This window comes from Aquimarina algiphila (genome assembly GCF_007489275.1).
GTDB lineage: Bacteria > Bacteroidota > Bacteroidia > Flavobacteriales > Flavobacteriaceae > Aquimarina > Aquimarina algiphila.
Genome location: NZ_VLNR01000042.1, coordinates 1 through 57671 on the forward strand (window position 1 = coordinate 1; position 57671 = coordinate 57671).

General features: G+C 33.5%; 45 protein-coding genes and 2 pseudogenes (1 of these 47 running past the window's edge). 11 read left to right on the forward strand and 36 right to left on the reverse strand.

What is annotated here, in order from left to right; translation table 11 throughout:
* Positions 1–142 precede the first annotated feature (142 nt).
* Positions 143–574, reverse strand: a complete 432-nt coding sequence (locus FOF46_RS18330) for a tellurite resistance TerB family protein (RefSeq protein ID WP_143917495.1) — start codon at positions 572–574, stop codon at positions 143–145.
* A 345-nt stretch (positions 575–919) separates the two neighbouring features.
* Between FOF46_RS18330 and FOF46_RS18335 the strand changes: the two genes are divergently transcribed.
* The 3 genes from FOF46_RS18335 to FOF46_RS18345 are packed head-to-tail and all read left to right on the forward strand — an operon-like array spanning position 920 to position 6062.
* Positions 920–1945: a ligase-associated DNA damage response exonuclease gene (locus tag FOF46_RS18335; protein ID WP_143917463.1), complete on the forward strand. Its 1026-nt coding sequence runs from the start codon at positions 920–922 to the stop codon at positions 1943–1945.
* Positions 1942–3573: an ATP-dependent DNA ligase gene (locus FOF46_RS18340; protein ID WP_109435876.1), complete on the forward strand. Its 1632-nt coding sequence runs from the start codon at positions 1942–1944 to the stop codon at positions 3571–3573. Before FOF46_RS18335 ends, FOF46_RS18340 begins: the two co-directional genes overlap by 4 nt.
* Positions 3573–6062: a ligase-associated DNA damage response DEXH box helicase gene (locus FOF46_RS18345; RefSeq protein ID WP_143917464.1), complete on the forward strand. Its 2490-nt coding sequence runs from the start codon at positions 3573–3575 to the stop codon at positions 6060–6062. The genes FOF46_RS18340 and FOF46_RS18345 overlap by 1 nt, the downstream gene beginning before the upstream one ends.
* A 39-nt stretch (positions 6063–6101) precedes the next feature.
* Here the strand turns inward: FOF46_RS18345 and FOF46_RS18350 are convergent.
* Positions 6102–6446, reverse strand: a pseudogene (locus tag FOF46_RS18350) (endonuclease domain-containing protein); the annotation flags it as partial.
* A gap of 193 nt (positions 6447–6639) precedes the next feature.
* Here FOF46_RS18350 and pdeM point away from each other — a divergent pair.
* Positions 6640–7275, forward strand: a complete 636-nt coding sequence (gene pdeM, locus FOF46_RS18355) for a ligase-associated DNA damage response endonuclease PdeM (RefSeq protein WP_143917465.1) — start codon at positions 6640–6642, stop codon at positions 7273–7275.
* Between the two features lie 3 nt (positions 7276–7278).
* Here the strand turns inward: pdeM and FOF46_RS18360 are convergent, their stop codons facing one another.
* Entirely contained in the window at positions 7279–8100 is an 822-nt protein-coding gene (locus FOF46_RS18360) for an SH3 domain-containing protein (protein ID WP_143917466.1), read from the reverse strand.
* Positions 8101–8458: 358 nt separating this feature from the next.
* Between FOF46_RS18360 and FOF46_RS18365 the strand changes: the two genes are divergently transcribed.
* A complete protein-coding gene (locus tag FOF46_RS18365) occupies positions 8459–8896 on the forward strand; it encodes a hypothetical protein (RefSeq protein WP_109435880.1) in 438 nt (145 codons plus the stop codon).
* 198 nt (positions 8897–9094) lie between these two features.
* On the opposite strand, the gene ahr is transcribed toward FOF46_RS18365, so the two are convergent.
* The 31 genes and pseudogenes from ahr to FOF46_RS18515 all read right to left on the reverse strand — a co-directional run bounded on the left by ahr (position 9095) and on the right by FOF46_RS18515 (position 44209).
* Complete coding sequence (gene ahr, locus FOF46_RS18370; RefSeq protein WP_143917467.1) at positions 9095–10099, reverse strand: NADPH-dependent aldehyde reductase Ahr; 1005 nt, start codon at positions 10097–10099, stop codon at positions 9095–9097.
* Between the two features lie 237 nt (positions 10100–10336).
* A complete protein-coding gene (locus tag FOF46_RS18375; protein WP_143917468.1) occupies positions 10337–11467 on the reverse strand; it encodes a type II secretion system F family protein in 1131 nt (376 codons plus the stop codon).
* 3 nt (positions 11468–11470) lie between these two features.
* The gene (locus FOF46_RS18380; protein WP_143917469.1) at positions 11471–11932 is read right to left on the reverse strand and encodes a PulJ/GspJ family protein; all 462 of its coding nucleotides are present in this window, start codon (positions 11930–11932) and stop codon (positions 11471–11473) included.
* Entirely contained in the window at positions 11929–12246 is a 318-nt protein-coding gene (locus tag FOF46_RS18385) for a hypothetical protein (protein ID WP_143917470.1), read from the reverse strand. Before FOF46_RS18385 ends, FOF46_RS18380 begins: the two co-directional genes overlap by 4 nt.
* Positions 12234–13499, reverse strand: coding sequence for a hypothetical protein (locus tag FOF46_RS18390; protein ID WP_143917471.1), 1266 nt, complete (start codon positions 13497–13499; stop codon positions 12234–12236). Before FOF46_RS18390 ends, FOF46_RS18385 begins: the two co-directional genes overlap by 13 nt.
* Entirely contained in the window at positions 13496–13963 is a 468-nt protein-coding gene (locus FOF46_RS18395) for a hypothetical protein (protein ID WP_143917472.1), read from the reverse strand. The genes FOF46_RS18390 and FOF46_RS18395 overlap by 4 nt, the downstream gene beginning before the upstream one ends.
* A 5-nt stretch (positions 13964–13968) precedes the next feature.
* Positions 13969–14898, reverse strand: a complete 930-nt coding sequence (locus FOF46_RS18400) for a hypothetical protein (RefSeq protein WP_143917473.1) — start codon at positions 14896–14898, stop codon at positions 13969–13971.
* A gap of 2 nt (positions 14899–14900) precedes the next feature.
* Entirely contained in the window at positions 14901–15638 is a 738-nt protein-coding gene (locus FOF46_RS18405) for a hypothetical protein (RefSeq protein ID WP_208746795.1), read from the reverse strand.
* Between the two features lie 13 nt (positions 15639–15651).
* Positions 15652–16173: a hypothetical protein gene (locus FOF46_RS18410; RefSeq protein ID WP_143917475.1), complete on the reverse strand. Its 522-nt coding sequence runs from the start codon at positions 16171–16173 to the stop codon at positions 15652–15654.
* Complete coding sequence (locus FOF46_RS18415; RefSeq protein WP_143917476.1) at positions 16157–17368, reverse strand: hypothetical protein; 1212 nt, start codon at positions 17366–17368, stop codon at positions 16157–16159. Before FOF46_RS18415 ends, FOF46_RS18410 begins: the two co-directional genes overlap by 17 nt.
* Positions 17368–19572: a type II secretion system protein GspD gene (locus FOF46_RS18420; protein ID WP_143917477.1), complete on the reverse strand. Its 2205-nt coding sequence runs from the start codon at positions 19570–19572 to the stop codon at positions 17368–17370. The genes FOF46_RS18415 and FOF46_RS18420 overlap by 1 nt, the downstream gene beginning before the upstream one ends.
* Positions 19573–19666: 94 nt before the next feature.
* Entirely contained in the window at positions 19667–21118 is a 1452-nt protein-coding gene (locus FOF46_RS18425; protein ID WP_244299659.1) for a GspE/PulE family protein, read from the reverse strand.
* The gene (locus FOF46_RS18430; RefSeq protein ID WP_109435892.1) at positions 21082–21564 is read right to left on the reverse strand and encodes a hypothetical protein; all 483 of its coding nucleotides are present in this window, start codon (positions 21562–21564) and stop codon (positions 21082–21084) included. Before FOF46_RS18430 ends, FOF46_RS18425 begins: the two co-directional genes overlap by 37 nt.
* On the reverse strand, positions 21564–21974 hold the full coding sequence (locus tag FOF46_RS18435) for a prepilin-type N-terminal cleavage/methylation domain-containing protein (protein ID WP_109435893.1): 411 nt from the start codon (positions 21972–21974) through the stop codon (positions 21564–21566). The genes FOF46_RS18430 and FOF46_RS18435 overlap by 1 nt, the downstream gene beginning before the upstream one ends.
* Before the next feature lie 1092 nt (positions 21975–23066).
* Positions 23067–23207, reverse strand: a complete 141-nt coding sequence (locus FOF46_RS31655; RefSeq protein ID WP_167571879.1) for a hypothetical protein — start codon at positions 23205–23207, stop codon at positions 23067–23069.
* 1 nt (position 23208) lies between these two features.
* The gene (locus FOF46_RS18440) at positions 23209–24249 is read right to left on the reverse strand and encodes a hypothetical protein (RefSeq protein ID WP_143917479.1); all 1041 of its coding nucleotides are present in this window, start codon (positions 24247–24249) and stop codon (positions 23209–23211) included.
* A gap of 718 nt (positions 24250–24967) precedes the next feature.
* A complete protein-coding gene (locus FOF46_RS18445; protein ID WP_109435896.1) occupies positions 24968–25225 on the reverse strand; it encodes a hypothetical protein in 258 nt (85 codons plus the stop codon).
* 263 nt (positions 25226–25488) lie between these two features.
* Positions 25489–25884 carry a hypothetical protein gene (locus tag FOF46_RS18450; protein WP_109435897.1) on the reverse strand — a complete coding sequence of 132 codons (396 nt, stop codon included), beginning with the start codon at positions 25882–25884 and terminating at the stop codon, positions 25489–25491.
* 644 nt (positions 25885–26528) lie between these two features.
* The gene (locus FOF46_RS18455; RefSeq protein WP_143917480.1) at positions 26529–27011 is read right to left on the reverse strand and encodes a hypothetical protein; all 483 of its coding nucleotides are present in this window, start codon (positions 27009–27011) and stop codon (positions 26529–26531) included.
* 158 nt (positions 27012–27169) lie between these two features.
* Positions 27170–27421: a hypothetical protein gene (locus FOF46_RS18460; RefSeq protein WP_244299660.1), complete on the reverse strand. Its 252-nt coding sequence runs from the start codon at positions 27419–27421 to the stop codon at positions 27170–27172.
* Positions 27422–27669: 248 nt separating this feature from the next.
* Positions 27670–28238, reverse strand: a pseudogene (locus FOF46_RS18465) (transposase).
* Positions 28239–28511: 273 nt separating this feature from the next.
* On the reverse strand, positions 28512–29192 hold the full coding sequence (locus FOF46_RS18470; protein ID WP_208746796.1) for a hypothetical protein: 681 nt from the start codon (positions 29190–29192) through the stop codon (positions 28512–28514).
* Positions 29193–29328: 136 nt separating this feature from the next.
* Complete coding sequence (locus FOF46_RS18475) at positions 29329–29988, reverse strand: hypothetical protein (RefSeq protein WP_109435903.1); 660 nt, start codon at positions 29986–29988, stop codon at positions 29329–29331.
* Between the two features lie 5 nt (positions 29989–29993).
* Positions 29994–30422 (reverse strand): hypothetical protein, encoded by a 429-nt coding sequence (locus FOF46_RS18480; RefSeq protein WP_143917482.1) that lies wholly within the window; start codon positions 30420–30422, stop codon positions 29994–29996.
* 210 nt (positions 30423–30632) lie between these two features.
* A complete protein-coding gene (locus tag FOF46_RS18485) occupies positions 30633–30917 on the reverse strand; it encodes a hypothetical protein (protein ID WP_143917483.1) in 285 nt (94 codons plus the stop codon).
* A gap of 2 nt (positions 30918–30919) precedes the next feature.
* Positions 30920–35356 carry an RHS repeat domain-containing protein gene (locus FOF46_RS18490; protein WP_167571880.1) on the reverse strand — a complete coding sequence of 1479 codons (4437 nt, stop codon included), beginning with the start codon at positions 35354–35356 and terminating at the stop codon, positions 30920–30922.
* 36 nt (positions 35357–35392) lie between these two features.
* Positions 35393–41092, reverse strand: a complete 5700-nt coding sequence (locus tag FOF46_RS18495) for a hypothetical protein (protein WP_143917485.1) — start codon at positions 41090–41092, stop codon at positions 35393–35395.
* Positions 41093–41396: 304 nt separating this feature from the next.
* Positions 41397–41999: a hypothetical protein gene (locus tag FOF46_RS18500; RefSeq protein WP_143917486.1), complete on the reverse strand. Its 603-nt coding sequence runs from the start codon at positions 41997–41999 to the stop codon at positions 41397–41399.
* A 124-nt stretch (positions 42000–42123) separates the two neighbouring features.
* Positions 42124–42477: a four helix bundle protein gene (locus FOF46_RS18505; protein WP_143917487.1), complete on the reverse strand. Its 354-nt coding sequence runs from the start codon at positions 42475–42477 to the stop codon at positions 42124–42126.
* 79 nt (positions 42478–42556) lie between these two features.
* Positions 42557–43090: an OmpH/Skp family outer membrane protein gene (locus FOF46_RS18510; RefSeq protein WP_109437953.1), complete on the reverse strand. Its 534-nt coding sequence runs from the start codon at positions 43088–43090 to the stop codon at positions 42557–42559.
* A gap of 147 nt (positions 43091–43237) precedes the next feature.
* Positions 43238–44209 (reverse strand): tail fiber protein, encoded by a 972-nt coding sequence (locus tag FOF46_RS18515; protein WP_143917488.1) that lies wholly within the window; start codon positions 44207–44209, stop codon positions 43238–43240.
* Between the two features lie 946 nt (positions 44210–45155).
* On the opposite strand from FOF46_RS18515, the gene FOF46_RS18520 reads away from it, so the two are divergent.
* The 6 genes from FOF46_RS18520 (at position 45156) to FOF46_RS18545 (ending at position 56662) form a co-directional block, all read left to right on the forward strand.
* On the forward strand, positions 45156–46298 hold the full coding sequence (locus FOF46_RS18520; RefSeq protein WP_143917489.1) for an aminotransferase class V-fold PLP-dependent enzyme: 1143 nt from the start codon (positions 45156–45158) through the stop codon (positions 46296–46298).
* A gap of 564 nt (positions 46299–46862) precedes the next feature.
* Entirely contained in the window at positions 46863–50015 is a 3153-nt protein-coding gene (locus FOF46_RS18525) for a T9SS type A sorting domain-containing protein (RefSeq protein ID WP_143917490.1), read from the forward strand.
* Between the two features lie 183 nt (positions 50016–50198).
* A complete protein-coding gene (mfd, locus tag FOF46_RS18530) occupies positions 50199–53561 on the forward strand; it encodes a transcription-repair coupling factor (RefSeq protein WP_143917491.1) in 3363 nt (1120 codons plus the stop codon).
* Between the two features lie 229 nt (positions 53562–53790).
* On the forward strand, positions 53791–54111 hold the full coding sequence (locus tag FOF46_RS18535; protein ID WP_143917492.1) for a hypothetical protein: 321 nt from the start codon (positions 53791–53793) through the stop codon (positions 54109–54111).
* 430 nt (positions 54112–54541) lie between these two features.
* Positions 54542–55384 (forward strand): helix-turn-helix domain-containing protein, encoded by an 843-nt coding sequence (locus FOF46_RS18540; protein WP_109437963.1) that lies wholly within the window; start codon positions 54542–54544, stop codon positions 55382–55384.
* Between the two features lie 87 nt (positions 55385–55471).
* On the forward strand, positions 55472–56662 hold the full coding sequence (locus FOF46_RS18545) for a serine hydrolase domain-containing protein (protein WP_167571881.1): 1191 nt from the start codon (positions 55472–55474) through the stop codon (positions 56660–56662).
* A gap of 202 nt (positions 56663–56864) precedes the next feature.
* Here FOF46_RS18545 and FOF46_RS31660 read toward each other — a convergent pair whose 3' ends face one another.
* Both FOF46_RS31660 and FOF46_RS18550 read right to left on the reverse strand, forming a co-directional pair.
* Positions 56865–57035 (reverse strand): hypothetical protein, encoded by a 171-nt coding sequence (locus FOF46_RS31660; protein WP_160114284.1) that lies wholly within the window; start codon positions 57033–57035, stop codon positions 56865–56867.
* Positions 57036–57175: 140 nt separating this feature from the next.
* A protein-coding gene (locus FOF46_RS18550) for a virginiamycin B lyase family protein (protein ID WP_109437947.1) crosses the window boundary here: on the reverse strand, positions 57176–57671 show its 3' portion. Its footprint extends 437 nt past the window's final position; 496 of the gene's 933 nt are visible here — the last part of the coding sequence; the start codon falls outside the window, past its right edge — the gene reads right to left on this strand; it ends in the stop codon at positions 57176–57178.

A 57671-nucleotide genomic window follows, 5' to 3' on the forward strand; every position in this document is an offset into this window, starting at 1 on the left:
TAAAAGACCACATTGGAGTCTTAATTTAAAAACACCTAATTTTATACATAACAAAAAATCCTGTGAAGCTAGCTTCACAGGACTAAATTAAATATCGTAAAATTGTCAACCTATTTTAGGACGACTCAAAAAGAATACTAAATTATCTATTCATATTTTTAATCTCGTCTGCAAAGGTATCTCCATCGACTCCCTGATTTACAAGAATTAAAGCTTTATCAACAACATATTTTGCATTTTCTGATCTAAAACCTAAACCAATGCTCAGTTTCTCTAATAAAACCACTTGTCCTTCACCTTTAACATGATCAGCATATACCATCTTTGCCAGGTCAAATAAACGCTCTAACCTTTTATCATAACTTGTTGGAGGGTTAATAGGATGTGTATTATAATCCTTTAAAATTTCCTTATAATCATTATCAGAAATATCCAGTCTTCTCGCTAGTCTATCCAAAAAGGCCTTCTCTTCATCTGTAATTACCTCATCAGTCATGGCTACTTTAACAATTGCCGCAAAATGGTCCTGGTTTCTCTTCTGAAATCCACTATCAAATAAATCAGATATTGACATCATGTACTTTTGTTTAATTTGCCGCAAATATAACTAAACTATACACCTTTTAAAATTTAAAATCGTCCTTTTTTAAGGTAAAACAACTCCTAATATTTTCATAAACACTTTCTAATAGATAGAACATTTATTATTTTTCATAAAATCACCTTTATATCTTGAACTCATTTTGACTTTTGGATTAAAGCGAAAATTGAGGGTTTTTGTGCCCAATTGAAGACTTTTTTAAGTTACATAGCAGAGCTACGGAAGGAAAAAAAGACAAAAAGTGGGTAAAAAAAGCTAATTTTTAGCCAATTGAAAACGTCAAAATGAGTTCCTCACAAAAGATTTAAGGTCAATCCAATGAAAAAACCACTTTTAGAATTTACTAATAAAGGCATTTATTGCGCTGCTGCCAATGTCTATCTGGATCCATGGAAACCCGTAGACAAAGCCATTATTACACATGGCCATTCTGATCACAGTCGTTGGGGACATAAGCAGTATATTACTCATCATACTAACATACCCATTATCAAACATCGATTAGGAGATATTAATGTATCCGGTAGAGCGTACGGAGAAATATTTAGTATCAATAATGTAAAGTTTAGTTTTCATCCTGCAGGGCATATTGTTGGGAGTTCTCAGATTCGGGTAGAACACAAAGGCGAGGTATGGGTATTTACAGGGGATTACAAAATTGAAGATGACTCCATATCTGTTCCTTTTGAACCTGTACAATGTCATACCTTTATCACCGAATGTACTTTTGGGCTTCCTGCTTTTAAATGGATTCCACAACAAGAAGTGATGAGTGACATTAACGAGTGGTGGGCGCAAAATCAATCAGAAGGAAAAACCTCTGTCCTATTTGGGTATTCACTCGGTAAAGCTCAACGATTGATACAACATTTAGATCCTTCAATTGGTAAAATATATACACATGGTGCTGTAGAAAATATGAATGAAGTTATACGTACTATTGTTGATCTGCCAACCACTACGCTCATTACGAATCAAACCAAAAAAGAAGAACTTTCTGGTAACATAATCATTGCACCTCCTAGCGTTCATGGTGGTACATGGATAAAAAAAATGGTCCCCTATGTCACAGCATCGGCTAGTGGATGGATGGCTTTTCGTGGGGCAAGACGCAGAAGAGCTATCGACAAAGGTTTTGTATTGTCTGATCATTGTGATTGGGAAGGATTACTATCTGCAATACGAGAAACAGGAGCTTCTAAAATCATAAGCACACATGGATATACTGATATTTTTTCGAGATATCTAAGAGAAATAGGATACGATGCACGTACCGAAAAAACACAATATGAAGGAGAACTTTCAGAAATAGAAACAGAAAAAGGAAGTGAGGTTATAAAATGAAACGCTTTGCTCATCTTATTAAAACATTGGACAGCACTAATAAAACCAATACAAAAGTAGCAGCATTAGCTTCTTATTTTGAAAATGCACCTGATGAAGATAAAGTATGGACTATTGCTATCCTATCTCATCGTCGTCCTCCACGTCCTGTAAATACAACATTGCTTAGAACATGGGCTTCAGAATTAGCAAATATCCCATTATGGTTATTCGAAGAATCGTATCATATTGTTGGAGATTTGGCAGAAACTATCGCACTAGTAATTCCCACCTCAACAGAACATTCAGAAAAAAGTCTAACCCAGTTTCTTCAGGAAATGATTGCTCTTAAAAAACAAAGTGAGGATCAAAAGCAATACTATCTGCATGAAAATTGGAAAACCTTGAATTATTATGAACGTTTTGTATTTACCAAACTCATCACAGGAGGATTTAGAATAGGTGTTAGTCAAAAACTTATGACTAAAGCACTCTCAAAAGCTGTAAACATCGATGAAGATATTCTTGCCTATAAGCTTATGGGAAACTGGGATCCTAATACAATTCCATTTCACGATTTGGTGATCCAGGAAAAAGCAACCGATTTTTTGTCCAAACCCTACCCTTTTTACCTCGCATATGCTATCGAAGATAGTATTTCTGATCTGGGAAATGTTCAGGATTGGTATGTAGAACATAAATGGGACGGAATACGAGCACAAGTTATCGTGAGAGAAAATGAAATTTTTGTGTGGAGTCGTGGAGAAGAACTCGTTACTGATAAATATCCCGAATTTCAAGAGTTTTTACATGTACTGCCCAACGGAACTGTCTTGGACGGAGAGATTCTTCCTTTTCCTGATGGAAAAATAGGAACTTTTAACGACCTGCAAACCCGAATTGGCAGAAAAACAGTTTCTAAAGCGTTACTAAAAAAAACTCCGGTGGTCCTAAAGGCTTATGACCTATTAGAATGGGAAGGAGAAGACATCAGGAATCATCCATTTTCTGAACGAAGAGCACTTCTGGAAGACCTTTATCAGAATATAAACCACCTTGAACCCGTTGAAGGATTCATGAACAAAACTCCACTTTTATTATCTCAAAAAATATCTTTTACCAGCTGGGATGATGTAGCAAAAGAACGAGAACGATCTCGTGAAGTGTCTTCTGAAGGATTGATGCTAAAACGAAAAGACGCTCCATATCTGGTTGGACGAAAAAAGGGGAATTGGTGGAAATGGAAAGTTGACCCTTTAACGATTGATGCTGTTTTAACCTATGCAATGCGAGGACATGGTAGACGATCAAATCTATTTACCGATTATACGTTTGGGCTTTGGAATAAAGACAAGACCGAGCTGGTTACTTTTGCCAAAGCATATTCTGGACTAACAGATGCAGAATTCAAAAAAATCGATACATTTATTAAAGCCAATACGCTAGAACGATTTGGCCCTGTTCGAAGTGTAACCGCCGAGTTAGTTTTTGAAATTGCTTTTGAAGGTATTGCAATTTCTAAAAGACATAAAAGCGGAATTGCAACTCGTTTCCCCAGAATCTTAAGATGGAGACAAGACAAGAAAATTGATGAAGCCAATACCCTTGAAGATTTGAAAGCTTTAATTCCAAATACCAGTAGTGAATAATGACGCAGAAAGAGCTCTTTCATATCGGTGAATCCTGGTTTTTACAACAAAACTGGAAAGTCTTTCCGTTTCAGAAACAAGCATGGAAAGCTTTTCTTCAAGGAAAACATGGACTCCTTAATGCTCCTACCGGAAGTGGTAAAACATATGCATTATGGATTCCAATTGTTCTTAATTACATCAAAAACAATCCTGACTACCAGACTAAACATAAAAAGGGCCTTAAAGCGATATGGATTACTCCGCTTCGCGCACTTTCTCAAGAAATCAAACAGGCAGCAGAACGTGTAACCAAAGATTTAAATACTCAGTTAACTGTTGGCATTCGAACCGGAGATACCAGTCAAAAAGAGCGCGCTACACAGAAACGAACTATGCCCGATCTTTTGATTACTACTCCAGAAAGTTTACAATTATTATTGGCATCAAAAGGGTACGATAAAACCTTTAAAAACTGTTCTGCCATTATCATTGATGAATGGCATGAATTGCTCGGCACTAAACGAGGGGTGCAAATTGAGTTAGGTACATCCAGATTAAAAACTATCGCACCTCAACTAAGAATCTGGGGGATATCGGCTACTATTGGAAACCTTGAGCAAGCCCAGGAAGTATTATTAGGGTCAAATTCTAAAGCACTAGAAAATTCGGTATTGATCAAAGCCAATATCAAAAAGAAAATCAAGGTGCAAAGTATTATTCCGGATCAAATGGAGACTTTTCCCTGGAGAGGTCATCTCGGTATTCATTTACTAGATCAAGTAATTCCTATCATCAGAAAAAGTAAAACCACATTATTATTTACCAATACACGGTCGCAATGCGAAATCTGGTTTCAAAAAATATTAGAACGCTATCCAGAATTTGCGGGAGAAATGGCTATGCATCATGGTAGTATTAATAAAGAAACCAGACTCTGGGTAGAGCAAGCTATACGCAATGAATCTTTAAAAGCTGTAGTCTGCACCTCTAGTCTTGATCTTGGAGTAGATTTTGCTCCTGTAGAGACTATTATTCAGATAGGTGGTCCAAAAGGAGTAGCTCGGTTTTTACAGCGTGCCGGACGAAGTGGTCATCAACCTGGAAAAACAAGTGTAATCTACTTCCTCCCAACTCATGCAATAGAATTAGTTGAAGCTTCTGCATTGCAGCAGGCAGTGCAACAAAATACTGTAGAAGATCGTATACCTTATCTTAATAGTTTTGATGTATTGGTACAATACCTTACGACACTTGCTGTTTCTGATGGGTTTTATCCCAAAGAAATATATCCAGAGATCAAAAGTACGTTTTGCTATCAGGCCATGACTTCTGATCAATGGAGATGGGTTTTAAATTTTATTACCATAGGAAGTCAGAGTTTGCAATCTTATGACGAATACAAAAAAGTAGCAATTGAAGAAGGTGGTTTGTTTAAAGTTAATAACAGAGCTATTGCAATGCGCCATCGATTACAGATTGGTACTATTGTTAGTGATGCTATACTCACCGTAAAATACTTAAAAGGTGGTTTCATTGGTAGTATTGAAGAGTTTTTTATCTCTAAACTCACTCCAGGTGATGTCTTTACCTTTGCTGGCAGAAATCTAGAATTAGTTCGTATTAAAAGCATGCAGGTTCTGGTTCGTAAATCCAGTAAAAGAACCTCAAAAGTACCTAGTTGGATGGGCGGGAGATTAACACTCACCTCACAAATGTCTGAACTATTAAGACAAGAACTTTACAAAGTTGCTCTTCCTCATGATGCTTTATCAGATGGAAAGAAAAAGTTATCGAAAGAATTAAGATCTCTATCCCATATTTTCGAGAGACAACAAAGGGAAAGTATTGTGCCCGGATCTGGTCAGTTTCTTATCGAAACCTTTAAAACCAGAGAAGGATATCACGCTATTTTTTATCCTTTTGAAGGACGTTTTGTACATGAAGCTTTAGGAAGTTTACTTGCTTATCGCATTAGTTTACTCTCTCCTATCACTTTTTCCTTAGCGTTTAACGATTACGGATTCGAACTGCTTTCTGATCAGGAAATCGATATGCAACAGGTGATCGATAATGATTTATTTACCACCAGTCATCTACATCAGGATTTACAAAAAAGCTTAAATGCCACAGAAATGGCCAGGCGTAAATTTAGAGATATCGCTGTCATATCAGGAATGGTATTTACAGGATATCCCGATAAAATACTAAAAAGCAAACATCTGCAATCAAGTTCTCAATTACTTTTTGATGTGTTTCGGGATGATGAACCAGACAATCTATTATTTAAGCAATCTTTTACAGAAACTTTTGAACATCAACTCGAAGAAGGTAGGTTACAAATAGCATTAGAACGTATCGAAAAACAAGAAATCGTTTGGAAACGATGTGAAGACCCTACTCCATTCTCATTTCCTATCATCACAGATCGTTTATCCCGTGAAAAGCTATCCAGTGAAAAACTCGAAGATCGAATTAAAAAAATGACAAAAATACTATTGAAGAAATAAGCGTATCTCCCTCCTAAAAAGGAGGGATTAAGGGAGGTGTTATACTCCATAATCCTTTATTAATGGTAAAACTCCTGTTTCTTCAAATTGTAAAATATAACTTTCAATAGCTCTCAACACATTGCTCATATCATTCATGATTTGATGATCTGAAAAACGCATAACTCTAATATCTAGTTCATTTAACTTTTTTGTTTTCAAAACATCCTTTTCCCATACCTCTATAATTTGATGTGAATATCCATCTAACTCTATAGCAAGTTGCAATTTATTGCAAAAGAAATCAACTATATAATTGTCAATTGGTTTCTGTCTATGAAAATCATATGAATACATTTGACCTCTCTTTAATTTTTGCCACAATCTAATTTCTGATTTTGTGGCATTATTCCTGAGCTACCTAGCTAATTCTTTCAGTTTTGGATTATATTTGATTTTCACGAACTCCTCAATTTATAACAAAGTACAACTTTAATGAAAAATTAGTTTTGAAATACTTTCTTAAGTTAGATTTAATCTTTGTATTTACACACCCCTAACCCCTCTTTTTAGAAGGGAATCTAAAGTATAAATAATAATGACCCAGACCATCCAGATACAAAACCAATCCTTTATTCTTCATTCATCAGGATCATTATTTTGGAAAGAAAAACAAATCGTATTCATTGCAGATGTGCATCTTGGTAAAGTTTCTCATTTTAGAAAACACGGTAGTGCTGTACCGCAAGAAACCATCAAGAAAAATTTTGATCAATTGGATAACGTAATTGAATATTTTAATCCTAAGAAAATTTGTTTTCTCGGTGACCTCTTTCATAGTTATGTTAATAGTGAATGGCAACTTTTTGAAGATTGGGTAACAAAAACCAATAGTCAATGTATTCTGATTGCTGGTAATCATGATATCATTTCACCAACCAAATATGAAAATATCGGAGTAACGGTCGGAATCGAACTTGTTATAGATGATTTTTTGCTTACTCACCATCCAGAAGAAAGAAAAGGACTATTCAATTTATGTGGACATATCCATCCCGGGATTTTATTAAGTGGATTAGGTAGACAGCGACTTAGGTTACCGTGCTTTTTTAAATCTGATTCACAAATGATTCTGCCCGCTTTTGGTAAATTCACAGGGATTCATGTATTAGAACCTTCAGAGAAAAGTGAAGTATATGCAATTACACAAAATGAAGTGATTTTGGTATCCTAATACTTATGCAGAACAATCACAATCATCAACTAATACAAGATTCCATTTGTTATCTGCAATCATAAAATACATAGTTTTTATAATCCATTTATCAACCAAAACATTCACTTTAACCTTTAAACCATTTTTATATTTCTCTGGAATATCAATCTTCTTCATTTCATAATTAACACTCAAATCTGGGTAATCAGGTAAGCTCTCTATTTTTTTATAATATATCCCATCAGGATCAGGACTTTCTTCACAAAAACCATCTTGAAAAGTTCTTTGCGAAAAAAACTTTGGGTTATCTATTTTTGGGGCTATTTTATTATTATGACTAAGGTAAGATGAATATAAAGTACATGCAGCACCAGGATTATAAAATCTATAAAAACCAATATCTTCATGTATAAATTGTTTCACATTTTTCTTTTGTGAATCTATCCTTTTTCCATAAAAAGAAGTTTGTAAAAAATATTTTAGAAAAGGTTCAAAGCCTTTAAAATTGGTATTTTGTCTGATTGAAGTTTGTGATCCAAAAACCCAACCTACTTGATCATGATGTTCTATTTTATACCAGAAATCTCTATTTCCCCGTATGATCTGTTCTTCTCCTTTTTCCAAAATACGACATACCTCACCTTCATTTAATGTAAATACAACTTCTCCTGTTTTTGGATAGTCTCTAATCCAAATACGATTTCCTTGTATTACCAGCGTTGTATCTTTAGAAAGTAAATCATGTTGTTCTATTGGGTTTTCAACTCTGCCTTTCTCTTGACCATAACTTATGAAGTTGAGTGTAATAACAAATAAGAATATCAATACTCCTGTTTTTTTCATCACTATTTTTTGTCACCCCAAATGTAAGTATCATTTGGTTAAGACATTACCCTGTTTTCAGTTAAATAGTATTTAGGATAATTGCTTGTCATTGAAGTTATGGAGAAAAAATAAAGATTAAAAGATCTTATTTAATCCAAATATCAACAAATACATCGCAACAATGGTTAGCCATAAAAAAACTGCTATTACAGTTTTCTGTAATGTAATCACATTTCTAATATCTACTTTGGTCTCTTTGACATCTTATATAATTATGCTAAAGAATCTATAAGCAGTAGGATAGCAGCAACACTGGGTGCTCGATTTAGCGAGGAAATTAATAAATTAAATATTACATTACTAAAAGCCAATGATTATGAACGAAAACCACACCTTTGAACAAAGGCTTGCGATAGCAAAAGGAAGACGTCGTACAAAAATATTAGGGTTAAGTATAATTTTATTTTCAATAAATGCAGATTTGATCACTTTGTTATCCTATACTGAAGCTGAGATTAGTGCTTTTCTGATTTTTAAGCACTTATTTCGGTTTTTAGCAACAGTGTTCCTTGTAATAGCAACTTATAAAGGGAAAAACTGGGCAAGAATAATATTGATAATTTGTTTTTCCCTTGCAATTTTATTGGCATTTTTTATGTTTTTTGTTCTATTGCTTTCTGATATTACGACTTTGAAAAAGGTATTATCGGTAATTATATCTACATTCTTAATTTATGGATTAAGTGTTTATTATTTTATTTTCTCTTTAAATTTTAAAGCGTTTTTTAAAGAACAACAGAATAACAATCAATAAAAAAAGAACTCCATAAATATGATTTACAAGACTTAAATTGCATTGATTCAAGAACTATTATTAGTGAACAACTAAAAGATACCTTATCAAAAGAGAGTATAACAAGTTTTGACCTTATGCTCTATGAAAAAAATAAAATTTATAACCAAAATACTATCATTGTATAATCATTTAACAGTATAAATACAGCACCTATTCTTAATTCTTTAATACTATTCTAAATCGAGCCTTTCCTTTTTCAAGATGTGCAATGGCTTCATTAATTTTTTCCATAGGAAATTCCTCTACTGTAGGGTAAATATTGTGTCTTACACAAAAATCGAGCATCGTTTCTGTTAATGCAGGACTTCCTAAAGGGCTTCCTCCAACAGATTTTTCTCTACCAATCAAACTAAATGCCGGTATAGCCATGGGTTCTAAAACTGCTCCTACGGTATGTAATTTCCCTTTTGGTGCTAATGTTCTTAAGTAAGAGTTCCAGTCTAAAGTAACATTAGTTGTATTCAGAATAAAGTTTAGTTTTCCTGTTATACTCTCTAATTCCTCAGGAGATTTTGAATTGATAACTTGATTTGCGCCCATATTCAAAATTTGCTCTTTCTTATCAGGATTAGAGCTAAAAGCAATGACTTCGCAACCCCAATGTTTTAGAAATTTAAGAGCCATATGTCCTAACCCTCCAACACCTATCACACCAACAGTATCTGTAGGTTGTACTCCTGCCAATATAATCGGATTAAAAACAGTAATTCCTCCGCAAAGTAATGGGCCTGCTTTACTCATATCAATAGCATCTGGTAGTGAAATTGCCCATGACCAATGTGCGCGAACATGGTCGGCAAAACCCCCATGTCTCCCTACAATGGTAGCTTCATTATTTGCACAGAGGTGATGTGATCCATCCATACATTCATGACAACTCATACACGATGCAGAAAACCAACCTAAGCCCACCTTATCTCCTACCTTTATTTTTTTAACTGCGTCTCCTGTCGCTATTACTTCTCCGATAACTTCGTGACCTGGTACAATGGGATATTCTGTTATTCCCCAATCATTATTTATCATGCTTAAATCAGAATGACAAATACCACAGTACGATACTTTAATATCTACTTGTTCTGGTCCTAGTTCTTCTAATTCGTATGAGTGAGGCGTTAACTTTGCTTTAGGTTCTACAGCGGCGTATGCATTTACTTTCATAATTGAAATATGATTAGTTTTTAAAATTTTTATGTGCTAGAAAGATAAAATTATTGATTATCCGTTTTGTCTCATGAATAACTCTAAACTGTCATCCTGAATCAAGTTCAGGATGACAAGCCTTTATGATACATTATGGACATTCATATAAAATTACACTAATACCTTCAGAAAAAAATTGATCTATGGTAATAAATGAAGTAAGTAAGCATTATTTTTCTTTAGTACAGATAAAACCTACCCTATAACGCTACTTAATCTAAACATCGGTAAATACATCGCAATTAAAATTGCTCCAACAATAATTCCCACAAAAATGGTTAATAGTGGATTAAGGATATTAGAGATTATCTGAGATTGATGTTTTACTTGCTGGTTATATTGCTCATTTAATTTTTGAAAGATAAACTCTGTTTGATTGGTTTCTTCTGCTACACGCATCATAGCAATCATTTTCTTATCAAAAATAGGACTTTCAGCAAAAGAAACACTTAATGTGCCTCCTGCAAGAACAAGCTGTTTGGTTCTATACAACCCTTGTTGAAGCGGATAAAAATTAATCATATTCTTAACCAAATCAATGCTCTCTACCATAGGTACTTTAGCAGAAGTCAATAGGGATATTGCCTGGGTAAATTGTGCCATATAAATTCTTTGAAAATATGCACCCAATATGGGTAGTCGTAGCTGAATCGTTCCAAGGATTTTTCGGTACCATTGCTTTTTAGATATAAAAATAAGTACGCCGGCTCCTAAGATAAAAAGTCCAAACAATAATGCTCCATACTCCCCCATAAAGTTAGAGAAACTAATAATTCCTTGTGTAATCCCTGGGAGATCCACCTTGTTTTGTTTAAAAATATCGACAAACATAGGCACTACATATCGAAGCATAAAAACGATAACAATCATTGCTGTACATAATACTATTATGGGATATGTAAGTGCAGAAACAATTTCTCTACGTAGTTCGTTTTTTCGTTTATAAAATTCACTAAGCTCTAATGTGATTTTGGCTAACTCCCCTGTCTGTTCTCCTATTTTTATGGCATAATATTCATAATCAGTAAAGTTTTTATCGTCTTTAAGAATTTCAGAAAAAGGTGTTCCGGCAATCAGCTTAGAAAGCATAACGGTCATTAGTTTTCTGTCTTTCTCTTTTTTCTGAGTTTCTGACAATAATTCTAATCCGCTTCTAAGGTCTATCCCCGATTTTAACAACACACTAAGTTCTGCATACCACTGTTCTTTTTTTTTGGATGTAAATGCAGTTCCAAATAGTGTGATCTCCTTTGTTAATATATCAGATACATCAAAAGAGTTATCTCTTTGGCTTTGCTTTTTGGTGGTATCGATTTTTATTCCCATACTCTAAAAATGTATCGTTGCATCATTATATTTAAACACAAATAAACGATGTGATTCTTTGGTATTATGAAAGGTAAATTTTATCGCATCTATACTTCCCGACTGTACCAACCTACCTTCAAAATAAAACATTTTCTCTTTTATCGATATTGCATGCTTACTAATATTAGTAACAACACTATCGTTATAAAACTGGTATTTTCTTTCATCTATTGGAGAAGAAACCATTAATGTATTTTCTATCGGATCCCATACCGCAGTTGGGAAAGTATTAAAATCAATAGTTAAAGCCGTTTCAAAAGATTGTATCTGTTCTTGATTTTGATAATTTTTACCAATGTTACGCATGTTTTTCTGTACAATTCCTAATACCGAAAATGCCAAACCTACCACTATTGCAGAAATCACCATAACCACCATAACTTCGGTCAATGTAAACGCTTTTATTTTATGGTATATCTTCATCTCCTTACCACTAGCTGTTTTTTATATTCAACATCTTCTCTAGTGTATAACAATATCATCTTTTCTTCCTCGGTATTAATAAGAATTTCCCATCCATCAAAATCTTCTGCATACGGTAGTTTTATCCTACCATGGATAGAAAGATATTCTAATTCTTTTACCCGGTTCTCAATAGTACTATGATCCCTTTGTATTTGATTCTTAAAAATGTTATTAAAGCTTAAACTAGCAATCATAAATACAATAATGATCAATATTGAAGCCGTTAATACTTCAATTAAGGTTGCTCCTTTTATTTTCTTTAATATAACCATTTTGCTATACTGTTTTTAGTATTTACAAAAGGTAATCCAGCATAATCCGGCACTGGATTGATCAAAACACTCCCATTATATATATGGTTTAAATACACAGACCCAGACTGACGAGCAATACATTGTCGCGTATATAAAGAACCTTTTACAGTTCCTTGAAAATCAATATTTCCCTGACAGTATACTTCTCCTGTGATCTCAGAATCGGAAGCTATTTCGAGATGTGTTTTTATTCGGTTTTTAGGAGATATATTTTTATTAAAATATACTACTGCACCTTCAATTTTGGTTCTTTTCCCTATGGTAAAATCAGGATCAATGTGCAGGTTGTTTTTTTCTTTATCTGCTATTATTTTTTTATCCAAAAGGACCAAAGAAGATGGGTATGATAAATAACATCCTTTTCCAATTTTGATTTTATGTGTAGCAATACCCTGAAAACTGCCTTTTACTCCGTTATCTATTTCAATTTCTGGAGCAATCAATACTACATCTGTTAATTGAGATTGAGATCCCACTATGATTTTAGATCGAGACTGAATTATAATATTTCCAATAATCTTTTCATCTTCCAAAAAAATGGGATCAGTATCATATATTACTTGAACAGGATGATGAAAAGAATTATGAAGTTCTTTCTTTAATGCAACTGTATGAGCATCTTCAATACCTATTCCATTACTTCTATTTTCGAGATACTTGATCCATTCTGGTGCCAACTTAGGCAATGTAGTTTTACTTTCTATAGCACGACCATAATACAAGCTGTTACCCTGGTAATAATTCCCAGAAATATTACCCGCTTTTACTCCTTGCTTTGGAAGATAACTATTCCCTTCTAATCGTGTATTACCTACTACCACCAAAGGTGAATTGGTATTGACTACATACAAATTAGGAGTTTTTTCTGATAATTCTGATCCGATATACGCTATTCTGGTTGCTTTTCTTTGATGTATACTTACTTGCGAAAATTGTTTGGACCATACACCATGATAACTCGTTGTTTGTTTAATAATCCTGGCCTCTTCCTGAGAAACGATAGTGTCTGTTTTAATGGTATGGTTTTCTAAAGATTCGAATACAAGCTTATTAGATTGCTCAAAAGCCTGTAACAATTCCTGGGATTTGATTTTAAAAAAAGAGTGTGTATGTGTTAATAATAAGAACGCACTTAATACTAGTGCTACCAATACCGAAATGAGTATGGCAAACTGCATCGCTTGAGCTCTTATTTTTGAGAATATCTTCAATTGGTGATTTTAAAATCTTTTGTTTTTCCTTTGTACCGCAATAAAACCGAACTTGACTTTCCTCTTTGTAACGTTATTCCATCTATGGTTTGTCTTAGGTTCATAAGTTGATCCGTTCCATTAATTTCAATAAGATAAATCGCCTTGGCACTATTCTGTCCAGAGACCACACCTTTGTAACGAATAGAAGGCCATACCAAATCTACTTTTTTAACTCTTGATCTAGGTTTACTTTCTTTCTTTTTGGGTTGGTACAATGTTCCTAAAAAAGGATCTCTTTCTACTATTCCTAAAGTGAATTTTTCTCGTTCTTTTGTTTTGAGCGGTTTTATATCTACTGAAGTCGTTCCCAAGCTAACAGGATCGTCATCAGAGAATGCGTCAACTACCTGAACAATAATCGCTCCCCAGATAAGTGCTACCAATGGTAATAAGATGTATAGTGCTTTTTTACCTTTTAGCATAGTTTTTAATTTATTGTAAAACGAGAACTTGTACTGGATTCACTTTCATTTTCAGCCTCATCAAATGCTTTTAGAAACCAATAATATGTAGTACTTGCATCAAGTTCTATATCTGTTGGTGATGTTACTCTATTTTTAGACACAAGCTGCGTCAATGCTACATCACTATAGATATAGATACTATCAAACTCTGGAGTACCTGCTACAGCTTCTCTAGTCCAGCTAAAAGTGACTGTCGTACCTGCTTGCGAAGCTTCATTGGCTGGAGCTACAACCACAGGTTGATTTGGCTTCATGCTATCTACAGTCAATGATCTTGTGGTATATAATGTATTTTGCGTATTATTTTCTGCTCTTACCTGCCATTGTGTTACCCCTTCTGGAAAAGTAAACGAGACCGAAGTATCTGCTGTAGTTTTTTCTTCTACCACTGCATTACTCTGATTTAATAACTGAATTCTATAAGAAGTAGCATCAGTTACCGCTTGCCATTGTAGATTTATTGAAGTTGTATTAACAATGGTAGTATTCCCCGGAGTTACTAACAGCACTTCTCGTGCAGAAAAGTCCTCGCTTTCTACCACAGTAAATCCTGCTGTTACATAGGGTGTGGAGGTACCAGAATTCTGTCCCCGTACTCTCCAATTGTAACTATTTCTAACTAAACTCGTATTAAAACTAGTTCCTGTTATCGTAGTATCCAATACGATTTGTGCTGCATTTTCAAAATCGGGTTGAGCTACCTGAAGTCGATATGCTGTTGCCTGATCTACAGTTTCCCAATTAAAAGTCACTGAAGTATTGCGCACAGTAGCACCATCAGTAGGTGCATTTATTAGTATTGTTTTATCAGATAGGTCTTCCTCTAAAAGTACTTCTTCACAACTAAAAAATACCAGAAACACTATGCCTAAGTATATGTTTATCCTCTTCATCATTATAATTTAAAATAATTCATGTTTTCTAATGCTTTTTCTGCATCTCGATATGTGTTTTTTGAGCAGGATGATTTTTCATCAATAATATCTGCCAAAGTAATTTGTCTTTTATCATTTTCTCTCCAACAGAAATAGGATAAGGTGTATCCAAAAATGGATGTCTTTGCAAAGTCAATAGTCTTATATGTTTCTCCTTCTTTTACCAGTGATAATTGGTATTGCTTGTATGCACTATTGTTTAAAAAAACTACATCAGCATTATCCAGTTCTTGTATTAGCTCCTGTGATAATGCCAGAGAAACCGAAGTCACTATACCTGCTTCTTTTTGACTCTTTATATATCTAAGTGTTTTTGTATTGTGGGCTTCCTCTATTTCGGCCATAAGAGCTACACGATCTAATAACTCAAGAATTACAAACTGTGGTTTGGCTTCCAAAGAATCTACATAATTAATCTTATGTTCATTTCCTTTGGCTGCTTTGAGATAAGTATCAAATGTAGTTCGATTAAAGTTTTCTTTGGTGATCTGCACTCTAATTTCAGTCTTATATTCTGGTATTGCAGTCACGTGAAAATCTGAGACATACACATCTCCTTTCTGCAAACCGATTACTCCTAACGCTATAGGATTAGTTACAGCGGTATGCATCTTGGTATGATTCACCTTTATACTATGACATCCTGTGCAACAAAGGGCCAGAAAGATAATATAACAGTATGCTTTATAATTCATCATATTTCTATTTATGTTATTGGTTCAGACGTTGCAATAGTAACCTACACTGTAAATACCTTGCCCCTGTTCTAAAGTTTTTCTTTTTTTCAAATTTTACCTGAGCAATATTTCCAAAACTATATTGCTGCTCGAGTGCATATATTACCTGGATCAATGCCTTATAATCTCCTTGTAAAATAAAATCATAAGTTGTAGTTCCTTCATTTGTTGTCTCATTAGTGAAGACATGAGGTTCTTCAAAAGCAATGATTTTAATATTTGAAGTATTCGATAACGTATTTAAAGTTTTAAGAAGATTCTGTTGTACCGAGTTTCCTTCTACATTATTTTTTGCCAGAACAGCATCTAGTTGCTGTTTCTTTTTTGTTAAAGCAGCTAGTTGCATTGGTGCCGCCAAATATTTATCTTTTTCATGTTCTAGTTTAGCTACTTCACTACGTAATGTGAATGTTTTTGCAAAACCATACTGATAAGCGATAAGCAGCATACAGAACAATCCAACGATGAGTAGTATGTTTTTAGTCTTTTGCTGCATCTGGTTTAATCTTAAGTGTTATTTCAAAATCTGAGATATTCTTTTTATCCAAACCATATTGTATTATGGTTACTGCTTCCACAAACGGTAAGTTTTCCATTATTTTTAACCAAGCTGTAAATTCTGTTTTATCTGTTGATTTTCCCATAATAGAGATTATATTTTCTCTGAATTCAATATATTTATTTTTACGAATGGGTTTTGTTAAAGGTTGATATATAAAGGATGTCAAGAGTACCGTAGCTGGTTGTGCTTGCACGATCTGATCTGTATAATATGAGCTTTTAGAAAACCCGGTAGTTAATATACTTTGTACCAAAGCCTCTTTTGTACTTACCTCAGCTTGTTTTTTGGTAATCTGTTCCTTTTGTGTGGTATACACCTGAAGTTCTTCTTGTAACCCTTGCCACTTTTTATAATTTGCATTAAAAACAAAAAAGTTAATCAACAATGTTATTAATAGAAATCCGACACCGAGTTGTAATGTGTTTTTAAAAAAACGAGTTTCTTTATATCGCTTCCGTAGCTCCTGATTTCGAGTTTCGAGATTTCCTGAAATCCTATCAGTATTAAATACAGCATCCAGAATTATAGCTAACGGTAAGGAATGTGTAGCAGGAAAAGTAAGTCCTTCGATATTATATTGCTGTTCTATATGTTCTCTTTTGGATACAATAGAAATCAGTTCTTCATTACTAAAACCTACTTCTGCAGTATAGCTTTTTAAGGTTTCGCCTTGAGCATATCCAGATAAAGCTGTCATTTTTAAAACTCCAAGAGCTATTGTTGTAATAGTATTTCCAGCTTTTTGAAACTGTTCGATGCAGGTTTCAACATATTCTTTTCTACATACGGCTATAAAAGACGAATTTGTACTTCTAAGGATTTGATAATAAAAATCATTCAGATTTAAATTGGGAAAAGCTTCAGCTACAATCTCAGCATCGGTTCCTGTTTGTTGTACTTCTTTAGACAATACATAATCATCTGTAATCACAAGACTTAAATGGGTTGTTTTAGAAAACTTGGATAGTTCTTCAGGTTGTTTTAAAGTAAAGGTCTGATTAATATCCAATTCTCCTTTTTTCTGAACCAGTTCCAGGCCAAACAGTATAGGTTTTCCTTCTTGCACAGAATACTCTACCGATACCAAAGTTTTTCCAATAGGATTATATGACGATAATAGGTTTGCCATTAATAGAACACTGTTGGTTTTATAATCACGTTTAACTTCTTCTTAGTATCTTCTCTGGTTCTTTTACTAAATAGCCATTTTATGATCGGTATACGTGCCAATATAGGTACTCCAGAACCCGTATCATTCTTTATTTTTTGTTCAATTCCGCCAAGGATAGCCACGTCATTTGCTCTCATTCTCATAATAGAAGAAAACCTACGACTATTAATATCAGGCGGAGCATTTTCTGCGATGCGTTCTCCACTAAAATTAGATTGGATTACCTGTATATCTAATGTAATTTGCCCATCTCCAGATACAAAAGGTTTAAACTCCAGCGCTAATTCTGCATCAATCGGGAGGTAATTCACCACCTCAGAAGTTTGTGGAATTTGAGATCCAAAAAAGTTTTGATTGGTCACCGCATAATAGGTTGTTTGTCCGCTAGACAAATACGCTTTATGCCCGTTAAGCGTACTTAGCTTTGGCGTAGATAGTATCTTTACATTTCCGTTGGTTTCCATCGCTTTGATATCCATATAGAAATTTGGGACTACATTACCGATGTTGAGTGACCCAAAACCATCAAAGCCTCCTATAATCCTATTTATAGTCGAAGCTCCCAATGTAATATTCGCATTCGGAAAAGTAGTTCCTGCGGTTGTAGCTGGTTCTTTACCAATTCCAAACTCTACTCCGGTTTCTACTGTAGCCGTACGATTAACTTCGAGAATCATAACTTCAATCAGTATTAAAGGAACAGGTTTATCAATATATTTGATAAAGTTTTTAAACTTTTCTACTCGTGTCCCTGGACCACTAACTACAAAACTATTGAGTTCTGTATCTATTTTTACATCTAAACCATCGATGATAGTGGCAGGAAAAATATCTGAAATAGAACCTATCTCTTGTGTTCTTCCAGAGGAAGTGTTTGTATTTCTAAACGATGAACCTCCTCGTTGATTTCTATTTACTCCTCCATTTTGATTAAATCCATTATTAGAAGCCCCAGAGATATAATTGATTCCCCCAGTAGTAAAATTGCTATTATTAAAACTATTTCCATACGAAGTAGAGGAATTTGCATCTCCTAGCATCGCAATAGAGCGATGCATCATTTGTACCAGTTCTATTTTCTTTAGCGCCAGCTGATCTTCTGTTCCAAAATAGTATACATTCCCTTCTCTTTTAAATGTAAATGATCTGGATCCCCCAGAGGTATTCTGTAGATTCTGTTGTCCATTTACATTAGAAGTATTTCTTTGACCTGCGGTATTATTTTGTACAGAAGTTACATTACTTTCAAAAATCTTAACCAATAAGGCATCAAAAGAAATAGACTCTGCCTTTACGGTTACTTTTCCTGCATTTTCTAGCGGTGATGCTGTAAAAATATCTAATTTTAAATCTTCGGATAATGTATAAATAACATCAGATATTGGTGTATCTCTTAAATCAACAGCAACTATTCTTGTTAGCGTATCTATCACTTTATATGAAAAATTTGGACGACGTGAACGTCCACCAACTGCACTATTTCCTGTTTGCGGAAAAGCATCAAATTCATAAAATCCGTCCCTGGTTTTTCTAAAATCCAGATTATTGGCTTCTGCCAGTTTTTTCATCGCAAGATCAAAAGGAACATTGCTGATAAACAAATTGAGGTTTTTGTTATTTAGCTCAGGTGTAAACAATAAATTCTTCCCAGACACCTCTGTTATTTTTCTAAATACTTTTGGTAACGGATCATTACTTAGATCTGTAGATAGTGCTGTTGCCAAAACATCGTATTGTACTTTTACTTCTTTTTCTATAGGAGCAACTACCGGAGGAGTATACTTTTTAACGGATAATATATTACCTGTAAATGCGATGTCCAAACGATATTCTTTTACCAGAAATACCAATAAATCCTGTACGGTCACATTATTAAATCCATTAACAATAGTAATATCATTTAATTCATTAGACAGATTGATATTAATCTTATGTACCTGAGAAACTGCTCTCAAGAAATTAAGCAACGAAGTATTGGATATGTTTACATTTACCTTTTCTGCTAATCCTGGTATATCAACATTTAATAATTGAAGTTTATTTTCTATGGTAGCAACACGGGTATTGTCTTGCGCCTGGTTTTGAAACCCATCCTGGGCCCAAACCTGGACTCCAAAGGCAAGAACAATAATAAGTATTGTTATTTTTAATTGTATTCTCATTGCTTTTCTATTTATTGTTTTCCATTCCCCGATGGAATTGTCAATACTAATTTGAGTTGATATTATCTCCTCTTAGTATCTTCATTTATACTATTTAATTATCTGCCAACAAAGCATATACTTCTTCTACCGAAGTTTCTCCATTACTTACCATACGTATGGCATTATGCTGTAATGTTTTTATATTTCTTTCTTCTATATAGGTATCTATCTGCAATTCGTTATGTCGTATTGCTATTTCGAGTTCTTTTGTAATTGGTAATATCTCATAAATGGCTTTACGTCCTAAATACCCTGTATGATAGCACTGGTTACACCCTATTGCAATATGATGTTCTGCCATGTCTTCTGGAATCTCAAATCCTTGAGGAAAATCCTTTACTTCTGTTTTTTTCTGTGCTTTACAATGTGGACATAGCTTTCTTACCAGGCGTTGTGCAATACTCATTGTGATGGTATTGGCTAATAAAAATGCTGGTACTTTCATATCAATTAACCTCGAAATCGTTGCCCAGGCAGAATTGGTATGTATGGTTGATAACACCAAATGTCCTGTAAGTGCTGCTTTTATCGCCATACCTGCTGTACGATCATCTCTAATCTCACCTACCATTATAATATCTGGATCCTGACGTAAAAATGCACGAAGCGCTGCCGGAAAATCAAATTCTATATCTTCTCTAAGCTGCACCTGATTAATCCCTTGTAAGGTATATTCTATAGGATCTTCTATGGTAAGAATATTTGTTGTTTCGGTATTCAATTCTTTTAAGGTCGCATACAATGTGGTTGTTTTACCCGACCCTGTAGGCCCCGAAATTAACACGATCCCCTGAGGATTTTTTATGGCTTCACGATATAACTCTAATTCTTCTGTAGTAAAACCTAAATCATTTAAAGACACCTCTTGTGTATCTCTATTCAATAGTCGGAGTACTATTTTTTCTCCGTATAGTGTAGGCATCGTAGATACACGAATATCGAATTCGTCTGCTCCTTCTTTAAATGTAATTCGACCATCCTGTGCTAATCGCTTTTGCGAAATATCAAGTCCCGATTGTATTTTAATCTGATTCACCAGTTGCGGATATTCAGTATTAGAAATCGTGTATTGCTCTTTTAGTTTACCATCTAATCTAAACCGTACTCGACATGATTTTTCATATGGTTCCATATGAATATCACTACTACCAAAGTCTTTGGCTGTAGCGATTAGTTTTTGTAAAAAACGATCTTCATAAGCTAATTTCTCACTTGAAGCAGCCGTTGTTTTTCGATAATTAAACGTCAAATATGACTGGATATGCTCTGTAGTTTCTTGTATAACAACAATAGAGCATCCCAAAATTATTTTTAATTCTTTTTGTAAACCGTCAATATCCTTAACATCTGTTTTAAGATGTAGTTCATCTCCTTCTTTTGCTACTGGAATTATCCTATAATGAAATGCCTGATTCGAAGTAATTAATTGCTTCAAATGTACTGGTATTTCGTATGTTGTGATACTACTCATATCAAGTATAAGGTTAATGTGTTCGTTATCCATTGAGTAACAAATGTTACCATAAGAAATACAGACATGTATCCTGCCAACGGAACCGTATTATGCTTTGCTTTCTTTTTAATCATAAGCCACACTAACAATGAAAAAATTAATGAAAACACGAATAAAACAATAAATGTCACCGTTGGAAACCCTATCGCTAAGGCTACAAAAAATAAAAGATCTCCTACTCCAAATACTTCCTCAAAAAACGGGCGTTTTATTTTGATCAATGTATATAGGTACAGTAATCCCATAATCACGATCAACACTCCTACATTAATTAATACAGCATATAGAAAATTAATTTGTGGCGTATATTGGTAATGTAAAAAACCAAGTAGACCCATCAGTATAGGGAACATAACACCGAAGACCTCTCGATCTTTAAGGTCCTGATATATGATGATTGCCAGAACACTAATTGTGATTATTTTTAAAAGAAGCATTAGTCCTTAACAATTTGTTTTGGACTACCGTTTTCATCGATCTCCCATACATTAAACACTCCATCTCCATCAAAATCGACCACAGCAGTTGCCCTGGCTTTAAAATTGGATACGCTGGCTTCCAGAACTTCATAACTATAATTTGCCGTTCCACCAGTTTTTACGGTTTTGGGGGCTTCATAATTAAGTTCTGAAAAATCTAAGGAGTATTTAGAATTGAGATAACGATATTGTGTTTGCATATCACTAATCGTTTTCAACTGAATTTTAGCTTCTTGTGCCTTAGCCTGTGCAATAAGCGGTAAAAAATTAGGTAAGGCAATCAATAATAAGATTCCGATAATGGCTAATACCAGGAGCATCTCCTGAAGGTTAAACGCCTTTATTTTTTTGGGTAGGATTTTTTGCATAATTATCTTATAATCAAAATAGTGGCAAAAGTAAGGTTTTCAAAGAAATATTAGAGTTCCAAAATAACAGGAATCCAACTTTATTTATCAATTTTCAACGCTTACCATATCATCACTTCTTTAATGATTCATTTTTTTATTTTAATAACAATTTTAATATCTATTCTGAATTAATTATCCCTAAAACAGTATTCTATTTTTCTTCATTTCATTTCCAAAAATTACTTGATTTGAAGGTTTTAATACAATATCAAACTAATTTCAAACTCCAATTGTATTCGATAATAGACCTACTCATTAATGTCGTAAGTTCAATTTTTGTTACCCCGTTAAAAACCTTCAACATTTGTCCTTGTCTATATTCCTATTTTGTGCACCAATATTTCATCTTTTAATACCATCACATCGTTTTATTGGTACAATAATACTATATCCCAGTTTCATTTTTCGGGACTGAGAATTTTTTATTAGACATTAAATGTTAAAAGTAAAAATCCAATTATTTATTTCTCCAATTCTCCTCTTCATTGAGTCAATGTATTTAGTCTCTATCAGGAAGTGCATAGTGAGTTTATGGCACAATAATACCATATCCCAGTATCATTTTTCGAGACTGGGTGTTTTTTTGTTAGAATTTTAGAATTAAGTGATCAAAATTTAGAAGTTTAGAGGTTTCTTCTTTTTCTCATCTCAAAACACCAACCTCTTCAATCCATTGATATACTATAGTTTACAGAGTTTTTTAATTTTTGGCACGGCAATTGTTTATACTATAACCAAACAAGAAATATTAATTTAAAATAATGTAGATATGAAAACTTTATACACGATTACATGGACATTTAACTTTAAACCATTTATTAACTTTTTAAAAGAACTTCCTGCGTCTTCTAGCTATGCAATCCATAGGTAAGCCATGAGTTGGTACAGGAAAACACCATCCCTACGAGGATTGGTATATAAAACGTAAAAAAGCGAGGTAATTTTGATCTCGCTTTTTTTATTTCATCAATTTTATAACCTTCTACTTCTTACCAAAACCAATAACAGAGATCATTATCTATTTTTGTTTACTCCATTAGCTTTGAGGTATTAAAATTCGCAAGGTTTGTCAAAACAATTATTAAATCCATCTGGGCAGACTCTTTCTGTGCATAGATCATCATCTTCGGCACTACATCCAGTTAACAAAACCACAGAAATAACTACCAAAATCCTTTTTATCATCTTCATTTTATTTTTTTAATAATCTTTCTATTTCTTCTACTCTTTTTTCTAACTCAATGTTCTTCGTTTTTACTTCTTTCAACTCTTTTATTTGGATTTGTTGTAAAGCAATCTTTTTCTCCTGGGCGATAGTATACAAGGTAAGTTCTTCAATTTTTTCTAATAATCTGGCATTCATTTCTCCCAGATAGACACCATTCTTTTCTATTTCTTCTGCCGATGGAACATTAATCAAATGCCCTTTTTCTTGTATATGATTTTCTACTTGTCTTAAGGTTGGTAAGTCATAGTTATCCTTAAACACATAATCTGGCCAGGTACTTTGCAACTCCACTTTTACCTCTTCACTAATAATTTTACCTGCTACTGCTAATTTATAACCCACAGGAATTGCAGAGGCTTGCATACCAATACCGATTTTGCTATCGGTAATAATCTCTTGCTCGAACCAACCACTCCCTCTAACAATAAATTCATGCTCGGGTTTATACATCAAATAAGTACCTATAGCAATTCTTGAATTTGGATTAAACATTTGTATGAAACTAATATCGCTTCCTGTATTATTATCAGATCTACCTACATCATAATCTCCCATTTGCACGATATACTTATCCTCTGTGCTCTTTAATATAAAACGTGTATCTCCACCATTATCAAAATTGAAAAATGATAATTTATTTTTACCATCTGCTCCATTTATTGTAAACCCTGACCCTGAAGGTAACCCTCCACTTGTAGCAGAATAATCAAAAAATTGTAATTTCCTATTCTGAAAACCATTTGTATCTGTATTTAACACCCTTCCTGCAGTTAATGCTAGGCTATATTTACCCCAATCTCGATAATCTGTAGAATTTGCTGCTGCTTGTGTATTTGCAGCTTCAAAAATTCCTGATTTTGATTTAATGACTCCATTAACTTCTAGTTTTTCTGTAGGAGTTAACGTACCTATTCCCACATTTCCATCTACTGGAAATGTATTTGTTTGACTGTAAACACCATAACTAAGCGTTAAAAAACTTAGCAAAAAAAGTGATTTTCTCATAATATAAAGATTCTATGATTTATTGTATTATCCTGCAATAATATAATATCATAGTTTCATTTTTCGGGACTGAGAGATTTTTTTGAATATTTATTTCAAAAAATTTAAAGCGATTATCTTTTTATGATGAAAGTTCCTCCTTTTGATGCTTTATAAACTTGATTGGATTAGGCTTTGATAATATTAGGGTCGTATGTATTTTTGATACCAGACCGTTATAAAACAAAGCAGTCATGCTTTCACAAACTATAGGACTATTAGTAGAGGGGGTATCCCCTCTCCAATGTACCCGGTAGGTACTTCAAAGGAAAGTGGCACTTGCCTCTAAACATAGTCTGTCCTCCATTTACAATACCCCAATCTTCTGTTTGAACTACCCCATACCAACTTTTTAGACAAGAGTACCTACTATCACCAGTACCCTAAGCCATAATATGCTGCTTATGTACCAACTTATGTAAGTACCCTCTCTCTACTTATGGTAGTGGGTTTTGAGTGTTTGCAAGTGATTTTTGTTATAGAAATGTTAAATCGAAATAGGATTCTATAATTAAAACAGCCCATCGCTGGCGCAAGTTTGCAACTTGTGCCTCTATAACTGTCTCGTCCTAAAAAAAGTTTACATTTTTTAGCTTAAATATTTACTAATATCCTGCCAAGCTTTGACGTCACCAGAAACATTCTGGCGCTAGCGGAGGCTAGCAGGGGAGAGACAAGGTTAGTCATCAATAGTAAAAATAGCACTCATTAATTGATCTCTTGTTAAATCAGTATTTAATGAGTTTAACATATTTTCAAATTGCTTTTTTAAGTCACCTTTTAAAACACCATTTCTATCCATTACGGCAAATGATATTAATTCTTCCAGATGATACATTTCTTCCATTGTAAGTTTACAATCTTTTGACACTCCTCCCCAACGATCTTCTTTACAATTGGTTCGAAACTCTTTAATTTTATCTTCGATTTTATTCATTTTTAAAACCTAATATGGGTAATATAGTCTATGCTTTTGTCTTTTAATATTGGAAAATCTTTTCTATACCAAGTAGATTTTTGTATAAATTCCTCCGCTGGCGCAAGTTTGTAACTTGTGCCTTTGTCAAACATTATAAAAATACAAAAGCTATGATACTAATCATACCATAGCTTTGTTTTGTCTACTTTATCATATCTTAACTTGTCTGGCTTTGACGGCACCGGTCACAGACGAGCGATAGCCGGGAGATCGGGAATATTTTAGTTTTTAACTATTGATATCATGTTTTGATCATCGTAAAACAATTTTCCTTTATTATCAATTGGAAAGGTATATTTGTGTTCTGTTGCTGAATTTAACACAAATAAAGGTTTAGCAAGTATATTCTTTTTGCTAATTTTCAATTCAATAGTTAATATTTCCATTGTTTTTATCATATTCCATTTTATAGGATCTTTTACTTTTATATTAATGCTATTTTCATCTTCATTAAAAGTAAAATCACTTTCATGGACTTTCAAAACTTCTTTATTGCTTTTGATTATCAGGTTGTTATATTGTAATTGGCTATTTTTTTTATTTCCGTCTTGACAACAAAAGAATAAAAAACTAATCAATAAAATTGTAGTAACCTGTAACTTTTCCATATCTTTCATGAACTGGTAATATTGTTGAATTAAGCTTTGTTATTAATGCATTTAAAGGCATTATTTCGGGTGTAACCTGAGATCCATTCTTCGTAAAAACCCACGCTGCCGCTAGTGTCTCACTAGTGTGCCACGTAAAGCTATGTCAAAATATTACAAGAACAGTCATAAGCTAAAAAAGTCCATAGCTGTTTTATTTTTTCTTACTCATATCTACCCACTCAGAATGACACTAGTCAGAGACATAGCGGTAGCGATCACTCTAGCGGCAGCGAGGGGCTTTTACTATTTCTTACTGTTGTCTAATCACTCAGGACGCCACTAATCAGAGACGCAGCGGTAGCGATCACTCTAGCGGTAGCGGGGGGTTTCTTGCTTATATCAAAATTATTTTTTCAATGCTAAAGATGTGATTGCTTTATCAAATTCATCTTTGTTCTTTTTAGGAACATTAAAATATCCAATAACTAGATTATCCCTTAATATCTCTCTCCAAAGCAAACCATTTTCCTGTTCCCTTCGCTGGCGCAAGTTTGCAACTTGTGCCTCTATAACTGTCTCGTCCTAAAAAAAGTTTACATTTTTTAGCCTAAATATTTACTAATATCCTGCCAAGCTTTGACGTCACCCGTCACAGACGAGCGCTAGCTGGGCTAGTTTTTTACTTCAAAAACTCCATTTCTATCTTTAATAATTTCATAAGAATATTTGTTATCTATTCTATATATTTTTATAAACCACAATCGATCATATGAAAACCTATAAGTTTGGTTAATATCTCTGCTAATTAAATCTTTCTGCATTAAAATTTTTATTGTTCTTTCAGAAGGGATTTCCTTTTCATCAAAAACTAGACAAATAACATTTTCCAGTTCAAAAAACTTATATGGCATTAAATCTTTTCTTATTTTATTATTTATAAAAGAAAGTGAACCAAAAATAGTATCACTTTCCTTTTTTAAAGTATCAAAATATAATAATTCACCTTCTTTAGGATGATGTATAGAAATAAAAAGACTAGAAAGTTTTTTTAATGTATCATCAAATGAGTTATTACTATCTATTTTTCGGTGACAATTGGTAAAAATAAAAGTAAGAATAATAAAAACTCCTATTTTAAAACTTTGTGTAATCATTGAATGCATTCTGAATATATCTTGAGTTTCTAAAGTTTGTATTAGGAAAGTTCTTGGCACCATATATATAATATGGTATATTAACATTAGTAAACTTTCTATTATTTTTAGTAATTAAAAATCTGTATCAGAAGGTATTGCCAATCCTCTGCTTACGCTTACCAAAATAGGTCATTTTTAATATTGTTTTCTTTTAAAAAATCTTTTTGATTAATGAATATTTTAACTTCTCTTGATTTGGAATTCATTTCGATGATAACGGGATTACTTCCTGCGTCAATTTCTCTTATTATCACAGGGTAAAAAGTAGCAAAAGCATATATAATACTATCTTTAGTATTGAAGGTTCCAGTTGTGAGATTTTTAATATACTCTTTATAAGTATTGATCTCACCTTTAATTAACTTCAATTTTAAAATTATAATTACTATGATCAAAATATAATTCAGAATTTATTCTGTCTTGTTCTGTCATTTTTGGAGTTATAAACTTTAAAAAAGAATACCCTATTATTATAATTAATAGTAATACAGTAAGGATTACAAACCTGACTTTCATTTATATTATTAGTTAAAAAATTAATTTTTTGGGTTTGGATATCCTAACAAAAATCCATCGCTGGCGCAAGTTTGTAACTTGTGCTTGTGCCGCTATTTCTTTATTTAGGTAAATCTAACAATATTCCTTCATTATCAATTTCTAAAACAGTCTGATCATCCTGATAATTTCTAGCGCTACTATATTTCCAATCTACTGACTCTACTACAAAACCAGACATTACAGGATTATTATGGATATAGTCTATTTTTTGTTGAATAACTTTATTCGACCATAATTCTATAGGTTTATTATGATGTTGCCAAAATTGATACTTATTTATATTTCCTTTTTCTTTTCCGGCTTTTTCAAACATCCAAAGTAACCATTCTTTTCTACTTTCTTGTGGATTATCTTGTATAGCCTTTAATACTTTTTTTGCTGTATCTTTTTTAAAATCTCGTATCAAACCCGATGGATCTTCATTAGCAGATCTGAATACTAAAGGATGTGACTAGGCATAAAACAGTAAGCATATATCTCCATCCCTTTCTTTTTTCTGCAATGTTCTATGCTTGCTGACAATATTGATAAATATCGTTCTCTTGTGAACACGTCTATCCAATATACTATAGCAAAGCTTACAAAATAAAGACCTGATTTATTATGAAATTTATATTTTCTACTCATTGCTGCAAAGTATAAAATGCCAGTTTCATTTTTTGAAACTATACTATACTTATTAAAACAAAAACAGCCATGTTTTTATAAACACGACTGTTATTATAGTAGTTCTTAATTTTGCTCATTTATCACATCGCTGGCGCAAGTTTGTAACTTGTGCCTCTATGACAGTCTTATCCCAAAAAAGTTTACATTTTTTAGCCTAAATATTTACTAATATCCTACCAAGCTTTGACGGCACCAGAAACATTCTGGCGCTAGCGGGGTTTCCAATTTTTTTTAACGTGCTCCATAATTTAAGCATATTAATTCTTTTCCCTCTATGTTTAAAAAATAAAAATACCTCCATTCATCTACTCCAAAGTTTTTATCTCCAATTTTTGTCTTTTTATAACAATAAGCAGCAATAAATTTAGATTTATTAATTTCATAAATTATAGAATCTATTTTTCTAGCTACTCTTTTTTTCTTGTCATTATCAAATTCCTTTTTAAAATTCATTAAAAATTTAATAATATCATTTTTTTCCTGTTCATTATAATTATTGGCATTTTTCCATGATTTAAAATTCCACCCCATGTCCTTAATAAGATTAACCGGATATGATTTTAAACTTTCTTCGTGTAATTTTTCAGTAAAGGTATATTTGCTAAAACTACTTATAGCAGATATAACTTGATCTTTCAGAACTATTTTTTCAGTGTTAGGAAGTAATCCATCAACTTGATTCTCATAATCGTCTACACAAGAAAATAAAGATAGAGAAAGTAAAAATAATAGTATTTTTCTTCCTTGATTCAATGTTTTAGAATTTATTCCCTCTTGGAAATGAAGTATGTTTCCTAATTTCCTGAATTCTCTTTTGATATTCGGCATATGTTTGAATTGTTGTATTGCATTGATAACAAAATATTGTAAAATCCTCCGCTGGCGCAAGTTTGTAACTTGTGCCTTTGTCAAACATTATAAAAATACAAAAGCTATGATACTAATCATACCATAGCTTTGTTTTGTCTACTTTGTCATATCTTAACTTGCCTGGCTTTGACGGCACCAGAAACATTCTGGCGCTAGCGGGGGAGGACAAGACATTTTTTTATTCATTTATTTCTAATGGAATTAATACATAGTCATATTTTGGTTTCAAAGACTTCAGGTAGTTCTCTATTTTGGATTTAAGTGAATCTACCAAAATCTTATTATTAAAAATATCATTATGACAAAGAACAGAAATATTATTATTGTAATATTTTAATGTTATGATTTTCCTTCTTTTAATTAATAAATCATTTTTTGAATAAAAAGGTAATGTAACCAAAGAATCAAATTGTATCGTAAGATATTTTTGTAATTCTTCTTTGATAAGGTTTACCTCAATTTTTTCTTGATCCTTATATGTGTGTATTCCCATAACAAATTCTTCAAAATTACAACTGTTATTTTCAGGGATTTCATTTTTTAAATCTATTTTATATTCTTTTCTGAAAAAGAAACTCTTTTTATCCTTAATGATTAATAGACTATCCTCAATTCTTAAATCATGATAATTGTTTTTAACATAATCTATATAATCATACTTATTATCTAGATACTTTTGAAACTCAACCAAATCTGTATTGTTTTTTAAAGGGGAATGATAAAAATTATTATATTCTTGAATAAGTCTAACATAATCACTTCTAAATTTGTTTTCTACCTCTGTTTTGGAACAACTAACAACAAAAAGTAAAAAAAACATTGATAATAATGCTTTCATGAATATTATTTTTTATGAGATTGAAACATAAATTGTACTAATTGTTCATATTGTTGTCTATTACTAACACTTAATATGACAACAGCTCTTGCTTTACCATCAAAACTAAAAGCATTTTCATATGATTCACCATGCGAAGTGGCATATTCTCCTATTGGATTAATAACACTAACAAAATTCAATCCTTTATTTCTCACTAAATATATACCGTTTACATGAATTGAATTCTCATTAATATTTATAGTAGTACTAAAACTATATTCGTTCGTCGCTAAACCTGTATCATATGCCAAGAAAGTACCTTTTTTCCTTGTAATTCCAGGAATACTGAAATCTTTAGGATAAAAACCACGATCATATCTTTTACCTTTTAAAAACTGAGAGTAACCATCTCTTTGACTTAAAATAGCATTTTCTATTTTTGGACGGATCAAAGCTGAGACATAACTTGAATAATCTATTTTTGAAGCTACACCTCCTGACCCATCGCTGGCGCAAGTTTGTAACTTGTGCTTTTGTCAAACATTATAAAAATACAAAAGCTATGATACTAATCATACCATAGCTTTGTTTTGTCTACTTTATCATATCTTAACTTGCCTGGCTTTGACGGCACCGGTCACAGACGAGCGATAGCTGGTGTATTATAAAAAAGAGTCTTCTAAAAACAGTAAATCACTACTAAATAAGCAAATATATTTACCAATAGATCCATAATTATTGTTTTCTCCGATTAAAATTTCAACACTGTAATAAGGTACTTCTCTAAATTTATCGTATAAAACTTGTGTTATTTTATGATTAATTATTTCAGATTTTCTCAAGTTTTCAATTGAAAAATCATCTAAATTATTATCTTTTACTAATTGTTCCAAGGATAGTCTTGCTTCATAAAATAATTTATCCTTAATTTTCGCGTCAAATATCATAATTAGTGTAATCCTTTAGTGAAATGAGAAAAAATAATATTTCCGCTTTTGTCAATTGCGCCCCAAGCTCTATAATCACCTATACCACCTTTACCAGCTACTTTAAGCTTATGTGTAAACCCTCTTTTAAGCATTTCTTTATTAGTGACCTTTAATATACCTGTTAGACTTTTAGTTCCTTCAACTCCATGAACAAAAACTCCAGTATTCATTTTTGCTTTCATGGCCTTTTTAACATTATCTGGTAATTGCCTCCAAACTGCTCTTTGAATCCAATGAACCCCTTTTTGTTTTTTTACAACAGACCCAAATAATGCAAATCCCATTTTTACTTCTCCTGCTGGCGATATCCATTGACCCAGTTCTCCTCCTGCAGTCTCTGTAAAAACTCTATGGTGTGGAATTTTTGTAACAAGATTGAATGAGGTATAATCGCTTAGATAATCTCCAAAACTATCCCAGTAATTTGTACTCTCAAAAAAATCCTGATATCCATCTGCAAACTCTTGAGTAAAACCTAAGGATCTTAATTCCTCATTGTTTATAATACCTGCATAAGATTTCGCTATGTCAAAATCTGTTTGATTAACAACAATAACTTTATTAATTCCATCATTTACTTCTACTGTTTCACCTGTACTAGCATTTTCATATATAGTATCATCATACCCCCCATCAGGATCAATTCTAACAATAGGATTGTTTGACATACCCATATATGGACTTGCGTGTTGCCCTGCTGGATCCGTAGTCAACCACCGTCCAATCCTACTATCCCACAATCTAAGCTCAAACGCTTCTTTTCCAGTTTCAGGATCTTTTTCTTGTCCTTGGTAGGCATATCTGTACCCTTCGGCTCCTCTCAGGGTACGATTAGGCATTGGCATCCCAAAAGGATAGTAGTCGGTTGCGCTACTCATTGCCATCGATTGTCCTTCTGGGCTTCTACCTACTACTGCTCGTACATTACCCAAATGATCTGTTAATTGATACAGATGTGTACCGTCTGGTTTTCTAACCCCCAGTCTACTGGCTCCATAAATGGTATTTTCTATCACTTGTCCATCACGATAGATCGCCATCGCGGTACCTGCTGCATCTCTCACATAATGTTCGGTATAACTTAGGTTTCCATTGCTTGGATTATAGGATTCTTTACGCACCCTATGTCCCTTGTCATTGTAAAAGAACTTGACCAGTGGTTGGTTATCTTTTTGTACCTCGGTCACCAAACCACTCGCATTGTAAATATAGGTAATATTTTCAGAAGTATTCTGTACCAATTGGCCAATACTATTATACACATAGTTATCCCCATCCTGGTCTTTGATGTCATCTGCATTGGTGGCACTTGTTACTGCATCATCCACTCGTAATAACTGATTAGGCTTATCGGTTTTATAGGTATATGATAATTGATCCATCACATTAGTACCGCTTTCTGTTTGCTTGTTACGGTTAAGGGATTGGATATTACCATTGGCATCATAAGTGATACCATCTACCTTATAATCGCCATTACTATTTATAGCAACTTCACCTGCTTCAACAATCACTTCTGTACCATCAATTTTTGCAGAAAAACTACCCCCAGCTTTTGCATGAAATCCTGGTTGCATTGTGATGGCTACATTAGCCAATAGGTTTTTTGTATTACCAGCGTTAACAATTTCTGTGGTGGTAATATTATCCTGAGCTGCATTACCCCCACCTACATACTCCACGCTTTGTGTAGTATTATAATGGCCATAATCAGCTCTCTTTAACCAATTGTTACGATCATACTGGTAACTATAAGTATGCTCCTTATCTGGTATAGGATTATAATTAGAGTTCCATCGAATTCCTTTGATATTTCCATTATATTGATTCACTCCGTAGTTTGGACTCTTTATATGATCCAACGGGCGTTGATAATCCTGGTTATGATAATCGATGATCATCCCAAATAAATCATTACCATCTCCTCCCGGATCTTTTGTACCTGCTAAACTGGGGTGGTTGATACTTTTTAGCGCTCCTTGTAAATTATATACATAATCTATCCCTTGTAATCCCTGGGCAATATTTGTTCGTTTTAATCCTCCGGTTTCATAATATTCGTAAGATGCATGCTCGGTAAAACTTGTATCATTGGTAGACGTCTCTACTTTAGTTAAGCTGTAATCGTCTGCATCGTAAGTATATTTATGGATAAATTGTTCTGCAGCTATTCCTTTTTGATAGTACACTTTGGTCACCTGGCTTGTAATGGGATCATATACATAGTCTATGGTTTTTACCCCGGATAGCCCATTAATTTGCTGTATGATCCATTGTACTCTACCATAGATATCGTAGCTATACCAAGTGGTGGTCGTTTCAGGATTTAATGTATAAGTTTTAGCCACATTACCTGCTACAAAAGATTGTTGGGCATAATTACTTTGCCTCGTATCACTGCCAAAGGCTGCTGCTAATCCTGTATTATCATGGTGGTCATATTGTGTAACATGTTGTTCTTTAGTAGTTCCAGAAGGTAAATCACCATCTGGATCACTGGTTGCAAAATTAGTATTTACAAGCACTCCACTTTCTACAGGACGTCCTCGTTGGTCATAATTCGTATAGGAGAACTCTCCTGCTGCGAGCTGTTTGCTATTTTGCGAAAATCGAATTTGCCCATCCTGACGATATTTGAATTTGGCCTCTCCTTCATCTGGGCTGGCAGTGGTTTCTAATTGCCCTAAAGCGTTATATTGGTATTCGCTTTTTAGCTTATTTAAAGGTTGATAAGATGATAATAAACGTCCTGTCTTATCATATTCATTAAGGCTATAATCATAATAGTTTTCGTTATACGTCACAGAAACTGTATTAGGTGTATAACTAGTCATATCACGAATTGCGACACGATAAAAACCATTAGGTAAACTTGCTGATGCCGTACTTATAATTTGTTCTGTAATCAGGTTATAAACATCGATAGCAACTCCGGCGGTATTGTTTATTTGTATCCCTGTACTTCCTGTTGGGATATGTACATCTACAAATCCTTGTGTACTGATTTGCACAGTAGATGGTCTCAATGTTGTATTTCCGCTTTCATTACCACTACGCGCAGCGGCCAAAGTCCTTCCATCTGTATCGGTAAACACGACATTCTCTACCCCATGTACATCACGAGCAATCGTTTTGATCACTTTATACGTATCGTATTTAGAATCTCCAAAAGCTATGGCTTTTGACAATTCTTGGCCGGCGGGCATAGAAAAGACATATCCATTCTTCCACTCATTATCGATTTTATTACCGCCGATTGTTTTCAAAGCAGCTCCTGGATTAAGATCACTATAGATGGTACGAGAATATGGGCGATCTGTAATATCCTGATAGGGTTCTGTTGTATTATTAGTACTGTAATACCAACCTAAAGTATTGTCTTGAGTTCCTACGACAGTGGGATTCTCGGGATTGTTTTCAAAATCTGCTGTGGTTAGTGTATTACCATTCGATTTTTGGATAAAATTTTCTCTATAGAAAAAATCCAGCCCAATATTACCATTAGTTGGGGCACTTAGTGTTTGTAGTGCAGGTCTCCCTTGACTATCATACAGCGTTTGTGATGCCCAGGTTTTACCAGTTTTAACATCTTTACTTTGTGACTGTACTCCCTTGCCTAACGCATCAAAATATGATTTGCTCTTTGCTACTTCTTTTCCGTTGATATCATATGTTGTAACTTTTATGGTATTCCAGGGTTCATCGACATCGCTTTGCCCTGATGGACATCCATTTTCCATACCAAATACTCCTGGGCATGTATCACCATTATTAGACACGTAGGTATTACCATCGCTTGGAGGCTGACAGGTAGGGCTCACTACAACACTACCTTCTCCATATCCATCGCCATCTGCATCTACATACCAATTCGAATTTTGCCAGTTAGAAGCATCATTATCATTACAATCATCATTATTGAGCACATAATTCCCTGCAGGCTTATAGCAACTTTTCACTCCGTTGTTACCTCGTTTTCCTTTTCCATCATTATCCTCATCAATAAACCAGGTCCTTTCATTAAATATATTCACATTAGTATCATCACAATCTCCACTCCTTCTTATATATCCTGAAGGTTGGGTACAACTTGTTGTAGTAACCGTATAAGAACCATAGGTATCCCCGTCTTGATCACGGTACCAAGTGACAGGGGTTTGTATAGTTTCATCATTATCGTTACAATCTCCAGCTTGAGTTACAACACCGGGTCGTGCTACATAGGTACATATGATTTCGGTAAAAACTGTAGCAGGATCACCCTTACCATCCTTATCATTATCCAAATATAAGGTTACTTCGAAAGGATATTGACAATTTATCGGATCTTCTTGTCCATACATTTTGGAAAACAAAACGCTACCAAAAACAAAACAAAATATTATAAATTTTTTCATTATATCATTCATTTAAAATATAAATTAATAGCTTGATTAGTATTGGATTCCTGTATTACCATCTCCTCCTTCTCCACCACCCGTATTACAGTACCCTAAATAAAAAGTCTGTATCGATTTATTCTGATTGGTTACATTATCTCTCACTTCGGCAATAAAGTAGACTCGATTACATAGTTCATCAACTACATTTATTGTAGTGGAATTTCCCCAAGGACCAAACATCAAATTTGAATTTGATTCACCGGGATTACCCACTGCCCATCGATAGGAATAATTACCACTACCATTATAAGGCTGAGCAGTTATTGTAGCTGTTAATCCATTAATTTGTATTCCTAGACTTAAGTTAAGAGGCGGTTCTATTTCATTACCATCTGTTGTACAACCAATATTTTTATAATGATATTCTGTTTCCTGAGTTGGTTTTAGACCTCCTACTATTCCAGTAGCATCCACCGTTTCAGAAAGTGTTCTAATCAACCTTCCTGTATCATCATATTCATATTGTGTAGCTAGATTATTTGCTCCAAGGATATAACTTAGTTCATCCCATTCATTATATACATAACTAGTCATGTTAGACGAAACCGGATGCAATCTAAAATCATCCATATCAGTTGCACCAGAAGATTGTACGCTTACGATAGTCTGACTTGTAGGGATATCTATATATCCATTTAGTAAGGTCCAATTACCAGCAGTTACACTTTCATTAGTATTAAAAGGAGTATTTGTGCCTTGAACACGCATACTTACATTACTTTCTTGTCCTTTACGTACCCAAACTGACATTTTAAATTTTGATTTTTCACCTACTCGATCTGGATCTGCTGGTAAGGTTACTTCGAAACCTGCTCCTCCATTTACTCTTACTATATGTGTACCCGTATGAGCATCTGCAACTTCGATTGCGCTACCAGAAGTTTTTACTTCACCATCAAAATCAGTAGCACTTCCTGCAACAGTATATTCTGCTCCGCTATAGAACATCTCTGTATATTTTGCATTGGCTACTGCGATTACTTTGGTATCATCATCCCCCATTTTGGTAGCCACACTATTTCCATTAATATCTGATGATTCTAATGGCATCGAATAATGGTCATATAAATTTGTCGTTGATGTCTTCATCCATTTTGGATTAGTTTGCGTACCGTTCCATTGGAACCCATCAAATTCTCCAGTATACCCTACATAAGCACCATCGGCATCTATATCGCCTTTCCAAATATAACTCTCATGCTTACGCCAGATTTTTTCTGCATCACTTGTTGGTGTATGGGTGGTTCCATCCTGATTGTGGTAGGTCCAATCTTTATTCCAGGTCTCAATTCCTGCTCCTACAGTTTTCCATACAGACCCCACCTTAATTTGGGTAAGACTTCCAGTGGTCTGAGCAAGCATATTTTTGTTTGCAAGGTCATCAACTTTGCTTCCCATTTGGCTATACTGCTTATATGCAGGAATTACTACTGACTTTATTTCTGTTTGGTCACTTAATACTCTTGATGTCTCTATAACTTTCCCAGAAACAGGATCAAAATTATCATAACTTACTTCTTCTTTTATATTGTTAGTGACATTAACTTGTCTTTTTAGCGCTGGAGCATATGTGATTTTGGTACTTCCTCCTATTAACCAATTGAAATCATAATTAGTCCATATTCTATTATTACGTTCAAAATAATTATCAATATTAATAGTTTCTCTATACGATTGAAAAGATACTTGTTCTATACCTTGATTGTTAGGTCGATTATTTTTATCAAAATATTCACTTTGAGATATTGATATCAATTGATCAACTTCATTATAAATTTTCAATTCCTTTAATTGACCTATTGCACTCAAATTATCGTGTATCGTAGTCTCTCTCAAATTTGACAAGGCTAATATATTATATCCATACGCACCGTCTATAAATGCATTTTCCTGTTCTCTTTCCTCAACAACTATTTCATACAAATCACCAAAACGTATCGCATCTGCATCTTTCCCTTTCAGTACATTAAATGTATATTCTGATTTACCTATCTGCCTATTGTTATTGTCGGAATTTACTACACTAACCTTTTCATATGTTACTTTTGGGGCTGGTAATTCTGAAGCATAAGGAATAGGAACATTATTATCATTAGGAATAAAAGATACAATTCCTGAAGATCTATATGAGGAATTCTCAGGATCTTGATTATATCCTTCTTGATTGTAAAAATATTGTGTTTCATAATTAACTAAACCATCTCCAACACTAAGCTTTTTAACTCTAATATCTCCTTCTTTTTGATCAAAAATATCTTTATTCCCAATTACCTTAAAAACTAAGGAATATGCATTACCATCTCCATCTGCTCTCCAAACCATCTCATATCTTGGTTTCTTTTCATTCTCGCCATAACCTCCATTTGCATTTATTGCTGAAACTGGATTTACTGCCGTTCGAAAATCTTCATTTCGATATGGACTAGAAGCTAGTACTTCTATAATCATATAATTATTTGCCGGATTCCATTCTACTATATCTGCATATTGTTCATTAATATCAATAGTGAATCTACTATATCCCTGCCCAGGATAATTTCTTACTCCAGAGAACCACATATCTACAAACATTTTTCTACTGGGGTCAAAATAATCAGATAACCTAAGCCCTTCTGCCATAGAATCGTTTGAATCTATTCCTACCTGTATTCGTATTTTTTCTTTAGGTGAATCTATAGGATTGTTTCCTGCTGATGGAACTGTTAAAAAACTAAAATTCAACTCTCTAGAAAATAATCTTCCTAATTGTAATGCAGGTTGATGAAAATCATCAGATTCGTATGTCACATCAATCGTCCCTCCTTCTGGAGTGGTAATACTTTTTAATGACCAATCCCAAGGAACAGTATCTACATATCCCCAATCATTTTTATTTTCTAAGTCAAATGTGGTTTGATTGTAATAATCAAATCTATATGGAGGAATACACCCTTTATTCCTTTTCCCTTTGAAGGATACATCATTTAATGTTAACCTTCCATTAAGCACTGTATTAGGTGTGCCCTGAACTAATGATGTCACTGAGTTTCTATAGTCTAAATCTATCACTTTAACCGCTTTGTCCAGTACCTCATTTGATATGTCGCTAGTGTTAAAAACATTACCCCATAAATTATAGCTATGGCTTTTCATAACACTATTAGGGCTAGGAAACATAGTAGAAACAACGGATCCTTCATTTTCATTACCTTTACTTAAGGTTATAGCATCTGCGTTTTTAAGCAATATTATACGATCTAATTTCAACAATTGTTGAGAAGGTATTTTAAACCGTTCTGTAAATGCACTTGCAGCATTATTCCAATCTACAGAATTGTATTTAAATTCATGCCCGACTGCATCATAGCGTAATGACTTACTAAAAACAGCTGTATGAGTTCTGGTTTTTATTTGATCCAGATAATAAACATCCTTATATCCTTCAATTCGTGTCTTTACACCTTCTTCATCATCAGACTCAATATAGTCTTTACCATAGGGCACTTTCCAGGCATAAGCCTCAGACCATTTACCATAATCAAATTCTACCCAATATCCATAATCTGAATTATCAACTTTGCCATTTGAATTCATATCAATATAATCTGGTCCCGTTACAGCAGTTAATAACCAATGCGTAGCATATGGCGTTTCCTGTAATTTTTCAAAATATGCATCTTTTTCCTCTTTATTTTTTACCGTTCCAGTTGTTCTAGTAGCTGTTACATAATTGTATACTGGTAATGAATAATGATATCTTTTACCGTCAGTACTTACAACAGTAAAAGCAGCAATAGCTTCATCTTGATGCTGAGAAATTTGATATTGATTTCTAGGGTACATATACCCCTTTTGAAGTGCTATATTTATGTTGTTTTTTAATTCCTCATTTGTATAATGAGTAACATAATTTCCTGTCATTCTTCTACCAAGTCCATTAGCTTCTGATGATTGGTGAAAAGATAGTAGATCAGTATTTGTAGTATTAAAATTAAAAGAAGCTTTAGGAGTTCCTAAATATGAAGCAAATTCATTTTTAAAATAAAAAGAAGGAGCGCTTTCAAATGTAAATCTAGTATCTCCACTTACCTGAGAAACACCATCTATAATATCATATCTCCTGTACAATGGATGGTCCTTTTCTAAACTAAACAAACTTCCATTTTCATAATAACGAAGATCTAAATTACCTGAAATTCCTTGTGCTTGTACATTATATCCATCGATATTAGGTAAAACAATATTATTTTTGTTCAAATCTGTATAATGATAATTATCTAATGGAAATTCATTAACATCCATAAAGTATTTTACTCCTTCCACAATTTCACATGAACATCTTTGATTTATCTCTGGATTATTCTTTCCTGCACAAAAATCTTGTTCAGCAAATAATAATAAATTCTGAGCTTCTTGTTGTGAAAATACAGGAGGATATTCTTTTATATCATAAGAAAGAGTACTATCAGAAAAACCACATCGCACTCTATAAACATTCTCTAAGGGCTTATGAAAATATAAAGGACCATTAACATAGTCTATTTCATTTTTATTAAGGTCCCATTTTATTTTTTGTTTACCAAAACCTACAGAAAAGACTCCAATAGGGCTTGCTATTCCAATATTAGCATTATTCCCAGATGTATAAACTGTGTAATCGTCTGAACTAATAGAGTTTTCAATCCCTACACTGGAGTTTGTTCCTGCATTTGTTGTCTTGCTATAACTACCGTTAGAGCCCACAATACCTACTCCACTATTACTAAGGTTAAAATTTAACCCTAAATTATTGTTTTTGGCGGATTCTGGAGAAAGTCCGACACCACTATTACTACCTATTGAAATACCTGTACTATTATCTGCTGCATAACTTGAATTAGTCCTAGCATTTCCCGAATTAGTTGCTGACAACCCAAAAGACATCCCTCCAGAAACATAACCCAAACCGACAGAAGTCCCTCTATTTTCTATGTTTAAGTTCCCTCCTAAACCTGCGACACCTAATCCCAAATTCACATTTCCTCCTAATGATTTATTCGTGCCCCATGAGAACCCCAACCCAACCGAAACGACTCCAATTGGCGAACTATAATTAATATTTAATGAAGATGTTGATTCAACACCTCCTCTATCATAAAAGAACTCTTCAATTCCCTCCATACGATAGTCATCGGGAAAACCATTAACTGTTCTATTTATAGCTCCTGGATTTAAATTCCACCCTAAACCAACCCAAGAAGCTTCCTGATCCATGGCAATACCAGCATGATATGATAATGCAATAGGATACCCTCCTTCTGGACTAGGTACATTAAGTAACGGCAATACATATGAAAAGTCACCCGTTAATAGATTTACCATATCGGTAGCATCTACAGGTTCGAAACTTGCCGCCTCTGGAGCATTAGGACCATTATTATTAGCCCATAACTGGTTGTACGGAATTAACGTCTGTAGAAAGGTTAATGTAAAGAATAGCGCAATTGCCCGGTGAGACATGGAAGTCCGAGGTCGGGAGTCCGAGGTTTGATGTCCAGTATCGGATGATCGATGACCGAAGACCGAAGTCTGAGGTCGGGAGTCTGAGGTTGGGAGTCCGGGGTCGGAAGACCGATGACCGAAGCCAGATACACTAAAACCAAAGCTGGAAGACCGAAGTCGGATGACCAAAGCTTTTAGTTTCTTTTGAAGGAATAGTATGCTTTTTTTCATTAGGTGAATGATTTTGATATTTCTACTTTATTTTCATCTCGGGTGACTGATGTCTGATGTCCGATGTTTTATTTTTATATCCGAAGCTGGTAGCAAGTCTAAAGACTATTGACCGAAGTCGGATGTATTTCTATATATGCACTTTCACAACACTTCGACAAGCTCAGTGTGACAGCTCAGTGTGACTACTTTTTGTCAGAAGTTGGAAGTTGGATGACCGAAGTCAGGTGTCCGAGGTTTTTGATGACGCTTCTCTTCCATCTTCAATCTTCAGACTTCGGTCTTCGGTCTTCAAGCATCCGTCTCAAAACTTCAGTTTTGGTTCATTATTCATAATTTTTGTTGGGATTTTAAATTTTACTTCTCCCTTATACAACCCTACATCTCCTACTGTAAATGTCATGAACTCTGCATTTGTTACTTTTTCTTCTCTAGGGTATACAAATAACATTGTGGTTGCTCCACTTGTTCCATACATTCTTGGATATATATAATCTGCCATCATGATCGTATCTTTTTTAGGAGTATACAGATGCACTTTTTCCTCCATCCCAAAAGCTAATTCATTAACCATGGCTCCAAATCGTTGCTTATCCTTTGCCACGTTGCTTAATAATTCCTGATTATTTTTGGACATTGATAAAGTGAAATACAAATACTTTTTATATTTATTTCGTAAACTATCAATTTCGCCCTCGCTAGGCTTTCCTGTAATTTCCTGATGTACTAGTATATCTGTCGGCTTATATAGCAATGAAAAATCAACTCCATTTACGGTTTTCGTATACACATATTCATTACCTGGTTCTTTGATATATACTAATAATGCCTCTGAAGAATCAAAGGTTTTGGTGGAGCAGGAGGTTAGAAGAACATATCCTGTTAAAATTATGATTAGTTTGTTCAAATTATCTGTTTTATTTTTTGTCCGAAGTCGGAAGTCCGAGGTCGGATGTTATTTATTTTGGAAGTTCTTTGGACTTATCTATCTTTTTGGCTTGCCTCTTCGGACTTCGGTCATCTGACTTCCATCATTTAATTTTCTTTTTAAAAGCTATCATCATATTCATTAATTCGAAACTTTTACTATAATGTTTGTCAAATTCTTCATTAGAAATATATTCTCGTCTTTTGGCTTTGTGCAAACATGTTACTGCTTCTGCTAAAGAACGGATTGCATATCCCATAAATCTTTTAAACTCAGGATTTGTTTGTCCGATCGATCCTTCTGATATATTCAAAGCAATAGAATCAACTGCTCTTGAAGTTTGAGAAGTCAAATTATACATTTCTCTTTTTGGAAACTTTTTTGTTATCTTATATAATTCTTCTCCAAAATCCATTGCTTTTTGCCAAATGATCAACTTTTCGAATTTGAATTTCATATTGTTCTATTTTTGTCCGATGTTCGAAGTCGGGTGTCAGGGATTTTAACTTCCGACATCGGTCTTTAGGCTTCTGACTTTACTCTCCTTCAAATTCTGCATTGAGTTCCTTTAGAACTACCTCGGTTAAATCAGCAGATTCTTCTCCATACATGATAGTTCCGTTTCCTGTTGCTCCAAAGATTACTTTGTATCCATTTTTCTTGCCATATTCTTTTACAAAATCATTGATATCGTTAATCACAGTCTGTGTCACCTTCTTATCTTCTTCTACCAATTGTTTTTGTACGGCTTGCTGATAATTATTAATCTGCTGTTGTTTGTTTGCAAGCAACTCTTGTTTTAACTCCAGCTCTTTTTTACTCATATCGCTTCGTTCTTTCTCATAAGCTTTGAGTTCTGTTTGCCAACTCCCAATTAAGCTATCGACATTGGCTTTCATGGTTTTGGCTTTTTCATCAAATTCTGATTTTATAATTGCTGTTCTTTTATATCCTTCTAATAGTTTATTTACATCAACATATACTAATTCTGAAGAAGATTGTTGGTAAAAGAAAGACGCCACAGATGCTATAAGGGCAATTAAGGCAATAGGTAATGCTAGTTTATTCATTTTTTGTTTTTATGTCGGAAGTCAGATGATCGAAGTCCGAAGTTTTTATTAAGTTAAAAGCTAGATACGGGTGACCGAAGACAGATGCTGGAAGTCGGATGATCCATACCAGAAACTAATTCTTCTGTCATCCGACCTCGGACTTCTTTATTTATTATTCATTAATACGGTTTCTATTTTTGTCAATCGAGTTTCTAAATCTTTGTTTATTTTTTGCTGCTCCTGCAATTTTTTCTCTTGGTTAATGGTATACAGTGTAAGTTCCTCTATCTTTTCGAGTAGTTTCATATTCATTAGCCCTAGCTCAACACCATTAGTTTCCATTTCGGTAGCAGATGGTACGTTAGGTAAATGACCATTTTCTTTAATATGTTGCTGTACTTCTTCGATAGTTAATAATTTGTAGTCTTTGGTAAACACATAATCAGGAGCGGGAACACTCAAATCAACTTTTACTTCTTCTGCATGGATTTTACCTTTTACAGTAAGTTTGGAATCTGGAGTCTTGGTTCCTACACCTACATTACCATTAAATGATACTGTTTTAGGTCTAAAATTTAAAGGAACACTTTCATATACTCCATCTCCCCATGTACTTATTTCCATTGTATTTCGAGATTCATACCATCCCACAAGCATTCTCTTGGTTTCTGAAGCATTAGATAATTTCATTTGCCAAGTATCACCACCCGTTATATCCAATCCAAGATCGGGGGTAGTTGTTCCGATACCTACATTACCTTTCTGATCTATTATCATTGCAGTTTTAGAACCTAAAACATATGCATCTGTAGTAGCAAAGTACATTTTTGTCCCATAACTACCATCACTTCTAACATAAATACCGGCTTGAGCATTTTCTCCATTAGATGTATCAGAAGCTCCGAATGTTATTGCACTTCCAAAATGGTCACTTGAATTTTCTGGGTCTAAATGGATTGAACCTGTTGATAATCCTGGAATCGTTTGACCCCAATTATTTGACCCTCCAGAAACTTGTAATTTTGATGTTGGCGAGGTCGTTCCTATTCCCACATTACCACTAGAAGGAAATGTATTGGTTTGTGCCATGCTTAGTGTCGATATAAGTAATAGGGTACTGAATAGAATGTTTTTCATTATCTTAATTATTTGTTTTCTGGTTTATATTTACACTACTTGATTTAATGTTTATGTCTTAGGTGTTGAAAATGTTACTTATGTTTTAATATTCTCAGAATAATACTGATGATATGATGTAAAAAAGTTGATAGTTTTAAAAGAAGATAAAGCCCATATCATAGCAATACCAGCCAAAAAAGTTGGTTGTTCTGTCATTTTTAATAAAGATGGTTTAGTACGTCTTCTATTCTGGGGTCGTGAAAAGAAGCCGCAAATATATATCTTGTGGTAAAACCATAGTGTATTTTTTAAATTATGGCTACAATCTTAATACTTCATAATTTCTGTTAACATCTATCTTTTATAAAAGTTTGATTATCTTTATAACCGTTCTTTAAAAATCCTCCCAAACCCTAATTAAGGGAGGACTTAAGCATTGCAAAAAATCAGTCAGTCACTGAAATAATGAAGGGGATGGGTAACCCCCTTCATTTATCCAATACTCATCCTAACCTATAGTCCTACCCTGATTAGGAATGAGTCATTGGGTAGTGTTTTTATACCTTCATTGTATTGTTTTATTCTGTTTCACATCGCAATATTAAAACATGCCAGTTTCATTTTTCGGGACTGGGAAAAAAAATTTTATTTTTTTTATTTTTAATTTTATCGATAGAAGTATATGCCTCAGCAACGTAAAATGTTACCAAATCATTGACATCTTTGTACTATATCATCAATGCAAAAAAGTATTAAAAGCAAATACCGATATTCAACGAAATAAGTTCGGCTTGCCTTTTTGAATGTTTTTTCCAATTTTCAAAATAGTGTCTCACTTAATTAGCATAGTTTTAACTTTTACCCTATTCTTTTAATATCTTGAATATGTATACCTTTACAAGGGATCAATGAGTATTAATAACTTCATCTTTGATTTACACCATTTTCAACTTAAAATAGAAGAATGCAACATCAAAAACATCACTTTGATCTTTCTGAAGACATCACTTATCTTAATGGGGCATACATGGCTCCTCAATTAAAATCAGTAACAGAAGTTGGACTTTCTTCTGTTGTTAAGAAGTCAAAACCTAATGAAATTTTACCCGAAGATTTTTTCACCCAAAAAGAAATCCTAAAACAACGTTTTGCCACTTTGGTCGATGCGCCAGACTATAAAAACATGGCTATAATCCCTTCTGTTTCTTATGGTATTGCAAATGCAGCAAATAATGTTACTATTCAAAAAGGGAGTGAAATTATACTTGTAGATGAACAATTCCCCAGTAATGTATATATCTGGCGAGAGATTGCTCAAAAACACGATGCGTTTATCACGATTATCAAGCCTCCTTTAGATTTTAAAAATCGTGGTGCAATATGGAATCAAAATATCCTTAATGCGATTACAGAAAAGACAGCAGTTGTTGCCATGTGCAATGTGCATTGGGCAGATGGGACTTTATTTGATCTAAAAACCATAAGAGCAAAAACCAAAACCGTTGACGCTTCTTTAATTATTGATGGCACACAAAGTATTGGGGCTTTACCTTTTTCTGTTGCAGAAATCCAACCAGATGCATTAATATGTGGAGGTTATAAATGGATGTTAGGACCATACTCTATCGGAATGGCCTACTACAGTGATGCTTTTAATGACGGAACCCCTATCGAACATAATTGGATGAGTCGTTATAATAGCGAAGATTTCTCTAAATTGACTCAATATGAAGATCGTTATCAAGAAAAAGCTGCTCGATATTCGGTAGGCGAATCCAGCAATTTTGTATTAACCCCAATGTTGATTCGAGCTATCGAACAATTAATAGAATGGTCACCGGCTGCTATACAAGAATATTGCAAAACAATATCTGCATCTGCAATACAAAAGCTTAGAGATCTAGGATGCTTTATCGAAGATGATCTTCATAGGGCTCATCATCTCTTCGGAATTTATTTCCCTGAACATCTAAATTTAGAAGCATTAAAAACCAAGCTAAAAGAAGAACAAATCTTTGTTTCTTTTAGAGGAAATGCAGTGAGGGTTTCTTGTAATATATACAATACAGAAGAAGATTTTCAGAAACTATTAAATTGTTTCAAATAGCGGTAACTTTTCTCTTTTGAATTAAAACATTTGAGTAAATCACGTTATTTTAAAAGGTTTAAAAACAATTGCATGAAGAAAATATTTGTGATTATAGTTCCACGACTTACACAGCAATTACAGGCTCTATTATATTAGTACTCACCAATAATATTCATGTTTTTTTTAATAGAACAACTAATCAAGGAAAAAGCTTTTAGAAAAATTTAGAGCATAGTTTTTTATAGAATTCAAACGTAAAAAATTAGTTTCATCCTTTCCAAATAAACGAATTCTATCTAGGAACTATTCAATTTCACATTATAAACAACGGATAATAAAATTTTTGTTTTTGGGAATTTAAAAGCAATAAATTAGAAATCTTAAACTAACCCCTAAATGTATGCTTACTACAACTTTTTTTTAACCATGAGATATTGATAATCAAATACTTATTTCAAATTCAAGATGTTTTCGTAAAATAGAACTATGCTCAATCCATTATACTATCATTCCTTTTAAATACAATTTCAAGGTATCATCATATATTAAATCAAATTAAAATTAACTATAACCTCAATTCAAATGAAACAACAAAAATCTTTTAGTTTATTATTTCTAATGTTCCTTCTAACCGGAATACTTAGTGCTCAAAACATTTATGTATCCAAATCCGGTAGTAATAACAATGATGGGACTTCAGAAAACAATGCATTACTAACCATACAAGCTGCGGTAGATAAAGCAAATCCTGGCAATACAATATTAGTATCACAAGGTTCTTATAACGAAAAAGTAATTTTTAAAGGTAATGAAGACTCTGGTAATGCAGGCAATTATGTAACATTAAAGGCGATATCTAACGATGTTGTTATATCAGGAGCAGGATTAGCTGTATCAGGAAGACAAGGACTTGTCACAATTCAGAATGCTAGATATATCAAAATAATCGGTTTTGATATTAAAGATTTTCAAACATCAAATAACAACCAAAGCCCCGTGGGAATTTATGTAGTTGGTACAAATTCTAATATAGAAATTGCTGAGAACAAAGTGCACAATATAAAACATAACAGTCAATGCTCGGGTTGTGCTGTAGGAGCACACGGTATTGGTGTTTTTGGCACTACCGAAGGTGGTATAAAAAACATTGAGCTACACGATAATGAAGTATATGATAATATACTACAAAGCAGTGAAGCTTTTGTCATAAATGGCAACATTTCTGGCTTCATTGTTAAGGATAATTACGTACACGATAACAATAATATCGGATTTGATTTTATTGGATATGAAGGTGAATGTGGTAGCTGTCCTGAAGCAAACGATAGAGTTCGTAACGGTTTGGTGGTAGGTAATATTGCTGAAAACAATAGCTCTACAAACAACCCTTGGTATAGCGGTGAAGCCAGCGCTGGAGGCTTTTATGTAGATGGTGGTACTCATATCATTTTTGATCGTAATATTTCTACAGGTAATGATTTAGGATTCGAATTTGCCAGTGAGCAACAAGGCAAAAAAACCGAAAATATCATCATGTCCAACAACCTAGTTTATAAAAACACACAGTTAGGCGTAGCCATGGGTGGATTTAATGCAACTAGTACGGGTAGCGCTGAGAATATTGCTATCATCAATAATACTTTTTATAAAAATGATGCTGGATGGGGTGCAGAAATAACTTTTCAATATAAAGTAAAAAACACCAAAATAGCTAATAATATCATTGTTGGATCTACAAATGTTGGTAATAACTATGAAGGCTTAAACAATGGTGGTAACGCAGACATAGAGTTTAACAAAAACCTGTGGTGGGGTAACACTACATCTGGGCAAAACAACTTACCGGGTACAACAGTGGTTTCTGATCCTAGATTTACAAATATTTCTGCGATCGATTTTACAGTTTTATCAAACTCACCGGCTATAAATGCTGGATCAACTACAGGAAGTATATCAAATTGGCCTGATCCGTTCTGGGAAGATTTTTATCCAAACGGAATAATTCCTTTAAGTGGAGAAAATGATTTAAATGATAATAATAGAATCAAAAACACTATAGACTTAGGTGCATATGAGTTTGCATTGGTCTTAGTAACTCCTCCGACTGCTCCATCTAACCTGAGCACAAGTTTAAGTGGTTCTAACAACATATCCCTAATATGGAATGATAACGCTGATAATGAAACTGAATATCGTATTGAAAGATCGCAAGACAACAGTAACAATTTTGAGCAAATTGATGTAGTAATGGAAAACATTAGTACATATCAAGACACAAACCTAGCATTAGGGACAACCTATTACTATAGAATTAGAGGATATAACACTGCAGGTGCCTCAGTTTATAGTAATATATCACAAGTAACCATACCATCAGGAAATACTCCACTACCTACACCATGGAATAATGCAGATATAGGTAACCCTGTTATCAATGGAAATGCTTCCTATTCAAACGGAGCCTTTACAATCGATGCTGGCGGAGCCGATATATGGAATAATTCTGATGAATTTCACTTCATCTATCAACCTTTAAAAGGAGATGGAGAAATTATCGCCCAAACCAATTCCATTGGCACTACAAACCCTTGGGCCAAAGGTGGTGTAATGATAAGAGAAACATTGAATTCAACATCTAAACATGCTATGTTAGTAGCAAGTTCTGCAGAAGGAATAGCATTTCAAAGAAGAAATGTAGACAGGGGCGGTACTACACACACAGGTATAAATGGCGCAGTTCCGGTATGGCTTAAATTGGTAAGAGCTAATACTACACTAACAGCATATCAATCGGAAGATGGTACTAATTGGATAAAAATAGGAGAAGATGAAATTACAATGAATAATGACGTCTATATAGGTTTAGCTCTAACAAGTCACAATGAAGCAGAGGTCTGCACCGCAACCTTTGCTAATGTACTTGTTACGAATACTGATATCAGCAATCCTATAGAAATTATAATTGACGGAAACAGTTCTGATTGGGCTAACGTAACAGCAATTTCTACACAAGGCAATGGAGGTTTAACATCCTTAAAAGCCTATGACGATAACGATTACATCTATCTTTTGGCCAAAGGGACAACCAACACAAACTATATATTCTTCCTAAATACAGATAATAACACCTCAACAGGCTATCAAAATGGCCTTTGGTCACCAGAAGGCAGCGATTATAGTATTGAAAACGGAGAATTGTTTAAATACAATGGATCTGGAAATAATTGGAGCTGGAATTCTCAAGGCACTTCAGCAATAACCGCTGTTAAAACTTCTAATTCTATAGAACTTAAAATCACTAAATCTTTGATTTCTAATTTAGCAAATAGTATAGGAATAGGACTGGATATCGAAACTAGTTCTTGGAATACGGTAGCAACGATACCTACATCAGGTGTTCCTTTAGCATATTATACATTACGCAGTGCCTCTGGTAACAGAAATGCAGGTAATATTCATAAAACTACTATTGTTAAAGGGTCACACCCTAATCCATTTACTAACAAAATGACTATAGACGTACAAACTGATAATCCTACAAAAGTGTCTATTTCTATTTTTAATATACAGGGTGAAAAATTAAAAAAATTAAAAGGAATCCCTACTTCATCCAATACATATAGCTATAATTGGAATGGAAATAACAAAAAAGGTGTATCATTACCTGCTGGAATTTATATCGCAAAAGTAATCGTAGGTAAGGAGTTAACCACCATTAAAATTATCAAAAATTAAATTTGACATATGTCAACCTAATTGTTAAGCATAGAGCGGTTAATCCTTAAAAATTATTCAAATCCCCTTTAAACATAGATTGTTTAAGGGGGAAATATAAGATCCTCAAAAATTAAAGACATCTAAGTAATGAGTCATTCTATATAAATAAGAATGCTATATTTGCGACAAAACTATTGCTACGTGAGTGCAACTTTAATCTCGCAAACTTTTTCACAGTCTCTGCAATTACAGAAACTAGGGAAAGCTATTGCCCAGTCTGAAACAAAAGTACATCTGCAAGGAAGTATTGGATCATCATTATCTTTTATCATTGAACATAGTTTTAAACAAGCCGAAAAGCCTTTTCTATGTATTTTTAACGATAAGGAAGAAGCTGCTTATTATCTAAATGATCTAGAGCAATTACTGGGAGATAAAAATGTGCTTTTCTACCCTGGTAGTTATCGTAGGCCCTATCAAATAGAAGAAACCGATAATGCAAATGTACTATTAAGAGCCGAAGTCCTTAATCGTATCAATTCTCGTAAGAAACCAGCATTAATCATTACATATCCCGATGCGCTATTCGAAAAAGTGGTAACCCGAAAAGAACTTGAGAAAAACACCTTAAAGATTAGCATTAATGATACATTATCTCTGGATTTTGTAAATGAAGTACTGTTCGAATATCAATTTAAAAGAGTAGATTTTGTAACCGAACCTGGCGAGTTTTCTGTTCGTGGTGGGATTTTAGATGTATTTTCGTTTAGTAATGATGAACCTTACCGAATTGAGTTTTTTGGTGATGAAGTTGATAGTATCAGAACGTTTGATGTAGAAACACAATTGTCTACAGATCAGATTAACAAAATTACAATCATTCCTAATGTAGAGAATAAAGCGCTTCAGGAAACCCGTGAAAGTTTCTTAAAATATATTGCTTCTAAGACTGTGATTTTCACAAAAGACATTGATCTGTTTTCTGCCAGAATTGATAAAAACTTTGAAAAAGCAGAAGAAGCTTTCAAGACGCTTTCTAAGGAAATTAAACACGCTACTCCAGAGGAGCTTTTTACCAATTCTGAAACATTAAAAAAACAACTGCTTAATTTTACTTTGGTTGAGATCGGAAATCGACCATTAACCAAAGCCGATTATTCTATAAAGTTTGACATAAAACCTCAACCTTCGTTCAATAAACAGTTTGATCTTCTTATCCAGAATTTAAATGAAAATCATGAAGCAGGGTTTAAGAATTATATTTTTTGTGTCAGCGAGCAACAGGCAAAACGTTTTCATGATATTTTTGACGATGCCGATCTTGATGTAAAGCAATATGAAACTATTGTTTTTTCGGCTTTTCAAGGGTTTATAGATCACAACAACAATATCGCATGTTATACCGATCATCAAATCTTTGAGCGATACCATAAATTCAACCTTAAAAATGGATATGCCAAAAAACAAGCGATTACCTTAAAAGAGCTTACTAATCTAGAAGTGGGCGATTATGTCACTCATATCGATCATGGGATTGGTAAATTTGGTGGATTACAAAAAATAGAAGTAGAAGGCAAAAAACAGGAAGCTATCAAATTGATTTATGGAGAAAGGGATGTATTATATTTAAGTATCCATTCTCTTCATAAGATTTCAAAATACAATGGTAAAGACGGAAAGCCTCCGCAGATTTACAAACTGGGCTCTAAAGCCTGGAAAACACTAAAACAAAAGACCAAAGCACGTGTAAAACATATTGCTTTTAATCTAATCCAGTTATACGCCAAACGAAAGTTACAAAAAGGATTTCAGTATAATCCAGATAGCTACTTACAACATGAGTTAGAAGCTTCTTTTATTTATGAAGATACTCCTGATCAAAGTACCGCTACAGCTGCAGTAAAAGAAGACATGGAAAGTGAGCGCCCAATGGATCGTTTGATCTGTGGCGATGTTGGTTTTGGTAAAACGGAAGTTGCTATACGTGCAGCTTTTAAAGCTGTTGATAACGGAAAACAAGTTGCTATCCTTGTACCTACTACTATTTTGGCTTTTCAACACGCTAAAACATTTCGTGAGCGATTAAAGGATTTTCCGGTAACGGTAGAATATATAAATCGTTTCCGTACAGCAAAACAAAAAAGAGAAACCCTTGAAGATCTCGCTGCCGGAAAAGTAGATATTATCATTGGGACACATCAGTTAGTTAATAAAGCGGTACAGTTTAAAGACCTGGGATTACTTGTCATCGATGAAGAACAAAAATTTGGAGTATCAGTAAAAGATAAACTCAAAACCATCAAAGAAAATGTAGATACATTAACATTAACCGCCACGCCAATTCCCAGAACATTACAATTTAGTTTGATGGCTGCTCGAGATCTATCTACCATCACTACTCCACCACCAAATCGATATCCAATTGAAACCAATGTCATACGATTTACCGAAGAAACTATTCGTGATGCGGTAAGCTATGAAATACAACGTGGAGGTCAGGTATTCTTTATTCATAATAGAATCGAAAACATCAAAGAAGTAGCAGGAATGGTGCAACGATTAGTCCCCGATGCAAAAGTGGCTATCGGACATGGGCAAATGGATGGTAAAAAGCTGGAGAACCTTATGCTTTCTTTTATGAATGGAGAATTTGATGTACTGGTCTCTACAACAATCATAGAAAGTGGATTGGATGTTCCTAATGCAAATACTATTTTTATCAATAATGCCAATAATTTTGGACTTTCTGATTTACACCAGATGCGAGGTCGTGTAGGCCGAAGTAATAAAAAAGCATTTTGTTATTTTATTACTCCGCCATATTCTGCAATGACAGAAGATGCCCGTAAACGAATAACTGCACTAGAGCAATTCTCTGAGCTAGGTAGTGGTTTTAATATTGCTATGAAAGATCTCGAAATCAGAGGAGCAGGAGATTTGTTGGGTGGAGAACAAAGTGGCTTTATTAATGAAATTGGTTTTGAAACTTATCAAAAAATATTGAATGAAGCCATTGAAGAGTTAAAAGAAAATGAATTTAAAGAACTCTACCAGGATCAAGCCAAGGAGAAGGTATTCTTAAAAGACACGCAAATCGATACCGATTTTGAATTACTATTTCCTGATGATTATATTAATAATATTACCGAACGATTAAATCTATATACCGAACTCAATTCGATTAAAAACGAAGAAGAATTACAGTTATATGAAAAACGATTAGTAGATCGTTTTGGTGAACTACCAGATCAAGCAGTGGATTTACTAAATTCTGTTCGAATTAAGTGGATTGCTACAGCCATCGGAATTGAAAAAATCATCATGAAACAAAATAAACTCATTGGTTATTTCATAAGCGATCAACAATCTGGATTTTATCAAAGTCCTGCATTTACCTTTGTATTACAATTTGTACAACAGAATCCCGGAGTGTGTAAGATGAAAGAAAAGAATACCAGAAACGGATTACGTTTATTATTAACTTTTGAAAATATTAATTCTGTTGATAAAGCATTAAAAGCACTACAACCCATCCAACCAGTAATCAGCGAAGTAAAACCTTAGGTAAAATCAGGATCCCATATATTAATCCAATGTTTTTTCGCAGAAAGACCTGTTTTCACTCCAGAATATTCAGGGTATAATTTTTGTTCTCATTTACAAAAAAAAAACCATTTATCGACAAAAAATAACACTTTAACGATAGTTTTAGCTTGTTTTGTCGACAAATACATTTTAACGAGGTATATATTTTTAATTTCACCCTAATTATAATAATAAACCAACATCGATTATGAGCGCAAGAGAAGAATTTAGTTTTTTAAAAGATCCCTGGAAACAGATACAAAAGATAAATAATCGAGTTGGTCAATTGATAGATGATCTTAATACGAATAAATTGTATGCAATAAATTATTCAAATCTAAAAAGGAGGTTTACCGAAGAAATAGAAAACTACAAAAACAATCCAGAATTAATAGATATAGAAGAGTTTTCTATGAATTATTCTTTTGGTTATCATTGCTATAACAACATTGATGATGTGTACAGTAAAGAAGCAATGTACATTGAAGTTAAAAGTTATTTAAGAACATTAGAAGTAAGAGCAGCTTAGTATTTCTTAAATATTCTATCTATATGCAAAATCAATTCATAATTTATACACCTCCAATAATCAATATACTTACCCAAAATATATAAGAATTACTACTTGCATAGCTACAACTATATTTAACCTTAAAAGAGTTAAACCCGATTCATGTATTAGAAAATCTATTACGGGTTAAAAAATACAAATACATGATCTACAAAAAGTAATTTCTAGAAAAAATCATAACACATTCAATAGAATAATTCATATATTTCGCATTCTAAAGATATTTTTAAAATCCTTGAAAAGGTTTGCTATATCTAGATTGGCGGGTGAATGTCGGGTGAAAGACAAGCCAAAATATTTGAGAACCTAATGTTATAATTTAATATTGCTGAAGAAAATGAAATCAAGTTCTAGTGATCACAAGAATGTAACTAAAAACTTAAAAATCATGAATCAACCAGCATTAGGTATAAAAATATCTGAACTAAGAAAATCAAAAGGACTCACACAAGAAGAACTCGTAGAACAATGTAATATTAGTGTTCGTACTATACAACGTATTGAGGCGGGAGAAGTAACACCAAGGAGCTATACTATAAAAACCATATTATCTGCTTTGGATTATGACTTAGAGAAAATCCAGACTGTAGATTCTAATGTTACCAAAGAATTTAAAAAATTATTTTTGCTTGAAGTTGACGATAGTAAAGAAGCTAGTTTTTTAACACGGCAATTATCAATATCCTGGATAAGTGGTATTGTGTATTTTATTCTTGGTTTTGGAGAATTTGTAGTAGATTATCTAAGGTATTTTCAGGACAATATGATTCTCAACACTACGGCTTATAGCATTTTAAAACTTGTAGTCCTAACTTCAATCATTCTTTTTATGAGAGGTTTTGTCCTTTCTGGTAAAATTTTTAAAAATTATTTATTAAAAATTACCTCTTTCATATTCATCCTGATGGGGATTGTTTTTTACACCTACGATATTCTCTCCTTACATTTTGGTGAATTTGATTTTGTAATACTCTTGGGTGCACAAGGAGTTACATATGGTATTATTGGAGTCTTGTTAGGAATATCGGTAATTCGCCTTCAAAATGCCTTAGGAACATCGGCCAAGGTTACCGGGATTTTTGAGATTATTACATATGGATGTATGGCTACTGTTGTGCTAGGTTTTTTGGGATATATTATGTTGACCCCTACTATTATTCTAGAAGTCATTTTACTCTACAAAATTTCTCAAATGCTTAAAGCAAAGCAAATGGAAACCCAACTCGATTAAACACATAACCTTTTTTAATACCTCTCAAAATCATTGAATATTTTTTCAATGACAGTACATCTTATATCCAATTTTAAATTTAATAAAATGAAAAAGATACTTATAATTTCAGCTTTGGTTATACTACTTCCTCTAAGTTTTTACCTGTTTCAACCAATAGCAGTTTATACTACGGGATGGTCTCAACTGCCTAATAAGAATACTCTAGAACCACTTAAAGTCCATCAGGATTCAATTTCAAAAAAAGCTGATAGTCTTTTCAGAGATATATTCAACAATCTTAAAGCACCTGCTTTTTCTGTGGCAGTAGGTAAAAACAACAAACTTATTTGGTCCAATGTTATGGGGTACCAGGATATAGAAAATAATACAAAAGCAAGTTTGGATACAAAATTTAGAATTGGAAGCACCTCCAAAGCAGTCACTTCCATCGGATTAGGGGTTTTACTTCAAAATGGCAAGCTTGATTTTGACTCTAAAGTCAATCAATTTGTACCTTATGCTAACACTGATCTTTCTGAGGTAACCATGAAACAACTTGCTTCTCATACTTCTGGAATACGTAATTATGGAACTTGTTTTTGTTTCCCCATATGGGAATATTATAATAATGAAGAATATGCTACTGTAGAAGAAAGTGTGAGCATTTTTAATGATGATGAACTCTTATTTCCATCAGGGACAGATTTTAGCTATAGTACATACAACTATACCTTATTGAGTGCAATGATTGAAGGTGCAGCACAAAAGGAGTTTCGGGATTTTATGCAAGTATCTGTATTTGATCCATTGGGAGTAAATATTGAAGCAGAAAAGGAAATGAATCCATCAAAGCATCTATCAAAATTTTATGATATTGAAAACAAAAAATACAAAGAGGTTTATAAAGTAAACAATAGTAATAAATGGGCCGGCGGAGGATTCTTAGCATCCCCAACAGATTTGGTTACAGTAGGAAATGCATTTCTAAACCATACATTACTTAGAAAAGAGATCATGCATGCTCTTATACAACCTACTGCTCTAAAAAATGGGCAAATCAATAAACAAAATTATGCAATTGGATGGCGTAATGATATCATAGAAAGCAAGATAGAAGGATTATCAGGAACACAAATCATTCATCATGGAGGAACGGCGTTAGGATCTACATCTTTATTAATTTTATTCCCAGAATATAATATGAGTATTTCTTTACTTATGAACCGAAGTGGTTCTTCATCAGACTTATTTAAATATGCCTATGATATCGCAAAACTCTTTATATCTAAATCCTAATGTTATGAAAAGTATACTCTTATTATTAATTACACTAATCATCGCGCTTCTAAAAGTCATTGTATAGGCATAAAATTATATACAAAATGAAACAAAAAACAGGGAAAATTTCATCCCTGTTTTTTTTAGAATATTAAATACTGACTGTTAGAAGTGGTCTAAACTTCTTATTCAAAATTGAATTAACCTCTACTCTTTTTAATCAAACTGCCCCTCCAATTGGTCTGCAATAACAACCTGCACACACCAAACCAAAATCACAATCATCCCCAGAATGACAAGGAGAATTTCTTCCTCCTTTTCCTTTAACTGATTTTTGTTGATGCTTACATAATACATGTACTCCTTTTTGATTTAAAATTAATTGTAACATAACACTATGGTTTTAAGATGAATAATTAATATTATAACAGATTGGTCTACCCATTACAATTCTTATAGTTAATCACAAATCTAAGTAGTGTTATTGATTAATTCGACCGAATGTATACAGGGAAACCTCTTAATATCAAATTAATAGAGTTTAATTTTTCTCACTCCACCGGTTCCTCCAAATTCTGAAATATAAATTGCTTTATTATAAGGATCAGAAGAAATGCCGTTTGGCCCATTAAACGAAGCTTCTTCTAGTAACCCATCAGTTTGTGCAGGGTCTCCTGTACCCGCAAATTCTTCTGTCGTCCCATCCATAGAAACTTTGAATATTTTATTTACTCCAATCCCGGTAGCAAAAACAGAATTTCCAACTACAGTGATATATCCAATTCCAAAGCCATTAACCACTACATCAGGAATAGTAGTGATAAGAGAAACATTTCCTTCCTGATCTATTGATATAATATCTGCTGTAGCAAAATTTCCAACAATTAGATTTCCTTTACGGTCAAAATCCACACCTACTCCACCTGCTAATTTTGGATCAGATGCATATACAGTTACTTCGCCTTCTGGAGTAATTTTATGGACTGTTGGAGTTGCAAAATTTGATACATACAAATTATTATCATGA

What these genes read in the sequence shown, in the direction of transcription:
- FOF46_RS18330 (WP_143917495.1), bottom strand. Translation starts at nt 574, where the DNA reads ATGTCAATATCTGATTTATTTGATAGTGGATTTCAGAAGAGAAACCAG.
- FOF46_RS18335 (WP_143917463.1), top strand. Translation starts at nt 920, where the DNA reads ATGAAAAAACCACTTTTAGAATTTACTAATAAAGGCATTTATTGCGCT.
- FOF46_RS18340 (WP_109435876.1), top strand. Translation starts at nt 1,942, where the DNA reads ATGAAACGCTTTGCTCATCTTATTAAAACATTGGACAGCACTAATAAA.
- FOF46_RS18345 (WP_143917464.1), top strand. Translation starts at nt 3,573, where the DNA reads ATGACGCAGAAAGAGCTCTTTCATATCGGTGAATCCTGGTTTTTACAA.
- pdeM (WP_143917465.1), top strand. Translation starts at nt 6,640, where the DNA reads ATGACCCAGACCATCCAGATACAAAACCAATCCTTTATTCTTCATTCA.
- FOF46_RS18360 (WP_143917466.1), bottom strand. Translation starts at nt 8,100, where the DNA reads ATGAAAAAAACAGGAGTATTGATATTCTTATTTGTTATTACACTCAAC.
- FOF46_RS18365 (WP_109435880.1), top strand. Translation starts at nt 8,459, where the DNA reads ATGAACGAAAACCACACCTTTGAACAAAGGCTTGCGATAGCAAAAGGA.
- ahr (WP_143917467.1), bottom strand. Translation starts at nt 10,099, where the DNA reads ATGAAAGTAAATGCATACGCCGCTGTAGAACCTAAAGCAAAGTTAACG.
- FOF46_RS18375 (WP_143917468.1), bottom strand. Translation starts at nt 11,467, where the DNA reads ATGGGAATAAAAATCGATACCACCAAAAAGCAAAGCCAAAGAGATAAC.
- FOF46_RS18380 (WP_143917469.1), bottom strand. Translation starts at nt 11,932, where the DNA reads ATGAAGATATACCATAAAATAAAAGCGTTTACATTGACCGAAGTTATG.
- FOF46_RS18385 (WP_143917470.1), bottom strand. Translation starts at nt 12,246, where the DNA reads ATGGTTATATTAAAGAAAATAAAAGGAGCAACCTTAATTGAAGTATTA.
- FOF46_RS18395 (WP_143917472.1), bottom strand. Translation starts at nt 13,963, where the DNA reads ATGCTAAAAGGTAAAAAAGCACTATACATCTTATTACCATTGGTAGCA.
- FOF46_RS18400 (WP_143917473.1), bottom strand. Translation starts at nt 14,898, where the DNA reads ATGAAGAGGATAAACATATACTTAGGCATAGTGTTTCTGGTATTTTTT.
- FOF46_RS18405 (WP_208746795.1), bottom strand. Translation starts at nt 15,638, where the DNA reads ATGATGAATTATAAAGCATACTGTTATATTATCTTTCTGGCCCTTTGT.
- FOF46_RS18410 (WP_143917475.1), bottom strand. Translation starts at nt 16,173, where the DNA reads ATGCAGCAAAAGACTAAAAACATACTACTCATCGTTGGATTGTTCTGT.
- FOF46_RS18415 (WP_143917476.1), bottom strand. Translation starts at nt 17,368, where the DNA reads ATGGCAAACCTATTATCGTCATATAATCCTATTGGAAAAACTTTGGTA.
- FOF46_RS18420 (WP_143917477.1), bottom strand. Translation starts at nt 19,572, where the DNA reads ATGAGAATACAATTAAAAATAACAATACTTATTATTGTTCTTGCCTTT.
- FOF46_RS18425 (WP_244299659.1), bottom strand. Translation starts at nt 21,118, where the DNA reads ATGGATAACGAACACATTAACCTTATACTTGATATGAGTAGTATCACA.
- FOF46_RS18430 (WP_109435892.1), bottom strand. Translation starts at nt 21,564, where the DNA reads ATGCTTCTTTTAAAAATAATCACAATTAGTGTTCTGGCAATCATCATA.
- FOF46_RS18435 (WP_109435893.1), bottom strand. Translation starts at nt 21,974, where the DNA reads ATGCAAAAAATCCTACCCAAAAAAATAAAGGCGTTTAACCTTCAGGAG.
- FOF46_RS31655 (WP_167571879.1), bottom strand. Translation starts at nt 23,207, where the DNA reads ATGAAGATGATAAAAAGGATTTTGGTAGTTATTTCTGTGGTTTTGTTA.
- FOF46_RS18440 (WP_143917479.1), bottom strand. Translation starts at nt 24,249, where the DNA reads ATGAGAAAATCACTTTTTTTGCTAAGTTTTTTAACGCTTAGTTATGGT.
- FOF46_RS18445 (WP_109435896.1), bottom strand. Translation starts at nt 25,225, where the DNA reads ATGAATAAAATCGAAGATAAAATTAAAGAGTTTCGAACCAATTGTAAA.
- FOF46_RS18450 (WP_109435897.1), bottom strand. Translation starts at nt 25,884, where the DNA reads ATGAAAGATATGGAAAAGTTACAGGTTACTACAATTTTATTGATTAGT.
- FOF46_RS18455 (WP_143917480.1), bottom strand. Translation starts at nt 27,011, where the DNA reads ATGATTACACAAAGTTTTAAAATAGGAGTTTTTATTATTCTTACTTTT.
- FOF46_RS18475 (WP_109435903.1), bottom strand. Translation starts at nt 29,988, where the DNA reads ATGAAAGCATTATTATCAATGTTTTTTTTACTTTTTGTTGTTAGTTGT.
- FOF46_RS18485 (WP_143917483.1), bottom strand. Translation starts at nt 30,917, where the DNA reads ATGATATTTGACGCGAAAATTAAGGATAAATTATTTTATGAAGCAAGA.
- FOF46_RS18490 (WP_167571880.1), bottom strand. Translation starts at nt 35,356, where the DNA reads ATGAAAAAATTTATAATATTTTGTTTTGTTTTTGGTAGCGTTTTGTTT.
- FOF46_RS18495 (WP_143917485.1), bottom strand. Translation starts at nt 41,092, where the DNA reads ATGAAAAAAAGCATACTATTCCTTCAAAAGAAACTAAAAGCTTTGGTC.
- FOF46_RS18505 (WP_143917487.1), bottom strand. Translation starts at nt 42,477, where the DNA reads ATGAAATTCAAATTCGAAAAGTTGATCATTTGGCAAAAAGCAATGGAT.
- FOF46_RS18510 (WP_109437953.1), bottom strand. Translation starts at nt 43,090, where the DNA reads ATGAATAAACTAGCATTACCTATTGCCTTAATTGCCCTTATAGCATCT.
- FOF46_RS18515 (WP_143917488.1), bottom strand. Translation starts at nt 44,209, where the DNA reads ATGAAAAACATTCTATTCAGTACCCTATTACTTATATCGACACTAAGC.
- FOF46_RS18520 (WP_143917489.1), top strand. Translation starts at nt 45,156, where the DNA reads ATGCAACATCAAAAACATCACTTTGATCTTTCTGAAGACATCACTTAT.
- FOF46_RS18525 (WP_143917490.1), top strand. Translation starts at nt 46,863, where the DNA reads ATGAAACAACAAAAATCTTTTAGTTTATTATTTCTAATGTTCCTTCTA.
- FOF46_RS18535 (WP_143917492.1), top strand. Translation starts at nt 53,791, where the DNA reads ATGAGCGCAAGAGAAGAATTTAGTTTTTTAAAAGATCCCTGGAAACAG.
- FOF46_RS18540 (WP_109437963.1), top strand. Translation starts at nt 54,542, where the DNA reads ATGAATCAACCAGCATTAGGTATAAAAATATCTGAACTAAGAAAATCA.
- FOF46_RS18545 (WP_167571881.1), top strand. Translation starts at nt 55,472, where the DNA reads ATGAAAAAGATACTTATAATTTCAGCTTTGGTTATACTACTTCCTCTA.
- FOF46_RS31660 (WP_160114284.1), bottom strand. Translation starts at nt 57,035, where the DNA reads ATGTTACAATTAATTTTAAATCAAAAAGGAGTACATGTATTATGTAAG.